The 56842-nt window shown below is 69.1% G+C and carries 48 protein-coding genes and 1 tRNA gene (1 of these 49 cut by a window edge); 19 read left to right on the forward strand and 30 right to left on the reverse strand.

The annotated features are described in order from the left end of the window. Positions 1-515: 515 nt before the first annotated feature. Positions 516-2513 (forward strand): peptidoglycan DD-metalloendopeptidase family protein, encoded by a 1998-nt coding sequence (locus ACT53U_RS13160; protein ID WP_476155749.1) that lies wholly within the window; start codon positions 516-518, stop codon positions 2511-2513. A gap of 7 nt (positions 2514-2520) precedes the next feature. Here ACT53U_RS13160 and ACT53U_RS13165 read toward each other — a convergent pair whose 3' ends face one another. Beyond that, positions 2521-3132, reverse strand: a complete 612-nt coding sequence (locus ACT53U_RS13165; RefSeq protein WP_476155750.1) for a YitT family protein — start codon at positions 3130-3132, stop codon at positions 2521-2523. A 126-nt stretch (positions 3133-3258) separates the two neighbouring features. Continuing rightward, positions 3259-5853 (reverse strand): ATP-dependent chaperone ClpB, encoded by a 2595-nt coding sequence (gene clpB / locus ACT53U_RS13170; RefSeq protein ID WP_476155751.1) that lies wholly within the window; start codon positions 5851-5853, stop codon positions 3259-3261. A gap of 230 nt (positions 5854-6083) precedes the next feature. On the opposite strand from clpB, the gene ACT53U_RS13175 reads away from it, so the two are divergent. Further along, a complete protein-coding gene (locus ACT53U_RS13175) occupies positions 6084-6842 on the forward strand; it encodes an MOSC domain-containing protein (RefSeq protein WP_476155752.1) in 759 nt (252 codons plus the stop codon). A gap of 80 nt (positions 6843-6922) precedes the next feature. Here the strand turns inward: ACT53U_RS13175 and ACT53U_RS13180 are convergent, their stop codons facing one another. The 5 genes from ACT53U_RS13180 to ACT53U_RS13200 all read right to left on the reverse strand — a co-directional run bounded on the left by ACT53U_RS13180 (position 6923) and on the right by ACT53U_RS13200 (position 14085). Further along, complete coding sequence (locus ACT53U_RS13180) at positions 6923-7903, reverse strand: DUF4167 domain-containing protein (protein ID WP_476155753.1); 981 nt, start codon at positions 7901-7903, stop codon at positions 6923-6925. Between the two features lie 437 nt (positions 7904-8340). After that, on the reverse strand, positions 8341-9246 hold the full coding sequence (gene prmC / locus ACT53U_RS13185) for a peptide chain release factor N(5)-glutamine methyltransferase (RefSeq protein ID WP_476155755.1): 906 nt from the start codon (positions 9244-9246) through the stop codon (positions 8341-8343). Further along, positions 9243-10316 carry a peptide chain release factor 1 gene (prfA, locus tag ACT53U_RS13190; RefSeq protein ID WP_476155757.1) on the reverse strand — a complete coding sequence of 358 codons (1074 nt, stop codon included), beginning with the start codon at positions 10314-10316 and terminating at the stop codon, positions 9243-9245. Before prfA ends, prmC begins: the two co-directional genes overlap by 4 nt. Before the next feature lie 56 nt (positions 10317-10372). Continuing rightward, complete coding sequence (ptsP, locus tag ACT53U_RS13195; RefSeq protein ID WP_476155758.1) at positions 10373-12652, reverse strand: phosphoenolpyruvate--protein phosphotransferase; 2280 nt, start codon at positions 12650-12652, stop codon at positions 10373-10375. A gap of 158 nt (positions 12653-12810) precedes the next feature. After that, positions 12811-14085: an aspartate kinase gene (locus ACT53U_RS13200; protein ID WP_476155760.1), complete on the reverse strand. Its 1275-nt coding sequence runs from the start codon at positions 14083-14085 to the stop codon at positions 12811-12813. A 212-nt stretch (positions 14086-14297) separates the two neighbouring features. Here ACT53U_RS13200 and ubiG point away from each other — a divergent pair, with 212 nt between their 5' ends. Together ubiG and ACT53U_RS13210 are read left to right on the forward strand one after the other, a co-directional pair. After that, a complete protein-coding gene (gene ubiG / locus ACT53U_RS13205) occupies positions 14298-15056 on the forward strand; it encodes a bifunctional 2-polyprenyl-6-hydroxyphenol methylase/3-demethylubiquinol 3-O-methyltransferase UbiG (protein ID WP_476155762.1) in 759 nt (252 codons plus the stop codon). 20 nt (positions 15057-15076) lie between these two features. Next, the gene (locus tag ACT53U_RS13210) at positions 15077-15568 is read left to right on the forward strand and encodes a hypothetical protein (RefSeq protein ID WP_476155764.1); all 492 of its coding nucleotides are present in this window, start codon (positions 15077-15079) and stop codon (positions 15566-15568) included. Between the two features lie 106 nt (positions 15569-15674). On the opposite strand, the gene ACT53U_RS13215 is transcribed toward ACT53U_RS13210, so the two are convergent. Together ACT53U_RS13215 and ACT53U_RS13220 are read right to left on the reverse strand one after the other, a co-directional pair. Continuing rightward, complete coding sequence (locus ACT53U_RS13215) at positions 15675-18053, reverse strand: C1 family peptidase (protein ID WP_476155765.1); 2379 nt, start codon at positions 18051-18053, stop codon at positions 15675-15677. Between the two features lie 87 nt (positions 18054-18140). Further along, on the reverse strand, positions 18141-18338 hold the full coding sequence (locus ACT53U_RS13220) for a hypothetical protein (protein WP_476155767.1): 198 nt from the start codon (positions 18336-18338) through the stop codon (positions 18141-18143). A gap of 158 nt (positions 18339-18496) precedes the next feature. Here ACT53U_RS13220 and ACT53U_RS13225 point away from each other — a divergent pair, with 158 nt between their 5' ends. Further along, entirely contained in the window at positions 18497-18805 is a 309-nt protein-coding gene (locus ACT53U_RS13225; RefSeq protein ID WP_476155769.1) for a hypothetical protein, read from the forward strand. Positions 18806-18903: 98 nt separating this feature from the next. Here the strand turns inward: ACT53U_RS13225 and ACT53U_RS13230 are convergent. Together ACT53U_RS13230 and ACT53U_RS13235 are read right to left on the reverse strand one after the other, a co-directional pair. Then, positions 18904-18979 (reverse strand) — tRNA-Ala (locus tag ACT53U_RS13230). 169 nt (positions 18980-19148) lie between these two features. After that, the gene (locus ACT53U_RS13235; RefSeq protein WP_476133304.1) at positions 19149-19517 is read right to left on the reverse strand and encodes a TIGR02300 family protein; all 369 of its coding nucleotides are present in this window, start codon (positions 19515-19517) and stop codon (positions 19149-19151) included. 181 nt (positions 19518-19698) lie between these two features. Between ACT53U_RS13235 and aroA the strand changes: the two genes are divergently transcribed. After that, a complete protein-coding gene (gene aroA / locus ACT53U_RS13240; RefSeq protein WP_476155771.1) occupies positions 19699-21045 on the forward strand; it encodes a 3-phosphoshikimate 1-carboxyvinyltransferase in 1347 nt (448 codons plus the stop codon). 90 nt (positions 21046-21135) lie between these two features. Here the strand turns inward: aroA and dnaN are convergent, their stop codons facing one another. From dnaN to dnaK, 9 genes are all read right to left on the reverse strand, one after another. Continuing rightward, positions 21136-22284 (reverse strand): DNA polymerase III subunit beta, encoded by a 1149-nt coding sequence (gene dnaN / locus ACT53U_RS13245; RefSeq protein WP_476155772.1) that lies wholly within the window; start codon positions 22282-22284, stop codon positions 21136-21138. 145 nt (positions 22285-22429) lie between these two features. Then, entirely contained in the window at positions 22430-23101 is a 672-nt protein-coding gene (locus tag ACT53U_RS13250; RefSeq protein ID WP_476155774.1) for a 3'-5' exonuclease, read from the reverse strand. Between the two features lie 10 nt (positions 23102-23111). Further along, on the reverse strand, positions 23112-24926 hold the full coding sequence (locus tag ACT53U_RS13255; protein WP_476155775.1) for a DUF294 nucleotidyltransferase-like domain-containing protein: 1815 nt from the start codon (positions 24924-24926) through the stop codon (positions 23112-23114). Between the two features lie 230 nt (positions 24927-25156). Continuing rightward, complete coding sequence (locus ACT53U_RS13260) at positions 25157-26866, reverse strand: cation acetate symporter (RefSeq protein ID WP_476155777.1); 1710 nt, start codon at positions 26864-26866, stop codon at positions 25157-25159. Further along, positions 26866-27171: a DUF485 domain-containing protein gene (locus ACT53U_RS13265; protein WP_476155779.1), complete on the reverse strand. Its 306-nt coding sequence runs from the start codon at positions 27169-27171 to the stop codon at positions 26866-26868. The genes ACT53U_RS13260 and ACT53U_RS13265 overlap by 1 nt, the downstream gene beginning before the upstream one ends. Positions 27172-27487: 316 nt before the next feature. Further along, positions 27488-28213: an orotidine-5'-phosphate decarboxylase gene (gene pyrF / locus ACT53U_RS13270; RefSeq protein WP_476155781.1), complete on the reverse strand. Its 726-nt coding sequence runs from the start codon at positions 28211-28213 to the stop codon at positions 27488-27490. Between the two features lie 63 nt (positions 28214-28276). Then, complete coding sequence (locus ACT53U_RS13275) at positions 28277-28894, reverse strand: class I SAM-dependent methyltransferase (RefSeq protein ID WP_476155783.1); 618 nt, start codon at positions 28892-28894, stop codon at positions 28277-28279. Positions 28895-28983: 89 nt separating this feature from the next. After that, on the reverse strand, positions 28984-30126 hold the full coding sequence (dnaJ, locus tag ACT53U_RS13280) for a molecular chaperone DnaJ (RefSeq protein WP_476155785.1): 1143 nt from the start codon (positions 30124-30126) through the stop codon (positions 28984-28986). Between the two features lie 110 nt (positions 30127-30236). Continuing rightward, positions 30237-32144, reverse strand: coding sequence for a molecular chaperone DnaK (gene dnaK, locus ACT53U_RS13285; protein WP_476155787.1), 1908 nt, complete (start codon positions 32142-32144; stop codon positions 30237-30239). Between the two features lie 280 nt (positions 32145-32424). Here dnaK and ACT53U_RS13290 point away from each other — a divergent pair, with 280 nt between their 5' ends. Beyond that, a complete protein-coding gene (locus tag ACT53U_RS13290) occupies positions 32425-33057 on the forward strand; it encodes an alpha-ketoglutarate-dependent dioxygenase AlkB family protein (RefSeq protein ID WP_476155789.1) in 633 nt (210 codons plus the stop codon). Here the strand turns inward: ACT53U_RS13290 and ACT53U_RS13295 are convergent, their stop codons facing one another. Further along, positions 33058-34230 carry an acyltransferase family protein gene (locus ACT53U_RS13295; protein WP_476155791.1) on the reverse strand — a complete coding sequence of 391 codons (1173 nt, stop codon included), beginning with the start codon at positions 34228-34230 and terminating at the stop codon, positions 33058-33060. It abuts the gene before it with no gap. Positions 34231-34520: 290 nt separating this feature from the next. Between ACT53U_RS13295 and recQ the strand changes: the two genes are divergently transcribed. From recQ to ACT53U_RS13310, 3 genes are all read left to right on the forward strand, one after another. Further along, positions 34521-36359, forward strand: a complete 1839-nt coding sequence (gene recQ / locus ACT53U_RS13300; RefSeq protein ID WP_476155793.1) for a DNA helicase RecQ — start codon at positions 34521-34523, stop codon at positions 36357-36359. Positions 36360-36629: 270 nt separating this feature from the next. After that, a complete protein-coding gene (locus tag ACT53U_RS13305; RefSeq protein WP_476155795.1) occupies positions 36630-38111 on the forward strand; it encodes an NAD(P)/FAD-dependent oxidoreductase in 1482 nt (493 codons plus the stop codon). A 62-nt stretch (positions 38112-38173) separates the two neighbouring features. Beyond that, a complete protein-coding gene (locus tag ACT53U_RS13310) occupies positions 38174-38332 on the forward strand; it encodes a hypothetical protein (protein ID WP_476155797.1) in 159 nt (52 codons plus the stop codon). Positions 38333-38366: 34 nt separating this feature from the next. Here the strand turns inward: ACT53U_RS13310 and ACT53U_RS13315 are convergent, their stop codons facing one another. Then, on the reverse strand, positions 38367-38801 hold the full coding sequence (locus ACT53U_RS13315; protein WP_476155799.1) for a GFA family protein: 435 nt from the start codon (positions 38799-38801) through the stop codon (positions 38367-38369). 92 nt (positions 38802-38893) lie between these two features. Next, on the reverse strand, positions 38894-40102 hold the full coding sequence (gene coaBC, locus ACT53U_RS13320) for a bifunctional phosphopantothenoylcysteine decarboxylase/phosphopantothenate--cysteine ligase CoaBC (protein WP_476155801.1): 1209 nt from the start codon (positions 40100-40102) through the stop codon (positions 38894-38896). A 229-nt stretch (positions 40103-40331) separates the two neighbouring features. On the opposite strand from coaBC, the gene ACT53U_RS13325 reads away from it, so the two are divergent. The 5 genes from ACT53U_RS13325 to ACT53U_RS13345 are packed head-to-tail and all read left to right on the forward strand — an operon-like array spanning position 40332 to position 45342. Beyond that, entirely contained in the window at positions 40332-41012 is a 681-nt protein-coding gene (locus ACT53U_RS13325) for a phosphoribosylanthranilate isomerase (protein WP_476155803.1), read from the forward strand. Further along, the gene (gene trpB / locus ACT53U_RS13330) at positions 41009-42247 is read left to right on the forward strand and encodes a tryptophan synthase subunit beta (RefSeq protein WP_476155805.1); all 1239 of its coding nucleotides are present in this window, start codon (positions 41009-41011) and stop codon (positions 42245-42247) included. The genes ACT53U_RS13325 and trpB overlap by 4 nt, the downstream gene beginning before the upstream one ends. A 10-nt stretch (positions 42248-42257) precedes the next feature. Continuing rightward, a complete protein-coding gene (gene trpA, locus ACT53U_RS13335) occupies positions 42258-43085 on the forward strand; it encodes a tryptophan synthase subunit alpha (protein WP_476156359.1) in 828 nt (275 codons plus the stop codon). A 50-nt stretch (positions 43086-43135) separates the two neighbouring features. Then, positions 43136-44011, forward strand: coding sequence for an acetyl-CoA carboxylase, carboxyltransferase subunit beta (gene accD / locus ACT53U_RS13340; RefSeq protein ID WP_476155807.1), 876 nt, complete (start codon positions 43136-43138; stop codon positions 44009-44011). A gap of 20 nt (positions 44012-44031) precedes the next feature. Further along, a complete protein-coding gene (locus ACT53U_RS13345) occupies positions 44032-45342 on the forward strand; it encodes a bifunctional folylpolyglutamate synthase/dihydrofolate synthase (protein WP_476155809.1) in 1311 nt (436 codons plus the stop codon). 13 nt (positions 45343-45355) lie between these two features. Here the strand turns inward: ACT53U_RS13345 and ACT53U_RS13350 are convergent, their stop codons facing one another. Both ACT53U_RS13350 and ACT53U_RS13355 read right to left on the reverse strand, forming a co-directional pair. Then, a complete protein-coding gene (locus tag ACT53U_RS13350) occupies positions 45356-47710 on the reverse strand; it encodes a transglycosylase domain-containing protein (RefSeq protein WP_476155811.1) in 2355 nt (784 codons plus the stop codon). 101 nt (positions 47711-47811) lie between these two features. Further along, entirely contained in the window at positions 47812-50145 is a 2334-nt protein-coding gene (locus ACT53U_RS13355; RefSeq protein WP_476155813.1) for an NADP-dependent malic enzyme, read from the reverse strand. Between the two features lie 323 nt (positions 50146-50468). Between ACT53U_RS13355 and ACT53U_RS13360 the strand changes: the two genes are divergently transcribed. From ACT53U_RS13360 to ACT53U_RS13375, 4 genes are all read left to right on the forward strand, one after another. Further along, positions 50469-50795, forward strand: coding sequence for a hypothetical protein (locus tag ACT53U_RS13360; RefSeq protein ID WP_476155815.1), 327 nt, complete (start codon positions 50469-50471; stop codon positions 50793-50795). Positions 50796-50956: 161 nt separating this feature from the next. After that, positions 50957-51619, forward strand: coding sequence for a peptide-methionine (S)-S-oxide reductase MsrA (gene msrA / locus ACT53U_RS13365; protein ID WP_476155817.1), 663 nt, complete (start codon positions 50957-50959; stop codon positions 51617-51619). After that, positions 51616-52485: a CHAD domain-containing protein gene (locus tag ACT53U_RS13370; protein WP_476155819.1), complete on the forward strand. Its 870-nt coding sequence runs from the start codon at positions 51616-51618 to the stop codon at positions 52483-52485. Before msrA ends, ACT53U_RS13370 begins: the two co-directional genes overlap by 4 nt. A gap of 60 nt (positions 52486-52545) precedes the next feature. Beyond that, a complete protein-coding gene (locus ACT53U_RS13375) occupies positions 52546-53061 on the forward strand; it encodes a TIGR00645 family protein (RefSeq protein ID WP_476155821.1) in 516 nt (171 codons plus the stop codon). Between the two features lie 60 nt (positions 53062-53121). Here the strand turns inward: ACT53U_RS13375 and mepA are convergent, their stop codons facing one another. The 5 genes from mepA to sppA form a co-directional block, all read right to left on the reverse strand. After that, positions 53122-54051: a penicillin-insensitive murein endopeptidase gene (gene mepA / locus ACT53U_RS13380; protein WP_476155823.1), complete on the reverse strand. Its 930-nt coding sequence runs from the start codon at positions 54049-54051 to the stop codon at positions 53122-53124. Between the two features lie 67 nt (positions 54052-54118). Further along, positions 54119-55081, reverse strand: coding sequence for a bifunctional Delta(1)-pyrroline-2-carboxylate/Delta(1)-piperideine-2-carboxylate reductase (gene lhpI / locus ACT53U_RS13385; protein ID WP_476155825.1), 963 nt, complete (start codon positions 55079-55081; stop codon positions 54119-54121). Between the two features lie 47 nt (positions 55082-55128). Beyond that, entirely contained in the window at positions 55129-55518 is a 390-nt protein-coding gene (locus ACT53U_RS13390; RefSeq protein ID WP_476155827.1) for a lipopolysaccharide assembly protein LapA domain-containing protein, read from the reverse strand. A gap of 47 nt (positions 55519-55565) precedes the next feature. Then, on the reverse strand, positions 55566-55862 hold the full coding sequence (locus ACT53U_RS13395; RefSeq protein ID WP_476133354.1) for an integration host factor subunit beta: 297 nt from the start codon (positions 55860-55862) through the stop codon (positions 55566-55568). A gap of 18 nt (positions 55863-55880) precedes the next feature. Further along, positions 55881-56842 carry the 3' portion of a signal peptide peptidase SppA gene (gene sppA, locus ACT53U_RS13400; protein WP_476155829.1) on the reverse strand. Its footprint extends 1 nt past the window's final position, so 962 of the gene's 963 nt are visible here — the last part of the coding sequence; only part of the start codon is in view: it crosses the right edge, with 2 bases visible at positions 56841-56842; the stop codon is at positions 55881-55883.

Genomic DNA, 56842 nt, shown 5'->3' on the forward strand with positions numbered 1-56842 from the left:
CACCAGCCGTTCGCCAGAGCGAAGGATTTCGTCGTCAGCAGCGTTGGCCGCCGTCGTTGGACCGGGTTATAGGCCCCCCACTTTTCCCCGTCAACACCCGTCTCGCACTTTTTTGCGCTGCATCCGTATTTTTTCGCCAAAGCCTGATTTTCAGCCGATTTCAGACACTTCGCGCCCTGTGGACAAATTTCGCGACCGCGAATTGGTCCCGGCGACGCCGAAAACTCGGCTTCGCGAGACGCCTCGGAGTCCCCTTTCCGAGCCCTCGCACGTACGCGCGCGTGCGCGTATCCGCGCTTGCTTCATGCCTCTGCCGACCGGCGCTCGGCGCCGACGTGCGACATCGCGGCTCGTACCCGACGTCTCCGCCGCACCGCCCGCCCGGATTGACCTTTGCGCCCCCGAGGGCCACCCTTGTCAGCTGCTTCGCCACGACTTCGCCGCATCGCGGCGGCATGTGACGGGACCAACGGGCAAGACCACGCCTTCGCGACGGAAGGCCATCACGGACTTCGATGCGACATTCACCTTCCGACCGGCGCGACGCCATCGATCTCGGTCCCGACCTGCCGCTCCTCGTGGACGGTGGCCTCGGACGACTGGATCGGCGCGCCCTGTCGCTCCGGTGGCTCGCCGGCACCCTGCTCACCGCCTGCACCTCGACCTTCCTGATGGGTGGCGCGCTCTATGTCGCGCTCGACGGCCGCCACACCTATGCCGCCGTGCCGCGCGAGATCGCCGTCGGCGCCGATGACGCGCCCGAGCCGCTCGCCCGCACCGTCAACGCCGAGACCGGCGTCCTGTCGAAGGGTGACCGTCTGCGCGTCGGCCCCGATCGCGCCGCCACCCGCCAGGTGCTCAACCTGTCGACCATGACGCGGATCGGCGACCGCGATCTGGTGCGCGTCCGCCCCTTCGTCCGCATCGCCTCGGCGCTCAGCCTGAAGAAGACCGAGGCGACGGCGGACATCCCGCCCTTCAATCCGCTGAAGGTCTTCGCCGACACCGAGATCCTCGCCGGCCGCACCTCGACGGCACGCAACCCCGCCTTCTACGACGCGACGGTCGAAGGCGAGATCACGCTGCGCACCCGTGACATGCCGATGGACGTCGCCGGCTTCGACCCCGACGTGGTGATGACCGCCAACGAAGTGCAGATGATCGTCGGCGATCAGGCGCGCTTCCTCTCCGACGGCTCGATCCAGGTCGCGGCCCTGCCGGTCACCGCCTCCGACGGCGGCTTCTTCGGCGGCGCCGGAGGCAGCGGTGTCGCCTCGGCGCTCGCCATGCGCATCGTGCCGGAGAACGTCACCTTCTTCGCCAAGTCGGACAACGACCGCGCGGGTGCCGCGACCGGCAACGGCCTCGACGAGAAGACCACGACGATCGATCGCGCCGACCAGATCCGCACGCTGCTGCGCGACGCCGGCGGCGACGAGAAGGCGATCGCCGACGCGCTCAAGGCATTGGCCAAGACCTTCGACCTCAAGTCGATCGACAGCGGCTATCGCCTGCGCATCGGCACCGCCAAGGTCGACACCACCGACAAGCTGAAGCCGGTGCGCGTCACCGTCTACGCCAAGGACGGCGCCCACGTCGCCACCATCGCACTCGACGACTACGGCAACTTCGTCACCGCCCAGGAGCCGGGTCTCGGCGACGACGACGTCGGGGCCGAAGAGGACGAGACCGTGGCGGAAGCCAGCGGCGTGCCGTCGCTCTACTACAGCCTCTATCAGACCGCGATCGACAACCAGATCCCCCGCGCGCTGATCAAGAAACTGGTCGAGGTCTATTCCTTCGACGTCGACTTCAACCAGCGCGTCAAGCCGGGCGACCATTTCGAGGTGCTCTACGCCGCCGAGGACGATGCCGACGCCAAGGCGCCGCAGGAGATCCTCTACGCCTCGATCACCACCAACGGCACGCCCAAGCGCTACTACCGCTATCGTTCGCCCGATGACGGCACCGTCGACTACTACGACGAGGCCGGCAAGAGCGCGAAGAAGTTCCTGATGCGCAAACCGATGGACGGCGGCGTCTTCCGCTCCGGCTTCGGCGGCCGCCGCCACCCGGTGCTCGGCTACTACCGCATGCACACCGGCGTCGACTGGGCGGCGCCGACCGGCACGCCGATCTTCGCCTCGGGCAACGGCACGGTGACGGAAGCGGGATGGAAGGGCGGCTACGGCCGCTACGTCCGCATCCAGCACGCCAACGGCTACGAGACCGGCTACGGCCACATGTCCGGCTTCGGCAAGGGCATCGAGAAGGGCACCAAGGTGCGTCAGGGCCAGATCGTCGGTTACGTCGGCTCGACCGGCGTCTCGACCGGTCCGCACTGCCACTACGAGGTGTTGATCAACTCGGCCTTCGTCGACCCGATGCGCGTCAAGCTGCCGCGCGGCAAGGAGCTGAACGGCGGCATGCTGGCCGAATTCGGCCGCGAGCGCTCGCGCATCGACGCGCTGATGGCGAAGACCGGCACGACCAAGACCGCCGCGGCGAACTGAAGCCGGCTCACCAACCGCGATAGCGGCCCTGACGGTGATTGGTGGCGAGCACCAGATTGATCATCGCCGCGCCGAGGATCGACAGCATCACGTGGAAGGGGTCGAGCACCAGCAGCGTGCCGGCGAGGATCGCCGCGTCGAATGCCATCTGCACCTTGCCGGCCGACCAGCCGCGCGTCTCCTGCAGCCAGAAGGCGACGATGCCGACGCCGCCGAGGCTCGCCCGGTGGCGGATCAGGATCAGCAGGCCGACGCCGATCAGCAGGCCGCCGAAGATCGAGCCGAAGAACGGATCGAGCCGCCCGACCTCCATCAGCCGCGGCACCGCCCAGGTCTCGGTGGCGAGCAGCGTCACGGCGGCGACGGTCTTGAGCGTGAAGCGCCAGCCCATCCGCCACAGCGCGAAGAGATAGAACGGCGCGTTGACGATCATCAGTGCCATCGGCAGCGAGATCGCCGTGGTGTAGCCGACGAGGAAGGCGAGGCCCGGCGCGCCGCCGGTGCCCATGCCGGTGCGACGGAACAGCTCGAGCCCGACTGCCACGATCAGCGTGCCGGTCACGAGCGCGAGCAGGTCCTCGAGCGGCGTATGGGGGATCGTCTCGTCCGGCGCGTCCATCGATCGACCTTCGACTTTCGTTACGATCGATCCTCTATGCGAAGGCCGCGCCCGCGTCGAGGGGCCACACGCAAGAGGCCGCCCGAAGGCGGCCTCTCATCGTTTCTCGGCATCGCGCGGGCGCTCTCACGCCGCTTCGAGCGCCGGACCGGCGACGGTGAAGAACAGCCGATCACCACCGCCCGTCACCTCGACGCGGACACCCTCGCCGATCTCGCCCATCAGGATCTTCTCGGCCAGCGGGTCCTGCACCTCGCGCTGGATCACCCGCTTCAGCGGCCGCGCCCCGTAGGCCGGGTCGTAACCGCGATCGGCGAGCCATTCCCGCGCCGAGGGCTCGAGCGTCAGCTCGATCCGCCGGTCGGCGACGAGCTTCGTCAGCCGCGCGAACTGGATGTCGACGATCCGGCCCATGTCGGCCCGCTTGAGCCGGTGGAACAGCAGGATGTCGTCGAGCCGGTTCAGGAACTCGGGCCGGAAGTGGGCCCGGACCATCGCCATGACGTTGTCGCGCGCCTTGTCGACGTCGTCGAGCTCGCCGAGCTCGACCAGGAACTCGGCACCGATGTTCGACGTCAGCACGATGATCGTGTTGCGGAAGTCGACCGTGCGACCCTGGCCGTCGGTCAGCCGTCCGTCGTCGAGCACCTGGAGGAGCACGTTGAAGACGTCGGAATGGGCCTTCTCGACCTCGTCGAACAGGATCACCTGATAGGGCCGGCGACGCACCGCTTCGGTCAGCGCCCCGCCCTCCTCGTAGCCGACGTAGCCGGGAGGCGCGCCGATCAGCCGGGCGACCGAGTGCTTCTCCATGTATTCGGACATGTCGATGCGCACCATCGCGGTGTCGTCGTCGAAGAGGAACGACGCCAGCGCCTTGGTCAGCTCGGTCTTGCCGACGCCCGTCGGGCCCAGGAACATGAACGAGCCGATCGGCCGGTTCGGATCCTGCAGGCCGGCGCGCGCCCGGCGCACCGCGGTCGAGACCGCATGGACGGCCTCCGCCTGACCGACGACGCGGCGGGCGAGTTCATCCTCCATGCGCAACAGCTTCTCCCGCTCGCCCTCGAGCATGCGGTCGACCGGCACGCCGGTCCAGCGCGAGACGACCTGCGCCACCATGTCGGCGGTGACGGATTCCTGCCGCTCGGCGCCCTCGCCCTTGGCCTCGATCTCCTTCAGCCGGCCTTCGAGACCGGGGATGACGCCATAGGCGAGTTCGCCCGCCCGGTCGAAGCGACCGGAACGCTGCGCCTGCTCGAGTTCGAGGCGCGCCTGATCGAGGCTCTCCTTGATCTTGTTGGCCGACGCCAGCTCGTCCTTCTCCAACTGCCACTTGGCGGTGAGGCCGGCGGACTCTTCCTCGAGTTCGGAGAGCTCCTTCTCGAGCCGCACGAGACGGTCGCGCGAGCCCTGGTCGGTCTCCTTCTTGAGCGCCTCGCGCTCGATCTTCAGCTGGATGATGCGGCGATCGAGTTCGTCGAGTTCCTCGGGCTTCGAATCCACCTGCATGCGCAGCCGCGCCGAGGCCTCGTCGACCAGGTCGATCGCCTTGTCGGGCAGGAAGCGGTCGGTGATGTAGCGGTTCGACAGGGTCGCGGCGGCGACGATCGCCGAGTCGGCGATCCGCACGCCGTGATGCAGCTCGTACTTCTCCTTGAGGCCGCGCAGGATCGAGATCGTGTCCTCGACCGTCGGCTCGGAGACGAAGACCGGCTGGAACCGCCGTGCCAGCGCCGGATCCTTCTCGACGTGCTTGCGGAACTCGTCGAGCGTGGTCGCGCCGACGCAGTGCAGCTCGCCGCGGGCGAGCGCCGGCTTCAGCAGGTTCGAGGCATCCATTGCCCCGTCCGACTTGCCGGCGCCGACCAGCGTGTGCATCTCGTCGATGAAGAGGACGATGCCGCCCTCCGCCGCCTGCACTTCCGACAGCACGCCCTTGAGGCGCTCCTCGAACTCGCCGCGATACTTCGCGCCGGCGATGAGCGCGCCCATGTCGAGCGCCATCAGCTTCTTGCCCTTGAGGCTCTCCGGCACGTCGCCGTTGAGGATCCTGAGCGCCAGCCCCTCGACGATCGCCGTCTTGCCGACGCCGGGTTCGCCGATCAGCACGGGGTTGTTCTTGGTGCGGCGCGACAGGACCTGGATGGTGCGGCGGATCTCCTCGTCGCGGCCGATGACCGGATCGAGCTTGCCGTCGCGCGCCGCCTGGGTCAGGTCGCGGGCGTATTTCTTCAAGGCATCGTACTGGTTCTCGGCCGAGGCGCTGTCGGCGGTGCGGCCCTTGCGGATGTCGTTGATCGCGGCATTGAGCGTGTTCGGCGTGACGCCGGCCGCCGCCAGGATCTTGCCGGCGTCCGAATCCTTGTCGAGCGCGATGGCGACGAGCAGCCGTTCGACGGTGACGAAACTGTCGCCCGCCTTCTCGGCGATCTTCTCGGCCTGATCGAAGAGCCGCGCGGTCGGCGCCGCCAGATAGAGCTGGCCGGAGCCGCCGGACACTTTCGGCAGCTTGTCGAGCGCCGCATCGACGGCCTTCAGCGCATCGCGCGAACGGCCGCCGGCGCGATCGATCAACCCGGCGCAGAGCCCCTGGTCGTCGTCGAGCAGCACCTTGAGCAAGTGCTCGGGGAGAAACTGTTGATGGCCCCGCGACAGGGCCATGGTCTGCGCCGACTGCAGGAACCCGCGGGCGCGTTCGGTCATCTTCTCGATGTTCATGACTTCCCTCCTGGCCCGTCGCCCCGCCGCCCCGATCGGGCACGGCCACGCGACGTCTGGATCGATGGGTGGACCCCGGCCATGGACCGAGATCTCGTCTTCGAGGGCAAATGTGGGGAGCGATCACCCCGCTGTGAAGAGGCCGAATGCAGCTTTGCGACGCGCCCGCTTGACGTCCGTGCGCCGATCGGCCGAATGGACGGCCCGGACGACCGAAACGGAGCCTGCCCATGACCGCACGCGTCGCCACCCTCTGGCGTTATCCCCTCAAGGGCTTCTCGCCCGAGACCCTCGAGAGCGTCGATCTCGCCGCCGGCGAGACCATGCCCTTCGATCGCGCCTTCGCCATCGAGAACGGTCCCTCTGGCTTCGATCCCGCGGCACCCGCCCATCTGCCCAAGATCAAGTTCCTCTGCCTGATGCGCAACGCCGCGCTGGTGAAGCTGCAAATCCGTTTCGATCCCGAAACGAATGAGCTGACCATCGCGGAAGCGGGCGAGACCCGTCTCGTCGCCCGGCTCGACACTGCGGACGGCATCGCCGCCGTCGAGGCCTTCGTCACCGAGCGCTTCCCCGCCGAGCTGCGCGGGGCGCCGAAGCTCCTGCGCGCGCCCGGCCATTCCTTCTCCGACGTGGCGAAGAAGGTGCTGCATCTCGTCAATGCCGAGACCATCCGCCGGATGGAGCGCGACCTCGGCATGCCCGTCGACCCGCTGCGCTTCCGCCCCAACATCGTCGTCGACGGCCTCGAGGCGCGTGCCGAACTCGACTGGCCGCGCGAGATGCGTCTGACCATCGGCGGCATCCCCTTCGAGGTGGTCAAGCGCACCGAGCGCTGCGCCGCCACCACGGTCAACCCGGCGACCGCCGAGCGCGACCTCCAGATCCCGCGCCATCTCATGCAGACGCTCGGCCACACCGACTGCGGCATCTACGTCCGCGTGCTCGAACCCGGCCGCCTGTCGCGCGGCGACGCGCTGGTGGTGTGAGACATCCGACCGACGCCGAATACGAAAGAGGCCCGGATCTCGCGATCCGGGCCTCTTTCATGATGGGATGTGCGATCCGATCACTCGGCGACGGGTTCCGCCGCCGGAGCCTCGGTCTCGCCCTCGCCGGCCTCGTAGGCCGGACGGCGGCCACGACCGCGACCGCCACGGGTGCGGCGACGCGGCGCCTCGTCGTCACCGACGGCTTCCGCCGCATCGACGGCCGGGGCCTCGACGGGCGCCTCGACCGGCGCGGCGACACGGGTCGGCGCAGCGGTCAGGAAGGCGGGCAGCGCCGAGAGATCGGCGACGTCGTCGGCTTCCGGCTTGGCGGCCTCGGCGCGACGCGGGCGACGCTCGCCCTCGAAGCGACCTTCGCGACGGCCTTCGGCCCGCTCCGGGCGCTCGGCCCGTTCCGGACGTTCCGCACGCTCGGCTCGCTCGGGACGCTCGGGACGCTCAGGGCGTTCGACGCGCTCCGGCCGGTCGCCCCGTTCGGGACGATCGCCGCGGTCGCGGAAGTTGGTGCGCTCACGGCCACGGCCGCGATCACCCCGAACACGGTCGTCGCGCAGCCGCTCGCCGCGGCCGTCGACCGGCAGATCGTCGAGGAAGGGCTGCGGCGCATCCGGCGACATGAAGCCGTCGTCGCCGACCACCGGAGCCTGACGCGCCTCGGCGCGCGGCTCGACCCTAGCCTCGCCGGTGTTCTCGTCGAAATCCTCTTCGTCCTCGTCGGACTGGATGTCGGAGCGCACGATCGGCTGCGGCTGCGGCATGGTGGCCTGCGCGGCGGCGATGATGCGGTAGTAGTGCTCGGCGTGCTGGAGATAGTTCTCCGCCAACACCGGGTCGCCGCTCGACTGCGCATCGCGCGCCAGGGCGACGTACTTCTCGGCGATGTGGAGGGCCGTGCCGCGAATCTTGACGTCGGGACCGGTCGACTCGTAGCTGCGGCTCAGCGGATTGGGACCCTTGCGACCACCACCTCCGCCATTGTTGTTGCCGCCGCCGCCACCACCGCGACCACGCATGCGCTTGTTGGAATTACCCTGTCTCATACCCGTGCGATCTCTGCCGAGGAACATGTTTCGAGGTCTCGTCCTCTGTCGGGCCTCCTCTGCCGAGGCCCATGTGCGAGGGCGTGCCGGACAATGCGCAACGGGCCCCCGCTCCGCGCGCAGACTCTCGTCCTTCCAGCTTTCGCGCCGCTCGATCCGCTCCGTGTCCCAGGGAAATCCCCTGCGAGACGAAGTCACCGTTGCCGGTGGATCGAAGCGATACGGTCACGAACGGGCATTACGGCCCCTGAAAGTGTTGGACGAACCGTAAGTCCGACGGCCGTCCCCCCTCGAGATGCGGCCACCACGTACGACGGTCTCTCCCGATCGGGAGGCCCCTTCCCAGCGGCGCTACAAGAGCGCATCGCAGGTCCACGTCCGTCGACGATTTGCTTCGGTGCTTGGACCGTAACGATTTCTCGCCCGGTTTCCAAGGCTTATTTTGAGGCAGCCGTGTCGCGGGGGCGCCGGGCGACCACCACGCGGTCGCGCCCGGCGAGGTCGGGGACGACCGCAACGCCCTCGAGACCGACCGCCGCGAACAGCGCCGAGACCGCCTTCCCCTGTCGCCAGCCGATCTCCACGGCGAGGAATCCGCCCGGTTTCAGCGCCGCGAACGCCTGGGCCGCGATCTCGCGATAGGCGTCGAGCCCGTCCGCCCCGCCGTCGAGCGCCAGCCGCGGGTCATGGAGCCGCACCTCGGCGTCGAGGTCGTCGATGTCCGACGTCTCGATGTAGGGCGGATTGGAGAGGATCGCGTCGAAGGCGCCCGGCGCCAGCATCGAGCCCTGCGACCCGGCGACGAAGATCACCCGGTCGCCGACGCCGTTGGCTCCCGCATTCGCTCGCGCCGTGGCGATCGCTTCCTCGGCCAGATCGCTCGCCACCGCCCGCGCGTCGGGAAGCTCGGCAAGGATCGCCACCACGATCGCGCCCGAGCCGACGCCGAGATCGGCAAAGACGGGGGCCGCGACGCCCTCGAGGCGCGAAAGCGCCACCTCGACCAGCGTCTCTGTGTCCGGCCGCGGCACCAGCGTCGCCTCCGACAGCGCGAAGCGCAGACCGTGGAACCACGCCTCGCCGACGACGCGTTGCACCGGTTCGCCGGCGATCCGCCGCTCGGCGAGCGCGGCGATGCGGGCGATCTCGTCGTCCGAGACCGCCCGATCGCCCTTCGCGATCAGTCCGGTGAGATCCAACCCGAGCACATGACCGAGGATCAGCCGCGCCTCCGCGACCGCTCCCTCGCCCGACCCGGCGAGCGCCGCGCGCAGCGCCCGGCCGACCGTGTCGACGGTCTTCACCGCGAGACCCGCCAGCCGCTCGGCGACACCCGCGCTCATGTCTCGGCCTCCGCCAGCAGCGTCGCCTGATGGTCGGCGACCAGCGCGTCGACGATCGTGTCGAGCGCCTCGCCGGCCATCATCCGGTCGAGCTCGTAGAGCGTCAGTTCGATGCGGTGATCGGTGACGCGGCCTTGCGGGAAATTGTAGGTGCGGATGCGCTCGGAACGATCGCCCGAGCCGACCTGTCCGCGACGATCCGCCGCGCGCGCCGCCGCCAGCCGCTCGCGCTCGATGTCGAACAGCCGGGTGCGCAGGAGCGCGATCGCCTTGGCGCGATTCTGGTGCTGCGAACGTTCCTCCTGCACCGCCACGGCGATGCCGGTCGGCAGATGCGTCACGCGCACCGCGCTGTCGGTCTTGTTGACGTGCTGGCCGCCGGCGCCCGAGGCACGGAACGTGTCGAAGGCGAGATCGGACGGCGCGATCGCCACGTCGACCTCCTCGGCCTCGGGCAGCACCGCGACGGTCGCCGCCGAGGTGTGGATGCGCCCGCCCGATTCCGTCACCGGCACGCGCTGCACCCGGTGGACGCCCGATTCGAACTTCAGCCGGCCGTAGGCCCCGGCGCCGGAGATCTCGGCGACGATCTCCTTGTAGCCGCCGAGTTCGCTCTCGCTCGCCGAGAGCACCGTCACCGTCCAGCCGTGCAGCGCCGCGTGGCGGGTGTACATGCGGAAGAGATCGCCGGCGAAGAGCGCCGCCTCGTCGCCGCCGGTGCCGGCGCGCACCTCGAGGATGACGCTGCGATCGTCGGCAGAATCCTTCGGCAGCAGCGCGAGACGGACGGCGCGGTCGAGAGCGGCGACACGCGCCAATGCCTGCGGCCGTTCCTCCGCCGCCATCGCCCGCATCTCGGCGTCGGTTTGCGCGTCGGCGAGGAGTTGGTCGAGCCCGGCGAGTTCGGCTTCGGCTGCCCGCAGCGCCCGGATCGCCTCGACCAGCGGCTCGAGTTCGGCGCGGTCGCGCGACAACGCCGCCCATTCGCTGCCGTCGACGCCGGCGTTCATCCGCGCGTCGAGGACGGCAAAACGGTCGAGAACCGCATCGAGCTTGGCCGAGAGGGACATGGGGGGATCGGGCGCGAGGAAAGACGACGGGCGGCGGAGCGTGACGGGATCCGCCGCTAGGGGACGACCGGCAGGCCCTGCTCTTCCGCGAACGTCTTCAGCACCGCGCGCAGATCCTCGTTCGGCCGGCCGCCGGCCTCGAGCCGCGGCAGGACGCGGGCGCGGAGCTTGGCGACGTCGAGATCGAGCAGCAGCGACTTCACCGGACCGACCGACGACGACGACATCGACAGCGACCGATAGCCGAGCGCCACCAGCGCCATCGCCTCGAGCGGCTTGCCCGCCAACTCGCCGCACAACGTCACCGGCACGTGATGTTCGGCCGCCTTGTCCTGGATCAGCTTCAGCATGCGCAGGAACGGCAGCGACATCGGGTCGTAGCGACCCGACAGCCGGTTGTTGCCGCGATCGGCCGCGAAGGTGAACTGGAACAGGTCGTTGGAGCCGACCGAGGCGAAATGCACCTTGGAGAAGAGCTCGTCGAGCTGGAAGAGGAGCGAGGGCACCTCGATCATCACGCCGAGCTTGATCGTCTCCGGCAGCTCGTAGCCGAGCCGCTTGAGGAAGTTCTTCTCGCGTTCGACCAGCGCCTGGGCGCGCTCGTATTCCGAGACGCTGGCGACCATCGGGAACATCAGACGCAGCTCGCGCCCGGCCGCGGCCTTCAAGAGCGCGCGGACCTGGATGCGCAGCAGACCCGGCCGGTCGAGACCGATGCGGATCGCCCGCCAGCCCATCGCCGGGTTCTCTTCCTCTTCGAAGGACTGGGCATAGGGCAGGATCTTGTCGCCGCCGATGTCGAGCGAGCGGAAGGTGACGGGCTTGCCGCCGGCCGATTCCAGCACCTTGCGATAGAGCGATTCCTGCTCCGCCGCCCGCGGGAAGGACGTCGCCACCATGAACTGCAGTTCGGTGCGGAAGAGACCGATGCCCGATGCACCCGATTCCTCGAGATGCGGCAGATCGAGGAAGAGCCCGGAGTTCAGCAGCAACTGGACGTGCTGGTTGTCGCGGGTGATCGAGGGCTTCGACTTCAGCCGGCGATACTGCGCCTGCTTGCGGGCGCGGAAGCGCACCTTCTCGGCGAAGGCCGCCTCGACGTCGGGCGCCGGGCGCAGATGGACGATGCCCAGTTCGCCGTCGACGATGATCGAATCGCCATCCTCGACCAGCGAGACGACGCCCTCGATCTGGCCGACGACCGGAATGCCGAGCGAGCGCGCGACGATCGAGATGTGGCTGGTCGGCGCGCCCTCCTCGAGCACGAGACCCTTGATGCGGTCGCGGTCGTAGTCGAAGAGATCGGCCGCGCCCATGTTGCGGGCGACGATCACCGCGTCCTTCGGCAGCTCGCCGGCCATCGGCCCGTGCGGCTTGCCGATCAGTTCGCGGATCAGGCGGTTGGCCAGCGCGTCGAAGTCGTGCAGGCGTTCGCGAAGATAGGGGTCGGTCTGGCGCAGCATGCGCGCGCGGGTGTCAGACTGGACCTTCTCGACCGCTGCTTCCGCCGTCAGGCCGTTCTTCACGGCCTCTTCCATCTTGCGCACCCAGCCGCGGTCGTAGGCAAACATGCGATAGGCCTCGAGCACGTCGCGGTGCTCGCCGACCTGATCGAGTTCGCTCGACGACAGCAGGTCGTCGACCGAGATGCGCAGCTTCTCGATCGCCGCCTCGAGCCGCCGCGCCTCGCGGCTGGCGTCGTCGGCGATGAGGGCGGAGATGACGATGCGCGGCTCGTGCAGGACGACGTGGCCGAGGCCGACGCCCTCGCCGAGGCCGACGCCGTCGAGATGCATCGGCCGCTTCACGTCGAGCGCCGAGCCCGGCAGCATCAGGTGGTCGAGCCCGCCGGCCGCGATCATCTCGGCGATGATCATGGCGGTCGTCTGGAGGATCTCGACCTCGTCTTCCTGATAGGTGCGATGCGCCTTGTTCTGGACGACCAGCACGCCGAGCATGCGGCCGGCACGCAGGATCGGCACGCCGAGGAAGGCGTTGAACATCTCCTCGCCGGTTTCCGGCTTGTAGGCGAAGGCCGGATGCGACTGGGCGTTGGGCAGGTTGAGGCAGCGCGCCTCCGACGCGATCAGGCCGACGAGGCCCTCGCCGACCTTCAGCGAGGTCTGGTGCACCGCCTCGCGCTTGAGGCCGACGGTGGCGGCGAGTTCGAGGACGTTGTCGTCGCGCAGCACGTAGACCGAGCACACCTCGGCCACGACGTTGGTGGCGATCTGTTCGACGATGTGGTCGAGCCGCTCCTGCGCGTCGATCGGCTGCGCCATCAACTCGCGGAGTTTGCGGAGCAGGATGCGCGGTGCGCCCAGAGATCCTCGCATCTCCGCTCTCTCCTCTCCGAAGGCTCGGCACGCGGGGGCCGATCCCCCGGAATCCGATTCCACCATGTCACCGATCCGCGTCCGAAATCAATCGGATCGCCGTCACCATGGGGAATCCGTCGGGCGCGACCGGCGGGCGCGCCCGGACAATCCGCCGATCAGGCCTTGTCGAGGCCGTAGGCGGTGTGGAGGGTGCGCACAGCCAGCTCGGTATAGGCCGCGTCGATCAGCACGGAGATCTTGATCTCGGACGTGGTGATGGCGCGGATGTTGATGCCCTTGGAGGCCAGCGCCTGGAACGCCTGGGCGGCGACGCCGGCGTGCGAGCGCATGCCGATGCCGATCACCGACACCTTGACCACGTCGGACGCCGACTCGATGACCGTCGGGCCGATGTCGGCCTGGGCCGCCTCGAGCACCGCGGTGGCGCGGGCGAGTTCGGCTTCCGGCACGGTGAAGGTGATGTCGGTCGTGGAACCGTCCGGCGACGTGTTCTGCACGATCATGTCGACGTTGATGTTGGCCTCCGCCAGCGGGCCGAAGACGCGGGCGGCGACGCCCGGCTTGTCGGCAACGCGGCGCAGCGAGACCTGCGCCTCGTCCTTGGAGTAGGCGATACCGGTGACGACCTGAGTTTCCACGATCTCGTCCTCGTCGCAAATGAGAGTTCCCGGCGGGTTGCCGTTGGCGTCGACCCCGACCGTGTCGGGATCTTCGAAGCTCGAACGCACGAAGGTGCGCACCTTCTTGACCATGGCGAGCTCGACCGACCTGACCTGCAGCACCTTGGCGCCGAGCGAGGCCATCTCGAGCATTTCCTCGAAGGCGACCTTCTCCAGCCGGCGCGCCTTGGAGACGATGCGCGGGTCGGTGGTGTAGACGCCGTCGACGTCGGTGTAGATGTCGCAGCGATCGGCCGAGACCGCCGCCGCGATCGCCACGGCGCTCGTGTCCGAGCCGCCGCGGCCCAGCGTCGCGATCCGCCCCGTCGGGCCGATGCCCTGGAAGCCGGCGATCACCGCCACCTCGCCGCCGCTCATCACGTCGATCAGCCGGGCGCCGTCGATGTCCATGATGCGGGCGGCGCCGTGGGCGTCGTCGGTGACGAGCGGGATCTGCCAGCCCTGGAACGAGCGCGCCGGGATGCCCATCGACTGCAGCACGATGGCGAGCAGACCCGACGTCACCTGTTCGCCCGAGGCGACCACCGCGTCGTATTCCATCTGGTCGAAGAGCCCGGCCTTGGCCTCGCCGCTCTTGGCGGCGTCCTGGACATAGGCGACCAGCTGGTTCGTCACGCCGGACATGGCGGAGACGACGACCGCGACCTGATGGCCGGCCTTCACCTCGCGCGCCACGTGGCGGGCGACGTTGCGGATGCGTTCGACGTTGGCGACGGACGTGCCGCCGAATTTCAGGACCAGACGGGCCATCGTGCCACTCGCGATCGATGCCGAAAGATGCGACGCGACGCGCCTTCGCGCCCCGCGTCACGGGTCGGGCGCTTGATACATCGAAGGCTTTCGCGGCGCAACGCCGCGTTTTCTCCGTGGTTTCGGCTGGCGAGCGCCCGCCGCCCCCTCGCCGCGCTTGACCTCGCCCGCCCGCCGGCTACCTTCCGGAGCGCCAGACGAGGACCAGAGCCATGACCATCCCCCACGCCCGCGCCACCGTCGACGAGACGGAGATCGGCAATTTCGAGGCCATGGCCGCCGAGTGGTGGGATCCGAACGGCCGCCTCCGGCCGCTGCACGAGATGAACCCGGTCCGCCTCTCCTGGCTGAAGCGCGAGATCTGCCGCCGGTTCGGCCGCTCCGAGGACGACACCCGCGCCCTCGAGGGCCTGACGGTCTGCGACGTCGGCTGCGGCGGCGGCCTCCTCACCATTCCGCTCGCCCGCCTCGGCGCGATGGCGACCGGCGTCGACGCCGGCGCCGCCAATGTCGAGGCCGCCCGCGTCCAGGCCGAGAAGGACGGCGTCGACGTCGCCTGGCGCACCGGCACCGCCGAGGAACTGGCCGCCGAGGGCGCCACCTTCGACGTCGTCGTCGCCATGGAGATCGTCGAGCACGTCGCCGACCTGCGGCTCTTCCTCGAGACCGTCGCGAAGCTCGTCCGCCCCGGCGGCCTGCTGTTCCTGGCGACGCTCAACCGCACGCCGAAGAGCTTCGCCCTCGCCGTCGTCGGCGCCGAATACATCATGCGCTGGCTGCCGCCGGGCACCCACACCTGGTCGAAGTTCGTCACCCCGCGCGAGCTCGAGCGCGGCGTCGAGGCGACCGGCCTCGAGGTCCAGGCCGCCTGCGGCATGGTCTTCGACCCGCTGCGCTGGTCGTGGTCGCTGAAGCCGGGCGATCTCGACGTGAACTACCTGATGGTCGCCGAACGCCCCGACCGGACCTGACACGGACAGCGAGGTCGCAGATGAGGCCCGATCCCGCCGCTACCCTGCGCCGATCCGACCGGACCGCGCGACCGCCGGCCACCTCGCCCGTCGCGAGCCGCCTGCGTCTCGCCGCCGCAGCGACCCTCGTCGCCGGCCTCGGCGCCGCCGGCGGACTGCGGCTCTTCGGCGATCTCGGCAACGAAGCGGCGACCACCTTCGAACGCACCCGGCTGCAGGAGCTCCAGCTCGAACGCATGGGCGGCAAGTTCGCCGTCGAGGCGGCGCGCTTCACCCAGTGGTTCGACAGCCTGTGGAGCGGCGAGAAGCTGCCGGTGACGATCCTCGTCTGCACGGTCGCGGGCGCCGCCTTCCTGTGGTGGATCGCCGGCCTCGCCGCGGTCGACGTCGGCGACGAGGAGACTCGCGACCGCCGACGCACCGGCGGCGATGCCGCCTCCTCGGACGGCGACGGCAACCACGGGCATGACGGCGGCTCTCACGGCAGCGACGGCGGAGACGGCGGCGACTGACGCCGCGCGCCCCGACCGCAGGCACCCCATCCCCGACTGATCCGAAAACGACGAAGGGCGACGGTTTCCCGTCGCCCCGCTCTCGTCGATCGACCGCGCGCCGCGATCACTCCTCGTCGTCGTCTCCGCCGTCGTCGCCGCCGTCATCGTCGTCGCCGCCGTCATCGTCGCCCGAGTCGTCGTCGCCTTCGTCCTCGTCGTCACCGCCGTCGTCGTCTTCCGACTCGTCCTCCGAATCGTCGTCGCCGTCCGAGTCGTCCTCGTCCTCTTCGGACTCGTCGCCCTCGTCGTCGGAGTCGTCATCCTCGGATTCGTCGTCGTCCGACTCCTCGTCGTCGCCGTCGTCCTCGGACTCGTCATCCTCGGCGTCGTCGTCCTCGTCGGAGTCCTCCTCGTCGTCCGATTCCTCGTCGTCCTCGGAGTCCTCGTCGTCGCCGTCCTCGGAGTCGTCATCGGACTCGTCGTCGCCGTCCTCGTCCGAGTCTTCGTCGTCGGAGTCCTCGTCCTCCTCGTCGTCGGACTCTTCCTCGTCCTCGTCGGACTCGTCGTCATCCGACTCTTCGTCGTCCGAGTCCTCCTCGTCCTCGCTCTCCTCCTCGGACGTCTCTTCCTCTTCCTCCTCGATCGTCTCTTCGGAGGATTCCTCGATCGTCGTCTCCTCGGTCGTCACTTCGATCGAGGTCTCCTCGAGATAGGTCGTGACGTCGAAGGTCTCGAGCATGCTCCAGCGGCCTTCCGAGGCCCAGGAGACGTAGCTCGACCATTCCTCGGTGACCGTGGTCTGGAACGGCAGGATCGTGTCGGCGAAGAGATCGACGACGATCGACGCATAGTCCTCGATGCGGAAGGGCGAGATCGGGAAGTCGACGCCGCGACCGTCGTTGGTGACCGGATCGAGCGTGTCCGACCACACCTCGCGCGGCGGCGGCAACGGCACGCGCGGCACGAACACCCAGCTGTCGCCGAAGTTGAACTTCGGGTTCATCAGGTAGTCGTAGGGCATGTAGCAATAGCCCTTGTCGCCCCACTCGGCGCCCCACGAGTTGCGCACGATGAAGACCCGTTCGGCCTCGTTGTAGCCGACCGCGCACATGGCGTGACCACCGTGCGAGGCGCGGCCGACGTCCTCGGGCGAGGGCATCGGCACCACGCCGCCACGCTTGGAGGCCTCGTCGAACGACTTGAACAGCGCCACGCCGAAGACGATCGGCCGACCTTCCGCCAGCGCCTGCTTCCAGGCGTCGAGCTCGAGCGGCACCTTGGCCATGTCCTGGACGCGATTGCCGTAGCCCTCGCGATAGGCTTCCTGGCCCGGCTTCTTCAGGATCAGCCGCTTGTCGAAGGGCCACGCCTTCTCCGGGCAGGCGCCGAACTTGGCGAGGCTCTCCATCGCCAGCTGGATGACCGCGCCCTCGTCCTTGTCCTGATCACCACCGCGCCAGCGGGCGTTGTAGTAGACGAAGAGCCGCGACACGTCGGTCTGCTGCCGCGTCGCCCGCTTGACCCAGTACTCCCAGGCGCCCGCGACCGCGTTGGCGACGCAGGAGTTGGTCTGCCCCTGGTCCTCGACCGGCGTCATCAGCGAGCGCAGGTCGACCCGGTTCGGCAGCTTGGCGTATTTGATCGAGATGCCGGGCGCATATTCCGGCGCCTCGGCCCGCGCCGCCATCGCCCGATAGCCCGAAGACCGTCCCTCGACGATGCTCGGCGCTGCGCCGGAGGAGGCGGCCGCGAGCGGAGCAGGCTTCGCGTCGGAGGCATCGGTATCGTCGGCCTCGGCGCTCTCGCCCGCCTCGTCGGAGGGTTCGTCGTCGCCGGCATCGGCGGAAGCCTCTTCGGCCTCGTCGCCCTCGGCTTCGTCGGCATCGGCCGCGGCATCGGGCGCCTCGTCGACACCGTCTTCACCCGCCTCGGCCGTGTCGGCGTCATCGGCCTCCGTCTCGGCATCGGCCTCGTCGTCCGCGCCGTCGCTCTCGTCGGCTTCCGGCGTCTCGTGCGCCGAAGCCGACGACGAGGCCGCGACCCCGACCGCCAGGGCGGCGAGACCGGCCGCGGCGGCGATGCCGGCGGCCTTGGCGAGACCGGAGCCCGAGCCCTCGGCAGGGGCCGGCGCAGGGGCAGGAGCCGGGGGTGACGCGGCGAGGGCCGCCGCCGGTCTGGAAGGCTCCTCGTCGCCTTCGCCGTCCTCGCCGTCCTCGTCCTCCGCTTTTGCCGGCGCCGGCGCGGCCTTGGCGGGCACGGCAACTGCAGGGGCCGCGGCGGCGGCAGGCGGAGCGGCCTTGGCCGGCGCATCGAGCCCGGCGAGCGGCTGCGGCGCGGCTGCGGTCTTCTCGGTAGGCAGGAGACCCGAGGCGGACAGCACCCCCCCGATCTCGGCGATCGACTTGTCGAGGGCCTGCAGCGTCAGATAGCGCGGATCCTTCTTCAAGGCCTCGGCGACGTTGGCACGCAGAACTTTCAGTTGCTCGAGGATTTCCGTCGGCATGACACTTCCCCTCCCCGGGAGACGCCCTCACACGCCGCCGCTCCTGCGGTGGCGTAGAGTCAGCGTCGCACGGAAAATCGAGAAGAATCAAGCAGCGGTCGAGGTCCGGGCCGATTCTGGACGCTCGTCTTTCGTCGGCTGCACGGCAGCGATCGCGGCGAGCTCCGCCCGCAGGGCGACGGCGATCGCGGCCACCCGGTCGGCGGCGTCGGTGCGCCCTTCGGGATCGATGGCCGCGATTTCGGTCTTCAGGACTTCGAGACGTTCGAGAACGCGAGGCAGCATGGCCGGATACTCCCAACAGCGGCTGGCGGCGACATCCGACCATCCTGCCCGCGAATGCTTAACGAAGGCTGGCCGGGCCCTTGCCGACCGATCCGCGCCGTCTAGGATGACCGTGGTGGGCGCCGCATCGGGCGGCACCGACCGACGGAGGGCATCGCGTGATTCTCGGCATCGTCTTCACCGTCGTCTGGTTGGGTCTGGCGGCCGTCTGGTTCGTCATGTCGCTGATGGCCGGCGCCATGGCCAACGACGCCGGTACCGTCGCCGCCGAGGTCCATGCCCGTCTGCTGATCACCATGATGGTCGGCGAGGCGCTGGTGGCGGTCGCAGGCCCGCTCGGCGGCGCCGCCCTCGCCTTCGCGGCCTCGGCGGGCCTCCTGTGGAAGCTCTTCGCCGCAGCCCTCGTCCTCGGCATCGTCCTGCAGGTCTACGCCGTCGTCGCCATGCTGAACGCCGCCTCCGCCTGATCACCGGCGGGGTGGGCAACCGCAAAGCCGTCGAAGATTCTCCGCAGGGTCCGGAAAACGAAAAAGCCCCGGCGAACCGGGGCTTTTCGGAGGAGATTTGGTGGAGCCAAGGGGAGTCGAACCCCTGACCTCTTGAATGCCATTCAAGCGCTCTCCCAACTGAGCTATGGCCCCACTGTCTCCTGCCGGGCTTGGGTAACCCCGGCGACGGCGGCGATCTCTAAAGGCATCGCCGCCCCTGATCAAGCCCCTTTCGCTCGGACCATCGCTTTTTTTTCGAAGTCACGGGCAGAACTGTGGAAAATCCGTCGGAGAGCGACGGATTTCCGGGGGCTGGAGCGCCTCAGCGCTCCTCGTCTTCGGTCTCGACGTCGATGTCGATGCCGTCGATGTCCTCGTCCTCGTCGTCCGCTTCGAGGAACGTGTCGTCGTCGCCGATGTCGGCGATCTCTTCGTCCTCGATCTCCGGCACGTCCTCGCCGCCGCCCTGTTCGGCATCGGCCTCCTCGAGGCTGACGAAATCGACCTGCGCCTCCTCGGTCTCGACCTCTTCTTCTTCCTCGACCGGAGCGGCCTTGGCGCGCAGCGCCACCGCCGAGATCGTGAAGGCCGTTCCGCACTTGGGGCACAGAATCGGATCGCGGTTGAGGTCGTAGTACTTCGTGCCGCAGTTCTGGCAGAGGCGCTTGGTGCCGAGTTCGGGTTTCGCCACGGATCGTCTCGCTCATTGGAGATGGAAAGGTCTTCCCCTCTAGTCCGAGAAACCATGAGTGTCAAAACCCGATTTCGCGTCGGAGCGCCGCATTCCGGCCCTTCCTTCGGATGACGCCCGTCGGCGCGCGTGCTAGGAGGGGCGCCCGAACGAGATCCGGGCGAGAGATACGAGGACGATCATGAGCCACGCCGCCACGCCGATGCCGCTTTCCGCCCGCGCGGGCGCGAGCCTGAAGGGCCGGATTCGTGTGCCGGGCGACAAGTCGATCTCCCATCGTTCGCTGATGTTCGGCGCGGTTTCGCTCGGCGAGACCCGCATCGAGGGCCTGCTCGAGGCCGACGACGTGCTGGCGACCGGCCGCGCCATGGCGGCACTCGGCGCCACGGTCACCCGCGACGGTGAAGGCGCCTGGCGCGTCTCGGGGCTCGGCTGCGGCGGCCTCCTGGAGCCCGAGAGCGTGCTCGACTTCGGCAATGCCGGCACCGGCTCGCGCCTGACCATGGGCCTCGTCGGCGGCCACGCGATCGCCGCGACCTTCGTCGGCGACGCCTCGCTGTCGCGCCGCCCGATGGGCCGCGTGCTCGATCCGCTGCGCGCCATGGGCGTCGAGGTGATCGCGCGGGCCGGCGACCGCCTGCCGCTGACGCTGCGGGGCCCGAAGAGCCTCCTGCCGATCACCTACCGTGTGCCGATGGCCTCGGCGCAGGTGAAGTCGGCGGTGCTGCTGGCCGGCCTCGGCGCGGCCGGCACCACCACGGTGATCGAACCCGTCGCCACCCGCGACCACACCGAACGCATGCTCGAGGGCTTCGGCGCCGAGCTCTCGGTCGAGATCGACGCCGACGGCGCCCGCGTCATCCGTCTGAAGGGCCGGCCGGAGCTGAAGGCGCAACACGTCGTCGTCCCCGGCGACCCGTCGTCGGCCGCCTTCGCGATCGTCGCCGGCCTGATCGTTCCGGGCTCCGACGTCACCGTCGAGAACGTGCTGCTGAACCCGCTGCGCACCGGCCTCTTCCAGACGCTGATCGAAATGGGTGCGGACCTGACGATCGAGAACGAGCGCCTCTCGGGCGGCGAGCGCATCGGCGACGTCCATGTCCGGTCGTCGCAGCTGAAGGGCGTCGTGGTGCCGCCGGAGCGCGCTCCGAGCATGATCGACGAATACCCGATCCTCTCGATCGCCGCCGCCTTCGCCGAAGGCCCCACCGTGATGGAAGGGCTCGAGGAGCTGCGCGTCAAGGAGAGCGACCGCCTCGCCGCCGTCGCCCGCGGCCTCGAAGCCAACGCCATCGCCTGCACCGAGGGCGAGGCGAGCCTCGTCGTCGCCGGCCGCAAGGCGGGCGTGAAGATCGGCGGCGGAAGGGTCGCGACCCATCTCGACCACCGCATCGCCATGAGCTTCCTGGTGCTCGGGCTGGCGGCGGATACGGCCGTGACGGTCGACGACACGGCCATGATCGCGACGTCCTTCCCCAGCTTCCGCGGCCTGATGGAAGGGCTGGGAGCCCGGTTTGCCGAAGGCTGACGCCCGCGCCCGAATCGGCCCGATCCCGAAATGCGAAACGGCCGGCGGAGCGCTCCGCCGGCCGTTTTCATGAAATCCGCGAGACGGGCGTCACACCCGCATCGGCATCAGGACGTAGAGCGCCGTCGAGGGCTCGGCGTCGTCCGAGATCAGGGTCGGCGACCCCGGATCGGAGAAGCGGAAGAGCGCGCTCTCGGTCTCGAGCTGGCCGGCGATGTCGAGCAGGTAGCGGCTGTTGAAGCCGATGTCGAGCGTCTCCTGATCGTACTCGACCGGCAGTTCTTCCGTCGCCGAACCGCTGTCCGGGTTGGTGACGGAGAGCACCAGCTTGCCCTCGCTCATCGTCAGCTTCACGGCACGACCGCGCTCCGACGAGATGGTCGAGACGCGGTCGACGGCGGTGGCGAACTCGCCGCGGTCGACGCGCATCAGCTTGTCGTTGCCCTGCGGGATGACGCGGCCGTAGTCGGGGAACGTGCCGTCGATCAGCTTCGACGTCAGCACGATGCCGACCGACGGGCTGTCGCCCTCCTTGGCCTGGAAGGTCAGGCGGATCTTGCTGTCGGACAGCTCGACCGTGACCTTGGCCTCGGGGTCCTCGACCAGCTTCTGGATCTCGCCGACGGTCTTGCGCGGCACGATGACGCCCGGCATGTCCTCGGCCCCGTGCGGCGCCTCGATCTCCGCGCGCGCCAGCCGGTGGCCGTCGGTGGCGACCGCGCGGAACTTCAGCCCGCCGCCGTTCTCCACCGCGTGGAAATAGATGCCGTTCAGGTAGTAGCGCGTCTCCTCGGTGGAGATCGCGAACCAGGTGCGGTCGACCAGGCGCTTCAGGTCGGCGGCCGCCAGCGTGAACGTGTGGCTGAAGGTGCCGGCCGTCAGGTCGGGGAAGTCGCTCTCCGGCAGCATCTGCAGCGAGAACTTCGACCGGCCCGAGCGGATGTCGAGCGTCGCGCCGTCGGAGCGGGTGGCGAGTTCCACCTGGGCGCCGTCGGGCAGCTTGCGCACGATGTCGTGGATCATGTGCGCCGGCACCGTGGTGGCGCCCGGCTCGGAGACGACCGCGGGAATGGCCTCGGAGATCTCGATGTCGAGATCGGTCGCCTTCAGCTTCAACTCGCCGCCTTCGGCGCGCAGGAGGACGTTCGAGAGGATCGGGATGGTGTTGCGGCGCTCCACGACCCGATGGACGTGGGTCAGGGACTTCACCAGCTGCGCGCGCTCGACGGTCACTTTCATCGATGTGTTCCGAAGGTCCGGCTGTGGCCCGCGCGAAATGCGCGGATGGAGGGATTCCGTCCGGTCATGCGACCGGGGGCGAAGACCTTCGCCCGTCCCGCTTCCGGACGCAAGTCCCGCAATGCGGAAGTCACGCTTTTCGCCGTCATCCGGCGGTGATTCCGGCCGTCGCGTCGTGGGTCCTGGCGCGCGCGATGCGCACCCCACGGCTCTGCATGTCCTTCAACTGGACATACATCTCGGCCGCCGAAAGCGCGTCGTTGAAGGCATCGTGCAGCGTCAGCGTCCTCAACCCCAGATCACGGGTGATGGCCGCGAAGGAGAGGTCTATCTGGGTACCCTGCGGCGCATCGCCGTACTTGCGCTCGTAGTAGAGGCCCGAGACCTCGATCCGCCGGTTGGGCAGGCGAAATCCGTAGTAGTCCTTCACGTAGCGGTCGATCATCGCCGCGTCGTAGTCGATCCAGTAGCCGACCAGCGGCCGTCCACCGAGGAAATCGAGGAACTCCGGCAGCACCTCGCGCATCGGCCGGGCATCCGCCACGTCCTTGGCGCGCAGCTGGTGGACGCGGATGGCGTCGGCCCGCATCTCGGCTTCCGGCCGCACATAGACGTCGAAGGACTGCGACGTCAGGATCTTGTTGCCGGCGATGCGGATCGCCGAGATCGAGATGATGTCGTCGCGCCTGGTGTCGAAACCGGTCGTCTCGCAGTCCACCGACACCACCTCGCCGGAAGGGTCGTCGGCGAAGAGGACCCGCCAGCGTTCGTCCTTGAGCCGCATCAGGTCGAGGCGGCGTCTCGCCCAGTCGAACATCACCGCCCCCTCAGAACATGCCGAGCTTGAAGTGGTTGCGGACGATCTCGCGGAACTGCTTCACCACGCGCAACGCGTCGCGCATCAGGTCGCGCTCGAGGGTCGTCAGATCCGACGGGCGCAGCAGCGATTCGCCCTCGGTGGTGCCCGCCAGATGCGCCCGGAGCTGCGAGCGCAGGCGCAGCTGTACGAACCAGCCGAAGGCCTCGGCGAGATCGCGTGCGAAGGCCTCGTCGAAGAGATGGGTCGCCGCGATCGCCTGGATGCGTTCCACCGTCGAGGTCTGGGTCAGGCCCTTCTCGATGGCGAGGCTGCGGATGCCGTGGACGATCGGGAAGGTGCCCGACTTCTTGAGGTCGATCGCCTCCTCGCGGCCGACGGTGGCGAGGATCGACGAGACGATGCCGCCCGGCCCCGGGAACTGGTCGATCGCCTTGGCGAAATGGGCGATCGCCACGGTCTCGCCCGCCATCATGTCGATGAAGGCACGCTTGGCCTTGGCCAGCAGCTCGGCATCGCCCGCGACCGCCACCGCGTCGAAGAAGATGCCGAGATTCATCGGGCTGTCTTCGTCCGGCGTATGCACCCAGCGCTTCAGCTGGACGATGAAGTCGTCGAGCGTCTGCGACCAGATCGGGTTCGACACCATCACGTTGCCCGGGCACGGCGGGAAGCCGAATCGGGCGAGCGCGCCCTGGAACTCGGTTCTGAACCGCTCCAGATCCTCCGCCGGCACGGGCTTCGCCAGGAGAAGGCCGTTGTCCTGGTCGGTGCGCACCGTCTGTTCGCCGCGACCTTCCGAGCCCATCACCATCAGGCAGCCGCTCTCGCGAATGCTCTCCGGCGCGATCATCTCGAACAGCTTGCGGAAGAGATGGCGGTTGAGATCCGAGGTGATCGCCGCGATGTCGTAGACCTTGATGCCCTGGCGATGCAGCCGCTCCACCTGCGACTGGATGTCGGCCGCCGCCGCCGCCAGATCGTCGATCGACCGTGCCCGGACGATTCGGCCGGGGATCAGCTGCGAATTGCCGGCGAAGAGGCCGAGGATGTCGATGTCCTCGAGCACGCCGACGGTGTCGCCGTCGCGCGTCACCACGAGGCGGCGCTTGTTGTGGCGCGTCATGGTGATCAGAGCGTCGAAGACGAATTCGTCGTCGCCGACGGTGATCAGGTTCCAGCTGGTGCATTCGCCGACCGGCGTCGACAAGGGCAGTTTCGACAGGATCGCCGCCTTGGACAGATTGGTCCGCGTCACGATGCCGACCCGGTCGGCGCCGAGCACCAGCAGACTGTTGGTGTCGGTGTCGGTCATCCGCCGCTCGGTCTCCTCGATCGTCGCGGAAGCGTCGATGAAGACCGGTGGACGCAGCCGCGCCTCGCAGATACGGGTGCGCAGCACGCCTTCGAGGCCCTCGCCCCGATCGCCCTTGGCGGCTTCGGCGAGCTTGCGCGAGATGTCCTGATAGAAGAAGGCGGCGAAACCCGGATTGCGGTGGATGAGGCCGAGCAGCGTCGCGCGCGGCACGAGATAGGTCAGCGTCTCCTCGCAGGCGACGTAGCGCGCGCCGGCACCACCGTGGACCACGGCGCGTGCCCCGAAGGTCTCCTTCGGCCCGAGCACCGCCACCACGTGCTCGTCGTCGTCGTGCTCTTCGACCGCACCCTTGAGGACGACGTGGTAGTGCTCGGACGGCGCACCGCGCGCGAGGATCGTCTCGCCCTCCGGCCAGTAGCCGATGTCGAGAGACGCGACGAGTTCGGCCGCCTCCGCCTCGTTCAGGCGATCGAAGGGCGGGCTCTTGGTATCGAAGGATCTGGGCATGGCTCACCGGGCGATCGCGACGCCGACCGGCATCGCGCGGGATCGTTGCCCGCGGACGGCGGGCCGTGACGGGACCGGCGATCCGGACGGGCCCCTCGCCCCGCCCCGATCGAGGAACGAACGGCCGGAAGCCCTCTCGAGCGCCCGGCCGTTCGGAACTCGGACGATCGAGGATCCCGACCGTCGGAAGGTGGACCGGAGCGGCGAACCGCTCCGGTCTCGGATCGAACTCAGTGCGAGGCGGCGCCCGACGCACCGATGCCGGTCTGGCAGCGGATGTACTGAGCCTCGAAGCCGTCCTTGTCTTCCTGCGCGCGGGCCGAACCGTCGAGCACGGAGAACAGCCAGATGCCGATGAAGGCGATGGGCATCGAGAAGATCGCGACGTTGTCGTAGGGCTGCAGAGCCGCGGCATTGCCGAGGATCTTGACCCACACCGTCGGGCCGGTGACGACCAGGCCCACGGCCGAGAAGAGGCCGAGGAAGCCGCCGATGAAGGCGCCACGGGTGGTCATGCCCTTCCAGAACACCGACATGAGCAGGACCGGGAAGTTGCACGACGCGGCGACCGCGAAGGCGAGACCGACCATGTAGGCGACGTTCTGGTTCTCGAAGGCGACGCCCAGGCCGACGGCGAGGATGCCGAGGGCGACCGACGCCATCTTGGAGACGCGCATCTCGTCGACCTCGTTGACTCGGCCCCGCATGAAGACCGAGGCGTAGAGGTCGTGGGAGATCGCCGAGGCGCCGGCGAGGGCCAGGCCCGAGACGACCGCGAGGATGGTGGCGAAGGCGATCGCGGCGATGAAGCCGAGGAAGTATTCGCCGCCGACCGCGTTGGCCAGATGCATGACGGCCATGTTGGAACCGCCACGGATGGCCGCGATCACGTCCTTGCCCGCCGCGACCAGGGACTGGTCCATGAAGGGGTTGGTGGCCGGGGTCGACGTGTTGCCCGCGATGAGGGCAATGGCGCCGAAGCCCATGATGAAGGTCAGGATGTAGAAGTAGCCGATGAAGCCGGTGGCGTAGAACACGGACTTACGCGCGGCCTTGGCGTCCTTCACGGTGAAGAAGCGCATCAGGATGTGCGGCAGACCGGCGGTACCGAACATCAGGGCGAGGCCCAGTGAGATCGCCGAGACCGGATCGGAGATCAGCGAGCCGGGGCCCATGATCGCCGCATGCTTGGGATGGATGTCGACCGCCGCCTTGAACAGCGCCTCCGGCGAGAAGCCGAACTTGATGGCGACCATGAGCGCCATGAAGGTGGCGCCGCCGAGCAGCAGGCAGGCCTTGATGATCTGCACCCACGTGGTCGCGGTCATGCCGCCGAAGGTGACGTAGACGATCATCAGCACGCCGACGATGATGACGGCGTAGAGATAGGGCAGGCCGAACAGGATCTGGATCAGCTTGCCGGCGCCGACCATCTGGGCGATCAGATAGAAGGCCACGGTGACCAGCGAGCCGCAGGCGGCGAGCGTGCGGATCGGGGTCTGGGCGAAGCGGAACGAGGCGACGTCGGCGAAGGTGAACTTGCCGAGGTTGCGCAGCTGTTCGGCGACCAGGAAGGTCACGATCGGCCAGCCGACCAGCCAGCCCACCGAGAAGATCAGGCCGTCGTAGCCCGAACCGTAGACGAGGCCGGTGATGCCGAGGAACGAAGCCGCCGACATGTAGTCGCCGGCGATCGCCAGACCGTTCTGGAAGCCGGTGATGCCGCCGCCGGCGGTGTAGAAGGACGCGGCCGACTTGGTCTTGCGCGCCGCCCAGTAGGTGATGACGAGCGTGATGCCGACGAAGATGACGAACATGATGATCGCCGGGAAGTTCGTCGCCTGCTGCTTGATGTCGGCGGCGTCGACGCCGGCCGCCAGGGCGAGCGTCGGCAGCGCGGTCAGCGCGGCCGTCGTGAGGAGGGTCAGAATGCGGTTCATCACTTGGTCTCCTCGACGATCTGGGCGGTGAGCGTGTCGAACTCGGCATTCGCCTTGCGGACGTAGATGCCGGTGAGCACGAAGGCCGAGACGATGACGCCGATGCCGATCGGCACGCCGTAGGTCATCAGGTTGGTCCCGATGTGCGTGGCCAGGAACGGCTTGGCGTAGCCGACGAGGAGAATGAAGCCGTAGTAGATGACGAGCATGGTGATCGTCAGGGTCAGCGCCAGGCTGTTCCGCTTGTGCACCAGCTCCGCGAATTTCGGGTTGGCCCGAACCTTCTGGATGACATCGTTGCTCACGATGAATACCTCCCTTGGATTCTGATTTTTTGCGGGGAGATCCGTCGAGGCCGAACCACGAGGCCTGCCGTCCATCCTCAGATGAACGAACACCATCGGCTCGCAGATAGAGCGGACTACGGTCTCCCCCCGGTCCTGAGCAGACTCGCCCCGGAATGCGAGCTGCCATGGCAGAAATTTGCCTTTACGCAATCTTTGGCGATAGCCCGTCCTTCGTATAGCTACTTAAGACGCAGATTGTCGGACTCGCAGTCGAACTTTCGCAACGCAGCAATAATATTGCTGCGGCGCTTTGGTAATACATGGTGATTTCGGGTCAGCGGTTTTCGCATGCCTCGGCGATTTCGGCGACGATGGCCTCCGCCGCCGCACGCCGATCGGGCGCACCGAGGATCGGCCGCGCCACGACGAGGAGATCGGCCCCGGCGCGGATCGCGTCGCCCGGCGTCGTCACCCGCTTCTGGTCGCCGGCCGCCGCCCCCGCCGGACGGACGCCGGGGGTGACGAGCGCCAGATCGGGGCCGACCGCGGCGCGGAGCCGCGCCGCTTCCGCCGCCGAACAGACGATGCCGTCCATGCCGGCGGCGACCGCGTCGCGCGCCCGCGCCTCGACCAGATCGGCGACCGCGGTGCCGTAGCCCGCCGCCTTCAGGTCGGCGTCGTCCATCGAGGTCAGCACCGTCACACCGAGGAGTTTCGTGCGCCCGGACCCATGCGCCTCGCGCGCCGCCACCGCGGCCCGCATCGCCTTCGGGTATGCGTGCAGCGTCACCCAGTCGACCCCGAGCTTCAGGATCGATTCGATGCCTTCCTCGATCGTGTTGTCGATGTCGAGCAGTTTGACGTCGAGAAAGACCTTCTCGCCCTCGCCCACCAGCCGTTCGACCAGACCGAGACCGCCGGCGAAGACCAGCCGGTAGCCGATCTTGTAGACGCCGACCGCGCCGCGGGTCTGGCGCACGGCTTCCTCGGCGTCGGCGACCGACGGCAGGTCGAGGCCGAGGATCAGGCGATCGCGGGGATGGGCGGCGGTGAAGGCCATGGTCGGAGCTCCCTGTCTGGTCGCCCCGTCATAGCCGCCTCGGGCCGTTCGGCCAAGGCCGGCTCAGTCGAAGCGGCGATAGACCCAGACGCGGGCCGGCGGCAGGTTGCGCACCACCCAGCTCGACCGCTCCGTCTCGAAACGCGTCGCCCCGTGCGGCACCGGCGAGACCAGCGCGTAGGAGAACTGGATGAAGGGCGATCCGGGCTCCATCCGCGAGAAGGCATCGTCGAGCAGACGGACGCGTTCGGGCAGCGGCCGGGTGAAGAGCGGCAGGCTCGACACCACCGCCGCCAACGGCCGCGGCTCGGTGCCGACGAGGCCGGCGATCGACTGCGCCATGCGATAGGCGTCGCCGTGGACGAAGTGGACGCCGGGATAGCGCTGGCGCAGCAGCGAGCAGAAGTCGCCGTTGTACTCGATCGAGACGATGCGCTCGGGCGCGACGCCGCGCTCGATCAGCGCCTGGGTGACGACACCGGTGCCGGGTCCGAGCTCGACCACGAAGCCCGGTCGCGCCGGATCGACGTAGGCCGCCATGGCGCGGGCCAGTTGCGGCGAGGACGGCGCCACGGCGCCGGTGATCAGCGGCTTGTCGATCCAGTTCTTGAGGAAGCGGACCTCGTCGAGAACCTTGTGGCGAAGGTCGCCGGTGGCTTCGCGCATTTTGGGGTGTCCCATGGGTTGCTCCGGCTCGATGAGATCGGGTCGCCGCGACCCTGCGGCACGCTCGTGACGTTACAATGGCGCCGGATGAAATGCGACCCGGCTCATCCCCCCAGATTGTCGAAGAAGCCCTTCATCTTGGCGAAGAAGCCGTGGGACTCCGGATGGGTGTCGCCGGAGCAGTCCTTCTCGAACTCCTCGAGCAGCTCGCGCTGGCGCTTGGTCAGGTTGCGCGGCGTCTCGACGCCGACCTGGATGTAGAGATCGCCGTAGCCCCGGGTTCTCAGGATCGGCATGCCCTTGCCCTTGAGCGGGATGCGCTTGCCCGACTGGGTGCCCTCCGGGATCTTCACCTTGGCGGTCTCGCCCGACAGGGTCGGCACGTCGATCATGCCGCCGAGCGCCGCCGTCGTCATCGAGATCGGCACGGCACAGAACACGTCCGCCCCGTCGCGCTGGAAGAACGTGTGCGGCTTGATCGAGACGAAGATGTAGAGATCGCCCGCCGGGCCGCCACGCGTGCCGGCCTCGCCCTCGCCGGCCAGACGAATGCGATTGCCGTCCTCGATGCCGGCCGGAATGTTGACGGCGAGCGTCTTCTCCACCGACGTGTGGCCCGAACCGCCGCAGGCCTTGCAGGGATCGGGGATGACCTGACCGCGACCCTGGCAGGTCGGGCAGGTGCGTTCGATGGTGAAGAAGCCCTGCACCGCGCGGACCCGGCCGTGACCGCCGCAGGTGCGACAGGTCTGGGCCTGGGTGCCGGCCTTGGCGCCGGTGCCGGAACAGACCTCGCAGGTGACCGTGGTCGGCACCTTGATCTCGACCTGCTTGCCGGCGAAGGCCTCCTCGAGGGAGATCTCCATGTTGTAGCGCAGGTCGGCACCACGCTCGCGCCCGCCGCGACCACCGCCGCCGCGCCCGCCGAAGTCGCCTCCGAAGAAGTTCTCGAAGATGTCCGACATGGTCTGGGCGAAATCGCCGTTGAAGCCGGCGCCCCCGCCCCCGCCCATGCCGCCGCCCTCGAAGGCGGCGTGGCCGAAGCGATCGTAGGCGGCGCGCTTCTGTTCGTCCTTGAGGCAGTCGTAGGCCTCGTTGATCTCCTTGAAGGCCGCTTCCGCCGACGCGTCGCCCGGATTCCGATCCGGGTGGTACTGCATGGCGAGTTTGCGGAAGGCGCTCTTCAGCTCCTTCTCGTCGGCCGTCCGGGAGACGCCGAGAACCTCGTAGTAGTCGCGCTTGGCCATGGTCGATCCGTCGTTCCGCGGGTCCGAATGCCGCCCGAGAGATACGGCGCGACCCGGCGTGGAAAATCACACCGGGTCGCGCTTCGTCACCTCACGGGGAAACACCTCGATCAGTGCTTCTTGTGGTCGTCCTTGACTTCCTCGAAGTCGGCGTCGACCACGTCCTCGCGCTTGGGCTCGGCAGGGCCGGCCTCCGCCGCGCCCGCATCCGTCTGACCGGCCGCGTACATGGCCTCGCCGAGCTTCATCTGGGCTTCGGCCAGCTTGTTGGCCGCCGCCTTGATCGCCTCGACGTCGTCGCCCTCGAGCGCCTTGCGGGTGTCGGCGATCGCCGCCTCGATGACCGACTTGTCGGCCGCCGAGACCTTGTCGCCGTAGTCCTTCAGCGCCTTCTCGGCGGAATGGGCGAGGCCTTCGGCGTGGTTCTTGGTCTCGACCAGTTCCTTGCGCTTCTTGTCCTCGGCCGCGTTGGCTTCCGCGTCCTTGACCATCTTCTCGATGTCGGCATCCGACAGACCGCCCGAGGCCTGGATGCGGATCTGCTGCTCCTTGCCGGTGCCCTTGTCCTTGGCCGAAACCTGGACGATGCCGTTGGCGTCGATGTCGAAGGTCACCTCGACCTGCGGCACGCCGCGCGGCGCCGGCGGGATGCCGACGAGATCGAACTGGCCGAGCATCTTGTTGTCGGCCGCCATCTCGCGCTCGCCCTGGAAGACGCGGATCGTCACCGCGGTCTGACCATCCTCGGCGGTCGAGAAGACCTGGGACTTCTTGGTCGGGATGGTGGTGTTGCGATCGATCAGGCGGGTGAAGACACCGCCCAGCGTCTCGATGCCGAGCGACAGCGGCGTCACGTCGAGCAGCAGGACGTCCTTGACGTCGCCCTGCAGCACGCCGCCCTGGATCGCGGCGCCGATGGCGACGACCTCGTCCGGGTTGACGCCCTTGTGCGGCTCACGGCCGAAGAACGACTTCACGATCTCCTGCACCTTCGGCATGCGGGTCATGCCGCCGACCAGCACCACCTCGTCGACCTGACCGGCGGCGAGACCGGCGTCCTTCAGAGCCGCCTTGCAGGGCTCGATGGTGCGCTGGATCAGGTCGTCGACCAGCGCCTCGAACTTGGCGCGGGTGAGCTTGAGGTTGAGATGCTTCGGACCGGTCGCGTCCATGGTGATGAACGGCAGGTTGATCTCGGTCTGCGTCGCGCTCGACAGCTCGATCTTGGCCTTTTCGGCCGCTTCCTTCAGACGCTGCAGGGCGAGCTTGTCGTTGCGGAGATCGATGCCGGTCTCCTTCTTGAACTCGTCGGCGAGATAGCCGACCAGCCGCATGTCGAAGTCCTCACCGCCGAGGAAGGTGTCGCCGTTGGTCGACTTCACCTCGAAGACGCCGTCGCCGATCTCGAGGATCGACACGTCGAAGGTGCCGCCGCCGAGGTCGTAGACCGCGATCGTGCCGGAGGTCTTCTTGTCGAGGCCGTAGGCGAGCGCGGCCGCCGTCGGCTCGTTGATGATGCGCAGGACTTCCAGACCGGCGATGCGGCCGGCGTCCTTGGTGGCCTGACGCTGGGCGTCGTTGAAGTAGGCCGGCACCGTGATGACGGCCTGCGTCACCGGCTGGCCGAGGAAGGCTTCCGCCGTCTCCTTCATCTTGCCGAGCGTGAAGGCGGAGATCTGCGAGGGCGAATAGGGCTTGCCGTCCGCCTCGACCCAGGCGTCGCCGTTGGCGCCCTTGGCGATCGTGTAGGGGACGAGATGCTTGTCCTTCTCGACCATCGGATCTTCGTAGCGGCGGCCGATCAGGCGCTTCACCGCGAAGAAGGTGCGCTCCGGATTGGTCACGGCCTGCCGCTTGGCGGCGACGCCGACGAGACGCTCGCCGTCGTCGGTCAGAGCGACGATCGACGGCGTGGTGCGCGCGCCTTCGGAATTCTCGATGACCTTGGCGGTCTTGCCGTCCATGACGGCGACGCACGAATTGGTCGTGCCGAGGTCGATACCGATCACCTTGCCCATGATGCTTCTCCTCTGGCGGGCCGTCCGAACCCCTGTCGGGCGTTTCGGGAAGGGCGTTCGCCCACGGCCCCCGATTGACGGGCCCCTTCGGGACCCCATGGTTTCAACCTGTGAAGACCTCCGGGACAGACCGGAAGTCATGCTTCGCCGGGGTATATAAGAGGCGCGTTTCGGCGCCGCAAGACGCGGCGGTTCGGCTTTTCCGGCGAATTCGCCTCCGTCGTGGCGGGCGCGGGCCGGCCGGCCTAGAATGACCGCCGTCCCGATCGAGCCGCACACCATGCCGAAACGCTCCGCCTCCCCCCTGCCCGACGGCGTCACGCTTCTCCCCGGCCGGCTCGACCGCGGCGACCAGACGGCCCTCGTCGAGGCGCTGCGCGCGGTGATCCGCGAGGCGCCCTTGTTCACGCCGGTGATGCCGGGAAACGGGCGGCCCTTCTCGGTGCGCATGACCAACTGCGGCCCGCTCGGCTGGGTCTCGGATCGCACGGGCTATCGCTACCAGCCGACCCACCCGACGACCGGACGACCCTGGCCGGCGATGCCGTCGGTGCTCCTCGACCTGTGGAACGCGGTGACCGGCTACGATCTCGCCCCCGAGGCCTGTCTCGTCAACTTCTACGGCGAGGGCGCCAAGATGGGCCTGCATCAGGACCGCGACGAGGCCGATTTCGCCGCCCCCCTGCTGTCGATCTCGCTCGGCGACACCGCACGCTTTCGTCTGGGCGGGCCGGAGCGCAGCGATCCGACCCGGTCGTTTCCGCTGGAGAGCGGCGACGTGCTGATGCTCGCCCCGCCGATGCGCCTCGCTTTCCACGGCATCGATCGCGTGCTGCCGGCGACCTCGACGCTGCTGCCGCGCGGCGGGCGGATCAATCTGACGCTGCGCCGCGTGTCGCCGCGGCCGGCGTGATCACGAGACGAGCCGCCGGAGCCCCGGCACTTTCGCGAGCCCGACCGCCACCGCCGCCGAGGCGACGACGATCGCCGCGGAGACCGCCAGCGACGTCGCGATCGGCACCGACAGGCGGGTCGACGGCGGGACGATCTGGCTCCAGCCGAGGGTGAAGAGCCCGTGGATGCAGTACATGCCGACGGCGAAGCGGCCGAGCCGGGCGACCCGCGCCGCCACCCGGCCCATCGGCACCCGCAGCACCAGGAGGAACAGCGCCGGCGAGAAGATCGCCGAGCCGAGGAGGAAGTTGAAGTTTGAGATCGGCTTCACCCCGTGGGCGGAGATGAACAGCGCCTCCCAGACGAAGAGCGCGAGCCCGATCGCCACGAAGACCGCCAGCGCCGAGACCGGCACCGCCGGCACTTCGTCGCGTCGCATCGCGAACCACGCCCCCATGGCGACGAAGAGCGGCCCGAAGAACGGCCCGTTGCGTCCGGTGAAGGCGACGGCGTCGGGATAGATCCGCGCCACCCAAGGAAAGGCGCCGGTCATCTCGTTGTAGGGCCCGACCGCCAGCCCGACCGCGTAGAGCGCCAGCGACACCGTCCACACCGCCCTCCAGCCGAAGGGCCGGAGCGCCAGGAAGATCGCGATCGACACGCCGAGCCAGGGCAGGAACCACAGATGGAAGGCGACGCCGCCGCCGTTGAGCGTGGCGATCAGATGCCGGTAGGGCTGCGGGATCGACGACGGCGCCGGGTGGTAGCCGAGGTCGAGTACCAGGAAATGCACGCCGTTGTAGACGAGCTCCCAGGCGACGAAGAGCACGAAGAGCCGCTTGAAGACGCGCCAGCCGTAGTCGAAGCCGTTGGTCGCCTTCAGCCCGGCCATGAAGCCCGACGTCATGAAGAAGAAGGCGAGCGAATAGCGCAGCACCATCAGCAGCACGCCGTAGGCGTTCAATTCCCGCGTGTCGACGGCGACGACGTGGATGGTGGTGACGGTGCAGAAGGCGACGAAACGCATCGCGTCGATCTGCTCGACCCGCGCCCGGGTCGCCACCGCGCTCGCCGCCGCCGGCAGGGTCGCGTCGAGCGGCTGCGGCCGGACGGGCGCCAGTCCCGGCGGATCGACGAAGCCGAGACCCTTCAGGATCTCCGTCGCGCTCTTGCTCGCGCCGGTCACCGCCATGCGTCCCCCGCCCCTCGTCACCACACGCGACACCGTTCCCGGTCTCCGATCATCGCCGCAAGTTGCAAAGACTTCGCCAAGACGGCTGGTTAACGAAGGACGAGCGACGGTTTGACGTGGGACCGCCGGCCCGTTAGCCCTGATACGGGATCCGTCGGGTCGCTTCGCGACGCCGGATCCGGCTCGTCGAAAAAGCCTTTGTCCAGACACGGCTTTTCGACGAACGGAATACGAGACTCCGATCTGATCGATCGGATCTCGTATCAGCCCCACGGAGTCGTTCCCCGCCGATGATCGCGTCCTCGCCCCACCTCGACCGTGCCCGCGCCGTGCTGCGCGAGGTCTTCGGCTATCCCGACCTGCGCCCCGGCCAGGACGAGATCGTCGCCGCGGTACTCGACGGCGCCGACGTGCTCGCCGTCATGCCGACGGGTGCCGGCAAGTCGATGTGCTACCAGTTGCCGGCGCTGGTGCGCGAGGAACTGGTCGTCGTCGTCTCGCCGCTGATCGCCCTGATGCGCAACCAGGTCGCCCAGATGCAGGCGAACGGCATCTGCGCCGGGGCGCTGAACTCCACGACCGACGCCGAGGAATGGCGCCGGATCATGGACGATCTCGCCGCCCGCCGCCTGCGCCTCCTCTATCTCGCCCCCGAACGCCTCGCCCGCCCCGAGACGCAGGAGCGTCTCGCCCGCGCCGACGTGGCGATGATCGCCGTCGACGAGGCGCACTGCATCTCGCAGTGGGGCCACGACTTCCGCCCCGAATATCGCGACATCGGCGCCTTCGCCGAGAAGCTCGGCAATCCGCGCATCCTGGCGCTGACCGCCACCGCCGACGCCGCCACCCGCGAGGAGATCCGCGAACGCCTCTTCGTCCGCGAGCCCGTCACCTTCGTCCACGGCTTCGATCGGCCGAACCTCTTCCTCGCCATGCGGCCCAAGGCCGATCCGCGGCGCCAGCTCGTCCGTTTCCTCGACGGCCACCGCGACGAGAGCGGCGTCGTCTATTGCTCCTCACGCCGCCAGACCGAGGAACTCGCCGAGGCCTTCCGCGGCGCCGGCCACCGGGCGCTCGCCTATCACGCCGGCATGGAGGGCGAGGCCCGTTCGACGGCGCAGGACACGTTCCTGCGCGAGGACGGCATCGTCATGGTGGCGACCGTCGCCTTCGGCATGGGCATCGACAAGCCCGACGTCCGCTTCGTCGCCCATGCGGCGCTGCCGAAGTCGATCGAGGCCTGGTACCAGGAGATCGGCCGCGCCGGTCGCGACGGCCTGCCCGCCGACACGCTGACCCTCTACGGCACCGACGACATCATCCTGCGCCGCCGCCAGATCGACGAATCGGACGCGGGCGACGAGCAGAAGCGGGTCGAGCGCCAGCGCCTCAACGCGCTGGTGGCGCTCGCCGAGACGCCGCGCTGCCGCCGTCAGGTGCTGCTCGCCTTCTTCGGCGAGGAGAGCGAGCCCTGCGGCCACTGCGACGTCTGCCGCGACGGGGTGGAGACCTTCGACGGCTCCCTCGCCGCCCAGAAGGCGCTCTCCGCCATGGTGCGCACCGACCAGCGCTTCGGCGAGACCCATCTCGTCGACATCCTGCTCGGCGAGACGACCGAGCGCATCGAGAAGTTCGGCCACGCAAAGCTCAAGACCTTCGGCGTCGGCAAGGAGTTCACCCGGCCGCAGTGGCGGGCGATCTTCCGCCAGATGCTCGCCGCCGGCCTCGCCGACGTCGACATGACCGCCCACGGCGCCTGGTATGTGACGGAAGCCGGCGGCGAGGTGCTGAAGGGCGCCCGCCCGGTCGTCTTCCGCCGCGACGTGGTCGAGGCCGCCCGCGCCGAGGGCCGCAAGAAGTCGGCGAAGATCGAGAAGAAGCTCGCCGTCTCCGGTCTCGACGAGGCGGAGACGCGCCTCCTCGACGCGCTGAAGCGCACCCGCGCCGATCTCGCCCGCGAGCTCAACGCCCCGGCCTATGTCGTCTTCGCCGACCGCACCCTGATCGAGATGGCCCACGCCCGCCCGACGACGCGGACCGAGATGGCCGCCCTCCACGGCGTCGGCGCCGCCAAGCTCGAGCGCTTCGCCGACGTCTTCCTGCGCGCCGTCCGCGACTTCGAGGGCTGATCGCGCCCTCCGCCGCCGGCCGCCGCACCGTCTGCGCAACCATCCGATGCCGTCCGCGGTCGCTTCCGCGCGTCCGTGCGCGCCTCGCGCCGACACGCGGCGGCTGCGGCCTGCCGTCCGACGGACAGCGACCAAAGCGCTAGCCCCGGACCTATTGAGGCGAGGCCGCAATTCATAATATAAGTATGTTCTCATATAAAGCCGCGACGACGCATCGGACATCCGATCCGCAAGGACAAGCGGCGACAACGAGGGGGGAGAGCCGGTCTCATGGCAACTCTGGACAAGAAGCAGATCGTCATTCTCGGCGCCGGCATTTCCGGCCACACCGCGGCGCGCTACCTGCTGCGCGGGCGGCCGAAAACCCGCACGCCCTACGAGGTCGTGGTGATCTCGCCGAACGAGGCGTGGAACTGGATCCCCTCGAACATCTGGGTCGGCGTCGGCCAGATGACCAAGGAGCAGGTCACCTTCGACCTCGCCACGCTCTATGCCCGCGTCGGCATCCCCTTCCACCGGGCCCGCGCCGTGTCGATCCACCCGGAGGGCGACGCCGACGACGCCACGCCCTTCGTCACGGTCGAATACACCGGCGGCGCCAAGGTCGGTCAGACCGCCAAGGTCGCCTACGACTACCTGATCAACGCCACCGGCCCGAAGCTGAACTTCGGCGCGACCGAGGGTCTCGGCCCCGACCACGGCCACACCGTGTCGGTGTGCACCGCCGATCACGCGATCGAGGCGAACCACAAGCTGCAGGCGACGATCGACGCCATGCGCCGCGGCGAGAACAAGACCATCGTGATCGGCACCGGTCACGGCACCTGCACCTGCCAGGGCGCCGCCTTCGAATACATCTACAACGTCGACCACGTGCTGCGCGAAGCCGGCGTCCGTGATCGCGCGCGAATGGTCTGGATCTCCAACGAGTACGAGCTCGGCGACTTCGGCATGGGCGGCGTCCACATCGAACGCGGCGGCTACATCACCAACGGCAAGGTCTTCGCCGAGAGCCTGATGGTCGAGCGCGGCATCGAATGGATCACCCGCGCCGCGGTCAACAAGGTCGAGGCCGGCAAGCTCCACTACGAGCAGCTCGACGGCACCCGCGGCGAACTCGACTTCGACTTCGCCATGCTGATCCCGCCCTTCTCCGGCGTCGGCCTGAAGGCCTTCGACAAGGCCGGCGAGGACATCACCGCGAAGATCTTCGCCCCCTCCGGCTTCATGAAGGTCGACGGCGACTACACGCCCCGCCCCTATGCCGAATGGTCGGCCAAGGACTGGCCCTCGACCTACCAGAACCCGACCTACGGCAATCTCTTCGCCGTCGGCATCGCCTTCGCGCCGCCGCACCTGATCTCCAAGCCGATGACCAGCGTCAACGGCACGCCGATCAACCCGGCCCCGCCGCGCACCGGCATGCCGTCCGCCGCCATGGCGATCGCGGTGGCCGAGAGCATCCGCGACATGCTCGACGGTGCCCCGGCGCCCACCAAGACGGCTTCGATGGCCAAGATGGGCGCGGCCTGCGTCGCCTCGACCGGCCGCAACTTCCTCACCGGTTCGGCCGCGACGATGACGGTCTTTCCGGTGGTGCCCGACTACGAGAAATATCCGGAATACGGACGTGATCTATCGCTGACCTTCGGCGAAATCGGTCTCGCCGGCCACTGGATGAAGGCGATGCTGCACTACACCTTCATCTACCAGGCCAAGATGAAGCTCGGCTGGTCCCTGCTGCCGGATTGATCACACGATCGATCGGCGACGAGCACCATCCTCGCGAATTCAGAGACCGGAGAGAGAACGCCATGACCGTCACCAACAAAGAGCCCTACCAGCAGGCCTACTACCCGCCGAAGCCCACCTGGACGACGATCTTCCTGCGCAAGTTCCTGCCCTGGCAGATCGTGCGCTTCTTCGTCATCAACATGAAGATGATCCGCCTGATGCGGAACTCGCATCACTGAGCCGGCAAAGGAACGGGTGGCGGCTGCCCCGCCGTCATCCGTCCCGGTCGGCCGGCTCGTAGCGCAGCGTCCCCGCCCGTCGGGTCGGCCGGCCGGTGTCGCTGGTGTGTTCGACGCCGTCCATGACCGGCACTTCGGCGAAGTCGAAAGGGCTGACCCCATCGAGACAGGCGACATTCACGGCGAAGAGCGCCGTGTTCGACCGCCGCTGATGGTGGGTGTAGATGCCGCAACGCGAGCAGAAGAAGTGCTCGGCCGTACCGGTGTGGAAGCGGTAGCTGGTCAGCACCGCCTCACCCTCGAGGATCAGGATCCCGCCGGTCTCCGCCATGGCGACGACCGCGCCGCGCATCCGGCAATAGGAACAGGTGCAGCGGCGGATCGATCGGAAATCGTCGACCAGCGTCGCCTCGAACCGCACCGTGCCGCAATGGCATCGCCCGAGCCGGACCGTTCCCTCTGCCTTCATCGTCACTCGCCCCTCGCACCGATCGTCTCTCCGCCCGGTCTAGGCCGGAGAACGAGACGGTCCGATGACGGCGGCGCGACGGACGCCCCCGTTCAGCCGAGCCGCCCCGCGATCAGCGCCACCAGCCGCGCCGCGACCTCGTCCTTGGGCAGATCCGGCCATTCGGTGATGCCGTCTGCCGCGACGATCCGGACCGTGTTGCGATCGCCGCCCATGATGCCGGTCTCCGGCGAGACGTCGTTGGCGACGATGAGATCCGCGCCCTTCTTGTCGAGCTTGGCGCGAGCGTTGGCGAGCAGGTTCTCGGTCTCCGCCGCGAAGCCGACGACGAGCTTCGGCCGGAGCGTCGGGTGACGCCCGACGCCGGCCAGGATGTCCGGGTTCTCGACGAAGGCCAGAGTCGGCACGCCACCCGGCCCCTTCTTGATCTTCTCGGCGGCTTCCGAGGCCACCCGCCAATCGGCGACCGCCGCCGCCATCACCGCGACATCGACCGGCAGCGTCGCCTCGACCGCATCGCGCATCTCGCGCGCCGTCTCGACCCGCACGACCGTCACCCCCGCCGGATCGGCGAGCCCGACGGGTCCCGAGACCAGCGTCACCGTCGCCCCGGCCTCGGCCAAGGCTGCAGCCACCGCATAGCCCTGCTTGCCCGAGGATCGATTGGCGATGTAGCGCACCGGATCGATCGGCTCGTGGGTCGGCCCCGCCGTCACCACGATCTTGCGGCCCGCGAGCGGCTTCGGCGCCGCGGCTTCGGCAAAGAAGGCCTCGATCGCCGCGACGATCTCCAAGGGCTCGGACATCCGCCCCGCCCCTTCCTCGCCGCGCTCGGCCATCTGTCCGACGTTCGGCCCGACGAAACGCCAGCCGTCGGCGGAAAGGCGCGCGGCGTTGCGGCGGGTCGCCGGATGGGCCCACATCCGCGGGTTCATCGCCGGGGCGGCGAGCACCGGCTTGTCGGTGGCGAGCAGCACGTTGGAGGCGAGGTCGTCGCAGAGCCCGTTCGCCGCCTTGGCGAGGAGATTGGCCGTCGCCGGCGCCACGACCACCAGATCGGCCTCGCGCGACAGACGGATGTGGCCGATCTCGTTCTCGCCGGTCAGGTCGAAGAGATCGGTGAAGACGCGGTTCTCCGACAGCGCACCGGCGGAGAGCGGCGTCACGAATTTCGTCGCCGCCTCCGTCATCACCACCCGCACGCGCGCACCGCGTTCGCGCAGGCGGCGGATCAGATCGAGCGACTTGTAGGCGGCGATACCGCCCGCGATGATCAGAAGAATGCGCTTTTCGGCGAGCATGGGCCCGAAATTCCCTCGTTGACGCCGATCCCGGCGCGGCGCCGCACCCTAGCAGGACACCCGCGACGCCGCCACGCAAAGCCGCGCCTGCGGTGAACGGCCGCCGTCCCTTCCGTCTCCCACGCAGGGGAGAAGGAAGAAGAAGCCCCGCCCATGGACTCCCGCGTGGCGTCGTGGCAGAGACGACCCTTCCCGCGCGCCCGCGCAACCCGGACGGAACGACGAGCCGATGGCTTTCGAGATCAAGATCTGCGGCCTGAAGACGGACGAGGCGGTCGCCGCCGCGCTCGACGCCGGCGCCGATCTGATCGGCTTCGTCTTCTTCGCGAAGAGCCCGCGCAACGTGACGCTCGACGAGGCGGTCCGTCTCGCCGCCCCCGCCCGCGGCCGAGCGAAGATCGTCGCCCTGGTGGTCGATGCCGACGACGCGAGCCTATCCGCGATCGCATCTCGCCTGAAGCCCGACCTGATCCAGCTCCACGGCCACGAGAGCCCCGAGCGCGTCGCCGAGATCGCGCGGCTGACGGCAACGCCCCTGATGAAGGCGCTGCCGGTGGCCGAGGCCGCCGATCTCGCCGCCCTGCCCACGTTCCTGCCGCATGTCGCGCGCATTCTCTTCGACGCCAAGCCGCCGAAGACGCCCGATGCGCTGCCCGGCGGCAACGGTCTCTCCTTCGATTGGCGCCTCGTCGCCGATCTCGACCCGGCTCTGCCGATCATGCTATCGGGGGGCCTGACGGCGGAAAACGTCGCCGAGGCGGTCGCCGTCACCGGCGTTGCGGCCGTCGACGTCTCCTCCGGCGTGGAGAGCGCTCCCGGCGTCAAGGATCCCGCGCGGATCCGCGCCTTCGTGAAGAATGCCCGTGAGGCGGCCGTCCGCCGCGCGCGAAACCCGAGGTCCCGCCCTTGAACACGCTCATCAATTCGCTTCGGAACGGTCCCGACGAGCGCGGCTTCTTCGGCCTCTACGGCGGCCGTTTCGTCGCCGAGACGCTGATGCCGCTGATCCTCGAGCTCGAACAGGCCTACGAGGACGCCAAGAAGGACCCGAGCTTCGAGGCCGAGCTCTCGTCGCTCTCGACCCATTACGCCGGTCGCCCCTCGGCGCTCTACTACGCCGAGCGCCTGACCGAGCACCTACGCGCCCAGACGGGCGGCAAGTTCGGCGCCGAGATCTGGTTCAAGCGCGAGGAGCTGAACCACACCGGTTCCCACAAGATCAACAACTGCCTCGGCCAGATCCTGCTCGCCAAGCGCATGGGCAAGACGCGGATCATCGCCGAGACCGGCGCCGGCCAGCACGGCGTGGCGTCGGCCACCGTCTCCGCCCGCTTCGGCTACCCCTGCATGGTCTACATGGGTGCGACCGACGTCGAGCGGCAGAAGCCCAACGTCTTCCGCATGAAGCTGCTCGGCGCCGAGGTCACGCCGGTCACCTCCGGTGCCGGCACCCTCAAGGACGCCATGAACGAGGCGCTGCGCGACTGGGTGACGAACGTCGAGAACACCTATTACCTGATCGGCACGGCGGCGGGTCCGCATCCCTATCCGGCGATGGTGCGCGACTTCCAGTCGGTGATCGGCAAGGAGACGAAGGAGCAGTTCTTCGCCGCCAAGGGCCGTCTGCCCGACGCCATCGTCGCCTGCATCGGCGGCGGCTCGAACGCCATCGGCCTCTTCCATCCTTTCCTCGACGACAGCGGCGTGAAGATCGTCGGCGTCGAGGCCGCCGGCCATGGCATCGACGTGCCGAACGGCCATGCCGCCTCGATGACCGGTGGCCGCCCCGGCGTGCTCCACGGCAACCGCACCTATCTGCTGCAGGACGGCGACGGCCAGATCCTCGAGGGCCACTCGATCTCCGCCGGCCTCGACTATCCCGGCGTCGGACCGGAGCATTCGTGGCTGAAGGACACCGGCCGCGTCTCCTACGTGCCGGCGACCGACAAGGAGGCGCTCGACGCCTTCCAGATCTGCTCGAAGCTCGAAGGCATCATCCCGGCCCTGGAACCGAGCCATGCTCTGGCCCATGTGCTGAAGATGGCGCCGACCATGGACAAGTCGCAGTCGATCGTGATGTGCCTCTCCGGCCGCGGCGACAAGGACGTCTTCTCGGTCGCCGATTATCTCGGCGAGAAGATCTGAGGTGACGACGATGACCGAGACCCGCATTTCCCGCCGCTTCGCGGCCGTCGCAGCCGAAGGCCGTCCGGCGCTCGTCACCTTCGTGATGGGCGGCGATCCCGACCACGAGACCGGCCTCGCCATCCTGAAGGCCCTGCCGGGCGCCGGCGCCGACGTGATCGAGGTGGGCATGCCCTTCTCCGATCCGATGGCCGACGGCCCGGCGATCCAGGCCGCCGGCAAGCGCGCCCTCGACGCCGGCGCGACGCTCGCCAAGACGTTGGCGCTGGTCGCCGACTTCCGCAGGACCGACGCCGACACGCCGATCGTGCTGATGGGCTACTACAACCCCATCTACATCTACGGCCCCGAGCGCTTCCTCGCCGATGCCCAGTCGGCCGGCGTCGACGGCCTGATCGTCGTCGACCTGCCGCCGGAAGCCGACGACGAGCTCTGCATCCCGGCGCTCGCCCGCGGCCTCAACTTCATCCGCCTGGCGACGCCCACCACCGACGATCGTCGCCTGCCGACGGTCCTCGCGAACACCTCCGGTTTCGTCTATTACGTCTCGATCACCGGCATCACCGGCGCGGCGAAGCCCGACGCGACGAAGGTGGCGGAGGCGGTCGGCCGCATCAAGCGCCACACGGCGCTGCCGGTCGCCGTCGGTTTCGGCGTGCGCGACGCGGTGTCCGCCCGCGAGATCGGCCGCAACGCCGACGGCGTGGTGGTCGGCTCGGCGATCGTCCAGGCGATGGCCGCGACCCTCGTCGACGGCCGGCCGACGGCTGCGACCGTTCCGGCCGTGACCGCCCTCGTGGCCGACCTCGCGGCCGGCGTCCGCGCCGCCCGCGGCTGAGATTTTCCGGCCGGCCCGAAAGGGTCGCGCCGCCTGAGTGGAGTATCCCCGTGAACTGGCTGACCAACGTCGTCCGTCCGAAGATCAAGAGCCTTCTCACCAAGAAGGACGTGCCGGAGAACCTCTGGATCAAGTGTCCCGAGACCGGCGAGATGGTCTTCCACCGCGATCTCGAGGCGAACCAGTTCGTGGTGCCCTCGTCCGGCTATCACATGCGCATGCCGGCCAAGGCGCGGCTCGATGCCTTCTTCGATCGCGGCGAATGGGCCGCGGTGGCGACCCCGACGGTCGCGGCCGACCCGCTGAAGTTCCGCGACGAGCGCCGCTATTCCGACCGCATCCGCGACGCCCGTTCCAAGACCGGCAAGGACGACGCCGTCCAGGTCGCCTACGGCCGGCTCGAGGGGCTGCCGGTCACCGCCGCGGTGCAGGACTTCGACTTCATGGGCGGTTCGCTCGGCATGGCCGCCGGCGAGGCGATCGTCACCGGCCTGATGACGGCGCGCGACCGCGGCACGCCCTTCGTGCTCTTCGTCGCCTCAGGCGGCGCCCGCATGCAGGAAGGCATCCTGTCGCTGATGCAGATGCCGCGCACCACCGTCGCCGTCCAGGCGCTGCGCCGCGCCAAGCTGCCCTATTTCGTCGTGCTGACCAATCCCACGACCGGCGGCGTCACCGCCTCCTACGCCATGCTCGGCGACGTGCATCTGGCCGAGCCCGGCGCCCTCATCGGCTTCGCCGGCCCGCGCGTCATCGAACAGACGATCCGCGAAAAGCTCCCCGAGGGCTTCCAGCGCTCGGAATATCTCTTCGACCACGGTATGGTCGACCTCGTCGTCCATCGCCACGAGATCCGCGACACCGTCTCGCGGCTGGCGCATCTCTTCATGAAGAAGGATCGCCCGCGCCACGACGCCGCGGCCTGATCGCGATCCGGGAGGGCATCATGTCGTCGTCGCTCGACGCCCTCCTCGCGCGGCTCGAGAAGACGGTGCCGGCCGGTTGGGACCTCGGTCTCGACCGCATGCACCGTCTGCTCGCCCGGCTCGGCGATCCCCATCGCGCCATCCCGCCGGTGATCCACGTCGCCGGCACCAACGGCAAGGGCTCGACCACCGCCTTCCTGCGGTCGATCCTCGAGGCCTCCGGCCGCCGCGTCCACGTCTATACCTCGCCCCATCTCGTCCGTTTCGCCGAGCGCATCCGCGTCGCGGGGACGCTGGCCGAGGACGATGCGCTCGCCGCGGCGATCCTGCGGGCGGAGGAGGCGAATGCCGGCGCACCGATCACCTTCTTCGAACTGGCGACCGTCGCCGCCTTCCTGCTCTTCGCCGAGACGCCGGCCGACGCGACCCTGCTCGAGGTCGGCCTCGGCGGAAGGCTCGACGCCACCAACGTCGTGGCGAACCGGCTCGCGTCCGTCATCACGCCGATCTCGATGGATCACGAGAAGTTCCTCGGCGACACGATCGAGAAGATCGCCACTGAAAAGGCCGGCATCGTCGAGGCCGGCCGCCCGCTCGTCTCAGCCCCCCAGGTCGATGCCGTCGCCGCCGTGCTGGAGCGCACCGCCGCCCGTGCCCGCGCAGCCCTGTCGCTCGGCGGACAGGACTGGACCGCGACGCTCGAGGACGGGCGGATGATCCATCGCTCGGAACGCGGTCTCCTCGACCTCGCCCCGCCGCGCCTCCTCGGTCCCCACCAGATCGTCAACGCCGGCACGGCGATCGCCGCGCTCGAGGCGGCCGGCTTCGACATCCCCGAGGCGACGATCGATCGCGGCATCGCCGGTGCCGACTGGCCGGCCCGCATGCAGCGGCTGACCGAGGGCGCCCTGGTCGAGGCCGCTCCGACGGGCGCCGAGATCTGGCTCGACGGCGGCCACAACCCCGGCGCCGGCGAGGTCATCGCCGCGACACTCGCCGATCTCGGCCGCCGGTCGCCCCGCCCGCTGGTGCTGATCGCCGGTCTGCTCGAGACCAAGGACCCGGTCGGCTTCTTCCGCCCCTTCCGAGCCCTGACGCCGCGCGTCCTGACCGTGCCGATCGACGGCGGCGAACACCCCGGCCGCGACCCGGCCGCCTTGGCCGAGATCGTCGCGACCCGCGCCGGCCTCGCCGCAAAGCCGACGACGGGCGTCCGCGCCGCGCTCGAAAGCCTGCGCGCCGACGGGGGGCTTCCCCCGCGCATCCTGATCTGTGGATCGCTCTATCTCGCCGGCGCCGTGCTGGCGGAAAACCGCACGCCGCCGGTCTGAGCGGCAGTGCCCCTCACCAGCGGAACAGCCCGCCGATGAACTCACCCAGCGTCTGACCTTCCGGGCCGCCGCGCGACGGGCGACGGACGGGGGCGTCGGCGATCGAGCCGGTGGTCTCCGGATCGGCGGGACGTGCCCGATTGCGGGCGACCGGCAGGATCGGCTGTTGTCCGGCCGGCGTCGAACCGGTGGTCTCGGCGGCCCCCACCGGCGTCGCCGGCAGACCCGCCACGCCGCGCGCGTAGCCGACACCGGGGATCGCCATCGCCTGCTGGCCGCGATGGGCATCGAGCATGAAGCGGTGCCAGACCACGGTGGCGAGCGAGCCGCCGGTACCGCGCTTGGTCGGCTGGCCGTCGTCGTTGCCGAGCCACACGCCGGTCGTGAGTTTCGCGGTGTAGCCGATGAACCAGGCGTCGCGGAAATCCTGGGACGTGCCGGTCTTGCCACCGGTCTGCCAGCCGGGGATCTGCGCCCTGCGCGCCGTGCCCGACGCCAGCGTCTCGGCCAGCATCTCGTTCATCTCGGCGAGCGGCACGGGATCGATCACCCGGCCGATGCCGGTGCCCTTGCGGGCATAGAGCACCTTGCCGTCGGCCGACTTGATCGACTTGATGACGTGCGGCACCACGCCCATGCCGCCGTTGGAGAAGGGCACGAAGGCGGCGGTGATCTCGAGCGGCGTCACTTCCGACGTGCCGAGCGCGATCGAGGGCGTCGCGGTGAGCGGCGAGGTGATGCCGAGCCGCATCGCCGTCTCGGCGACCTTCTTCGGCCCGACCTCGATGGCGAGCTTGGCCGCCACCGTGTTGATCGACTGCGACAGTGCTTCCTTCAGCGTGATCGGGCCCTTGAACTCCTTCTCGAAGTTCTTCGGGCTCCAGCCCTTGTAGGTGAAGGGCGTGTCGTCGCGGACGGTGTCGGGGGTCAGCCCCGCCTCCATCGCGGTCAGATAGGTGAAGGGCTTGAAGGTCGAGCCGGGTTGACGCTTGGCGGAGACGGCGCGGTTGAACTGCGACTTCGAATAGTCGACGCCGCCGACCAACGCCTTGACCGCGCCGGTCGAGTCGATCGACACGACCGCACCCTGAGAGACGTCCTTCTTGTCGCCGAACTGCGCCATGCCGGCCTGCAGCGCCGCCTCGGCGAGGATCTGCAGCGACGAATCGATCGTCGTCTCGACGACGATGTCCTTGTCGATCGAGCCGATGTAGCTCGGGATCTGGTCCATCACCCAGTCGGCGACGTAGTTCTCGGACCCGGCGTTCGGCTGGGTGAAGATCATCTTCGGCTGGGCGATCGCCGCCTCGCGCTGCTTGTCGGTGATCACCCCGGTCTCGACCATCAGGGCGAGGACGGTCTGTGCGCGCGCCTTGGAGCGCTCGGGATCGCGCGACGGCGCATAGCGCGACGGTGCCTTGAGGAGGCCCGCCAGCATCGCCGCCTCGAGCGGCGTCACGTCGCGCGCCGACTTGCCGAAATAGCGCCGCGACGCCGCGTCGACGCCATAGGCGCCGGCGCCCATGTAGACGCGGTTCATGTAGAGCTCGAGGATCTGATCCTTGGTGTAGGTCCGCTCGAGCCACAGGGCGAGCAGCACCTCCTGCACCTTGCGGCCGAAGGTCCGCTCCTGGGTCAGGAACAGGTTCTTGGCGAGCTGCTGGGTCAGCGTCGAGCCGCCCTGCGACACGCCGCGCCGGGTCAGGTTGACGACGACGGCGCGGGCGAGGCCGATCGGATCGATGCCCCAGTGTTCGCGGAAACGGCGGTCTTCGGTGGCGATGATCGCGCCCGGCAGCCACGGCGGCAGTTCCGAGATCCTCACCGCCTCGCCGCCGGTGTCGCCGCGATTGCCGACGAGCTTGCCGTCGGCCGACAGGATCTTGACGTTGGCCGGCCGCTCCGGCACCGCCCATTCCGAGGTCGGCGGCAGACGTGCGCCGTAATAGACGAGAACGCCGCCCGCCGCGATGCCGGCCCAGATCGCCAGCACGAAGCTCCAGTAGAGCGCCCGGCGCACGAATCGCCCGAAGCCGCTGCCCGACGGCGGCGGCGGCTTGCCACCGCCCTTGCGGGTGCGGCGCGGCGGCGGGGGCGGCGTGTCGTCGCCGTCGAAGTCTTCGTCGCGGGCGGCACGGCGGCGGCGCGGCGGCTCGTCGTAATCCTCGTCGCGCGCCTGCGGACGACGGCCCTCGAAACTCGGTTCGGCCCGCGAAGCGCGTGCGCCACGCGTCTCCGGCGGACGGCGCGGTCCACGGACACCGGTCGGGCGGTCTTCCGGCGACAGACGAATGTCGAGGCGATCGCCCGCCTCGTGCTCGTCCTCGTCGAAGACGGGATCCCGTCGCCGATCTGCCCCTCGCGCCACGCCGCTTTCTCCTCGACCCGTTTCGGCACCGAAGCAGTGCCGATGTCTCCCCTTGGGAGCCTATTGGGGGCGTTTTAAGGCGGAGTTAACCCAACGCGAGTTCAGCGCCCACCCGACCGGCGCGACTGTGCCTCGACCGCCACGAGCGTCGACATGTTGACGACGCCGCGCGAGGTGACCGACTGGGTCAGCACGTGCGCCGGCTTCGCCGCCCCGAGCAGGATCGGGCCGACGTGGAGACCGTCGGTCATGCCCTTGATCAGGTTCAGCGCGATGTTGGCCGAATCGAGCGAGGGGAAGACCAGCAGGTTGGCGTCGCCCTTGAGCGTCGAATCCGGCATCACCCGGTTGCGCATCGCCGTGTTGAGCGCCGCGTCGCCGTGCATCTCGCCGTCGATCTCGAGGCCCGGCTCCATGGCACGCACGATCGACAGCGCCGCCCGCATCTTCTCGGCCGAGGCGAGCCCGCGCGAGCCGAAGTTCGAGGCCGACAAGAGCGCCGCCTTGGGCGGCAGGCCGAAGCGACGAATGTGACGGGCGGCGAGCACCGCGGTGCGCGCCACCTCCTCCGGCGTCGGATCCGGCGTCGCGTAGGTGTCGGTGAGGAACCACGAACCGGTCTGGGTGATGAGCAGCGACAGCGTGGCGAAATGAGTGTCGGCCGCATCACGGCCGATCACGTCGTCGACAACGTTGAGATGGCGGATGAAGCCGCCACCGAGACCGCAGATCAGCGCGTCGGCATCGCCGCGCTCGACCGCCACCGCGCCGATCACCGTGGTGTTCGACCGCACGATCGTCTTGGCGCCGTCCGGCGTCACGCCCTTGCGGCCGACCTTGGAGAAATAGGTCGCGACATAGTCGTTGTAGCGCGGGTCGTTGGAGGGATCGACGACCTCGAAGTCGACGTTCGGCCTGACCCGCAGACCGAAGCGCTCGCAGCGCGCCTCGATCACCTTCGGCCGGCCGATCAGGATCGGCGTGGCGACGCCTTCCTCGAGCAGCACCTGGGCGGCGCGCAGCACGCGCTCGTCCTCACCGTCGGAATAGACGACGCGGCTCTTGACCTTCGCCGCCTTCGCCGCCGCCGTGATCGGCTTCATGATCAGGCCCGAACGGAAGACGAAGCGCGAGAGACGCTCGAGATAGGCGTCGAAGTCCTTGATCGGCCGCCGCGCCACGCCCGCATCCATCGCCGCCTTCGCCACCGCCGGCGCGATGCGCAGGATCAGGCGGTTGTCGAAGGGCGAGGGGATCAGATGGTCCGGGCCGAAGACGACCGGGCTGCCGTCGGCGTTCTTGAGGTCACCCGCCTCCTCGTGGGCGAGCTTGGCGATGGCCCGCACCGCCGCCATCTTCATGGTCTCGTCGATCGTCGTCGCGCCGACGTCGAGCGCCCCGCGGAAGATGTAGGGGAAGCAGAGGACGTTGTTGACCTGATTGGGGAAATCCGACCGACCGGTGCAGATCATGGCGTCCGGGCGCACCTCGCGGGCGAGATCCGGCATGATCTCCGGCGTCGGATTGGCGAGCGCCATGATCATCGGCCGCTCGGCCATCGACTTCAGGAGCTCCGGCTTCAGCACGCCGCCGGCCGACAGGCCGAGGAAGACGTCCGCCCCCTCGATCACTTCCGCCAGCGTGCGCTTGTCCGTCTCCTTGGCGTAGACAGACTTGTAGCGGTCCATCAGCTTCTCGCGACCGACATGGACGAGGCCCTCGAGGTCGCAGACCCAGATGTTGTCGACCCTGGCGCCGAGCGAGACGAGCAGATTGAGGCAGGCGAGCGCCGCAGCGCCCGCACCCGAGGCGACGATCTTGACCGCGGCGATGTCCTTGCCGGCGAGCTCGAGCCCGTTGAGGATCGCCGCCGCGACGATGATCGCCGTGCCGTGCTGGTCGTCGTGGAAGACCGGGATCTTCATCTTCTCGCGCAGCTGACGCTCGACCTCGAAACACTCGGGCGCCTTGACGTCCTCGAGGTTGATGCCGCCGAAGGTCGGCTCCAGCGCCGACACGACGTCGACCATGCGCTCGACCGTCGGCGCGTCGACCTCGATGTCGAAGACGTCGATGCCGGCGAATTTCTTGAAGAGGACGGCCTTGCCCTCCATCACCGGCTTGGAGGCGAGCGGCCCGATGTTGCCGAGGCCGAGCACCGCCGTGCCGTTGGAGACGACGGCGACGAGATTGCCGCGCGCGGTGTAGTCCTCCGCCTTGTCCGGATCGTCCCTGATCGCCAGACACGGCGCCGCGACGCCGGGCGAATAGGCGAGCGCCAGGTCACGCTGGTTGCCGAGCGGCTTGGTCGCCTGGATCTCGAGCTTTCCCGGCCGCGGCATCTTGTGGAAATACAGCGCGGCTTCGGAGAGCTCGTCGTTGTGGCTGCGTTCGGCGAAGGACGTCGCGACATCGTTGGACGGCTCGGTCGGCATCGGTCACTCCCGTTTCGGGTCGGCACATCCGTCGGCCCCCTCCGGCCGGCGGTCTCGACGGGGTGGCGACCGGTCGGTCACATTCCACCCTGCCTGCGACGACGGGCCGCAAGCGTTAACCGCGGGGCCGGCGCCGGGCAACCCTCACGATGACACGAAATGTCTCGTAATCGATTGAAAAATCAATTCTTTTCATGCTGCAACGCAGCACTCGCCTTTGCACCGCCGTCGCGTTAGGGTGCCTCCGCTCGAATCGTCTCCGAAAGACGTGCGCGACGGACGAGCCGACCCGGATGGAACGCGACGACACGGAGGGAAGAACGATGATCCGTTTTCTCGTGCGCACGCTCGGTCTGTGGCTGCTGGCGGGCGGCTTCGCCGCCGCCGTGATCGACGGCATGACCTCGATCGCCGCCTCCGCACCCCGCCTGAACACCGCCGCCCAGTCGTGGAAATCCGTCTTTCCGGCAACCTTCGAGAGTGCCTCGACCTCGCTCGCCGCCGCCGCCGGACCGGCGGTGCGCGACGCCGTCTTCGGCCTCCTCGGCGTCGTGCCGACCTGCCTGCTGCTCGGCGTCGTCGGCTTCGTCCTGGTCGCGATCGCCCGCGACCGTTCGGGCGAACGCCCGGTGATCGCCCCGCGCGGATGACGGCCGTCATCGATTCGTGACGAAACGCCCCTAATCGCCAGCTCGACGCCGCGACGGCTGGCGAACGCGCGAGGCATCCCCATATCTCTCCCGCGACCGCGCCGAGACGCGCCGACCGCCTTCCGGCGGTCGCGACGCGCGGCCACAGGAGGAGACCCGCCATGAGCCTGTTCGGCCTTTCCCACGCCAAGCTCCGGATGCCGCCCGCCGGCGAAGCCCTGCCCGGCCGCGACGCGCCGATCCCGACCGCCACGCGCCATCGCATCTACGATCTCGACCTGAAGGCCGAGGCGCCCGAAGGTTGCGAGACCGCCTTCTTCGGCATGGGCTGCTTCTGGGGTGCCGAGCGCCTCTTCTGGCGTACCCCAGGCGTCGTCCTGACCGCGGTCGGCTATGCCGGCGGCGAGACGCCGAACCCGACCTATCGCGAGGTCTGCTCCGGTCAGACCGGTCACGCCGAAGTGGTCAAGGTGATCTACGACCCCGCCCGCGTCTCGTGGGACGCGTTGCTGCGCCTCTTCTTCGAGAGCCACGACCCGACCCAGGGCATGCGCCAGGGCAACGACGTCGGCACGCAGTATCGCTCGGCGATCTACACCACGACGCCGGCGCAGGCCGCCGCCGCCCATGCCGCCTGTGACGCCTACGACGCCCGCCTCGGTACCGCCGGCCTCGACCCGGTGACGACCGAGATCCGTGCCGCACCGCCCTTCTACTACGCCGAGGCCGAGCACCAGCAGTATCTCGACGTCCACCCCGACGGCTATTGCGGCCTCGCCGGCACCGGCATCGCCTGTCCGATCCCGCGCGGAGCACAGGCATGACGACGACGCTCGAAGCCCCCGCCTCGGCGACGCTGGCGATCACGCTGAAGCGCCGCCTCGCCGACGAGATCGCCGCGGCGCGGGCCACCCTCGCCGACCCCGCCCTGCCGCGCGAGGCGGTCGTCCATCGCGTCCGCCGTTGCCTCAAGCGGGCACGGAACCTGTGGTTCGTGTTGGAGCCGGTCGCCGGCGACCGCGAGGGCCGCGCCCGCCGGGTGCGCGAATGCGCCCGCCTCCTCGCCGATGCCCGCGATGCCGACGTCATGGCCGCCGAGGCCCGCCGCCTCGCCGACGACGGCCACGACGACGGGACCGCCCGTTTCGCCCGCGTCTGCGCCGACCGCGCCGCCGAGGCCCATCTGAGGACGCCGGACTTCGCCGCCGTCGACGCGCGCCTTCGCGCCTGCGAGGCCGACGCCCAGTCGCTGCCGCGGCTATTCCCGGCCGGCCGTCTGCTGCACGAGGGTCTCGTCGTCACCTATCGCCGCGGTCGCCGCATCTGGCGCGACCTCGACGACGGCGCCGGCGACGAGACGCTGCACGAATGGCGTCGCCACGTCGCCCGCCGCCGCCATCTGTCGGAGCTGGTGCCCTTCGCCACCGCCTCCACCGCGCCGTCGCTGCGCGACGATCTCGGCCGGCTCGGCGACGTGCTGGGCGAGGAGCACGATCTGGCGGTGATGAGCGAACGCGTCGTCGACGATGCCGGGCTGACGGCCGGCGAGGACGACCGCACCGCCCTCCTCGCCCGCTTCGCCCGCCGCCGCAAGGCGCTGCGCAAGGAGGCGCTGGAGCTCGGCGAAGACCTCTACGGTGCCCGCACCCGCGCCTTCGAACGCGAGCTGGAGAGGCTGGCCGATCTCTGATAGGGCTGGCGCGACACGGGAAACGGGGGCCGGCGCGGCCGGACGAGACGGGAGACGGACATGGCCGAAAAAACGATCGAACGCGGCCTCTTCGCCAGCCGCTGGCTGATGGCGCCGATGTATGTCGGCCTCGTCGGCGCGCTGCTCGTGCTGATGCTCAAGTTCGGCCAGGGTCTCTTCGAATTCGCCCTCCATTTCTGGGGAGCGTCGGAAGCGCAGACCGTCCTCGCCATCCTGTCGCTGATCGACATGACGCTCGCCGGCAACCTGCTGCTGATCGTCATCTTCTCGGGCTACGAGAACTTCGTCTCGAAGATCGACGTCGGCGACCACGAAGACCAGCCCGACTGGAAGGGCAAGGTCGACTTCGCCGCGCTGAAGATCAAGCTGATCGCCTCGATCGTCGCAATCTCGGGCATCCACCTGCTGAAGATCTTCATGGACATCGCCAAATACACCGACCGCGACATCATGTGGATGACGATCATCCACGTCGTCTTCGTCGGCTCGGGCGTCCTCCTCGCTCTGATGGACAAGATCCACGGCTCGCACACCAAGCAGGAAGCGCTGCACTGAGCGAGCGGGTGCGCGGTCACGCGCGCGCCACTCGGCCGGAGAGCGCGGCCACCGCGTGCCTCACTTCGCCAGCAGCACCTGTCGGCAGGCTTCCGGCAGGTCGGCGAGCATCATCGGCGGGCGCGGCTTTTCCGGCTCGCTCGGCTTCCACGGCTCCGGCCCCAGCCACCACGCGAGGTCGGCACCGCAGCCGTCGCCCGCGGGCGGCGGGTTCTGGTCGGCGCAAGACGCGTCACCGGCCGGGCAGGCGATGCGGACGTGGAAGTGATAGTTGTGGCCGTACCACGGGCGGACCTTGGCCAACCACGCCCGATCGGTCCCCGCCCAGTCGCACAACGCCTTCTTGATCGGCGGATTGACGAAGATGCGCGCCACCGCCGGATCGCGCGCCGCCTCGCGCACCAGCTTCGCGCGCGTCTCGGTCCACTTGCTGCGATCGAGCTCGCGTTTGGCCATGTCCACCATCGACACCGCCGAGATCGTCTCGCGCTCGTCGGCCGAGAGCCGGTGATCGGGCATCGGCGAGAACCAGATGTCGGCGTCGAGGCCGATCTGGTGACTGGCATGGCCCGTCAACATCGGCCCGCCGCGCGGCTGCGACATGTCGCCGACCAGCAACCCCGGCCAGCCGATCGCGCGCCCCCGGACGGCGAAGCGCTCGAGGAAGGCGATCAGCGCCGGATGACCCCAGTTGCGATTGCGCGAGAGCCGCATCACCTGCCACGCAGCCCCGTCGACCGGCAGCGCCGTGGCGCCTGCCAGACAGCCGCGGGCATAGGAGCCGATCGACCGCGCCTCGAGCGGCGCAGGCGTGGCCTTCTCGCCGAACAGGACCTTGGCGGCGTCCGACGGCAGCGCCGCCCGCGCTTTCTCCATCTCGGAGAGCCCGTCCGACCCGGTCGTCTGGGCAGAGGCCCCACCCGCCGCGAAGAGCGCGACGACGGCGAGCGCGAGGCTCGGCAGGGAGAAGAGACGATGCGCTCTCGACATGGCTCGTGCTCCGGCGTGACGGCGAGCGCCGATCATCGCCCCTGCGGCGTTTACGAATCGTTGACCATCACACCTCGATCGCGCGATGGACCAGCCGCGCGGCGACGAGATCCTCGAGCGCCGTGCCGACCGACTTGAAGAGCGTGATCTCGTCGTTGCTCGCCCGCCCGCCGACCGTGCCGCGGCAGAGCTCGGCCAGTTCGCCGACGATGCCTTGGGGCGCAAGCACGCCCGCCGCGATCGGCTGGGTGATGTCGCCGGCTTCCTTCATCGCCCCGGCGCGGGTGTCGACGAAGACCCGGGCACGCGCCACCGCCGCATCGTCGGCCTCGCGCATGGCGGGCGTGTAGCCGCCGACGAGATCGACATGAGTGCCGGGCTTCAGCCACGCCCCGCGGATCAGCGGTTCGGTCGACATGGTGGCGGCCGAGACGACGTCGGCTTCGCGCACCGCCGCCTCGAGATCGTCGGTCGCCGTCACCTTGAACGAGCGCCCGGCGAATGTCGCGGCGAAGGCCTCGGCCTTGGCACGCGAGCGGTTCCACACCGTCACCTCCTCGATCGGCCGCACGCTCGCATGCGCTTCGACCAGATGTTCGGCGAGCGACCCCGCTCCGACCATGACGAGGCGGCGCGCATCCGGTCGTGCGAGGTAGTCGGCGGCGAGCGCCGAAGCGCCGGCGGTGCGCCACAGCGTCAGCCGCGCCCCGTCGAGCACGGCGAGCGGCACGCCGGTGACGCCGGAGAGGAGCACGTAGGCGCCGACCACCGAGGCGAGCCCGCGCGCCGCGTTGCCCGGGATCACCGAGACGATCTTGACGCCCATCACCGCGTCGTCGCCGATCGCGTTCGTCGTATCGCTCCAGGCCGGCATCAGCAGCAGCATGGCGTCGTCCTCGCCCGCCCGCTTCATCGGATGGTGATGGCGCACCGGCGTCACCACCGCCTCGCGGAAGCCGGCGCGCAGCGCCTCGACCATGCCCGGGCGTGTCAGGACGCGATCGATCGCGTCCGCGTCGATGCCGATCATCGCGGGAACCCTCGTCTGGAAAGATGGACTGGCGAAACCCGCCGAAATCAGGCGGCGCGCGCGGGGCCGGGGGCCGGCAGTGCCGGACCCGGCGCGGGCGCCGGTGCGGTCAGCGCGGCGACGACGGCGTCCTTCTCGGCGACCTGGGCGGCGAGACCCGCCCTCTCGGCCTCGAGCCGCACCGCCTCACGCCGGATGGCCCGGGCCGCCTTGCGATGGATGCCCTGACGCCACCAGGTGACGATGCCGCCGAGCATCACGCCGAGGATCAGCGCGGCGAGCGGCAGCAGGAACAGCGGCAGCGTGACCGAGAGTGCCGGATCGTCCGGGCGGAACGGATCGAGCGAGACGGTGACGAGGCGGCGATTGGCCACGGCGAGCGCCACCACGACCACGCCGATCGGCAGCGCCAGGAGCCAGGTGAAGAATCGCTTCATCGCGACGTCCCCGTTCGATGTTCGATGGTCTGAGAGCGGATCCCGGCTCAGTCGCCGAGATCGACGCCGTCGTTCAGCCGCTCGCGCATTTCCTTGCCGGTCTTGAAGAACGGCACGTATTTCTCGGTCACCGAGACCTTCTCGCCGGTGCGCGGATTGCGGCCGGTGCGGGCGGGGCGGTTCTTGACCGAGAAGGCGCCGAAGCCGCGCAGCTCGACGCGGTCGCCGCGGGTCAGCGCACCGGTGATCTCGTCGAGCACGGCGTTGACGATGTGCTCCACGTCACGCTGATAGAGATGCGGGTTGCGCTCTGCCAGCCGCGTCACCAGCTCGGACTTGATCATCGACCGATCCCCTCGAAATCACTCGGATTTTTGGTTGCGTCCAAGGTGCCAGTCCGACCGCAGTCCGTCAAGCGAACGCATTGCCGCGATCTCGCCGTCGAGACCCAGCGCGGCGGTGATCCCGGCGGTCGCCGCCGCGGCCGCCGACTGCACCCAAGGGAAGGGCGTGTCGGGCCGCTTCGGCTTCCAGTCGACGATCGGCAGGCCGGCCGCGACGCCCTTCGACTGCAGCCACTCGACCGCCACGCTCTCCTCGCCGATCGCGTCGATCAGCTTGAGATCCAGCGCCTGATGGCCGGTGACGACACGCCCGTCGGCGAGTTCCAGCGCCTTGTCGCGCGGCAGGCCGCGGCGATCGGCGACGAGGCCGACGAACCAGTCGTAGGTGTCGCGGATCGCCCGGTCGAGCATGGCGCGGGCTTCCGGCGAGGTCGGCTTGAAGGGCGTCGGCTCCGCCTTCATCGGCGAGGACTTCACCTCCTCGAGCTTGACGCCCACCATCTTCATCAGTTCGGAGACGTCGCCCCACTGCGCGAGAACGCCGATCGAACCGGTCAGCGCCGTGCGCCGCGCCACGATCCGGTCGGTGCCGAGTGCCGTCATGTAGCCGGCCGAGGCCGCGAGCGTGCCGACCCAGCTCGCCGTCGGCTTCTTCGCCGACAGCCGCCGCAGGCTCTCGTAGAGCGCCTCGCCGGCCGAGGTCGCGCCGCCGGGACTGTCGATGTCGACGATCACGCCCTTGACCGCGTCGGACTTGGCGATCTCGTCGATCATCGCGATCAGCGGCCGGTCCGGCAGCATCATGCCCTTGACCGAGATCCGCGCCACGTGCGGCTGGGCCGTCGACGGGCCGAGCCCGCCGAAACGCGCGCCGAGCGCCGCCACCGCGACGACCGCCAGCACGATCGCGGCGATCCGCCAGAAACCGAGACGACGCTTCAGCCGACGTCGGTCGGCGATCGCGTCCGGATCGAGGAGCA

The organism is Pinisolibacter sp. DMC19 (assembly GCF_056313985.1).

Bases quoted from the DNA above. Each gene is read 5' to 3' on its own strand.
- trpA (WP_476156359.1), top strand. From the start codon at position 42,258: ATGACCGAGACCCGCATTTCCCGCCGCTTCGCGGCCGTCGCAGCCGAA.
- pyrF (WP_476155781.1), bottom strand. From the start codon at position 28,213: ATGGCCTTCACCGCCGCCCATCCCCGCGATCGCCTGATCCTCGGCCTC.
- ACT53U_RS13295 (WP_476155791.1), bottom strand. From the start codon at position 34,230: ATGGCGGTGACCGGCGCGAGCAAGAGCGCGACGGAGATCCTGAAGGGT.
- ACT53U_RS13360 (WP_476155815.1), top strand. From the start codon at position 50,469: ATGATCCGTTTTCTCGTGCGCACGCTCGGTCTGTGGCTGCTGGCGGGC.
- ACT53U_RS13345 (WP_476155809.1), top strand. From the start codon at position 44,032: ATGTCGTCGTCGCTCGACGCCCTCCTCGCGCGGCTCGAGAAGACGGTG.
- ACT53U_RS13160 (WP_476155749.1), top strand. From the start codon at position 516: ATGCGACATTCACCTTCCGACCGGCGCGACGCCATCGATCTCGGTCCC.
- ACT53U_RS13200 (WP_476155760.1), bottom strand. From the start codon at position 14,085: ATGGCCCGTCTGGTCCTGAAATTCGGCGGCACGTCCGTCGCCAACGTC.
- ACT53U_RS13390 (WP_476155827.1), bottom strand. From the start codon at position 55,518: ATGAAGCGATTCTTCACCTGGCTCCTGGCGCTGCCGATCGGCGTGGTC.
- ACT53U_RS13175 (WP_476155752.1), top strand. From the start codon at position 6,084: ATGACCGCACGCGTCGCCACCCTCTGGCGTTATCCCCTCAAGGGCTTC.
- dnaN (WP_476155772.1), bottom strand. From the start codon at position 22,284: ATGAAAGTGACCGTCGAGCGCGCGCAGCTGGTGAAGTCCCTGACCCAC.
- ACT53U_RS13310 (WP_476155797.1), top strand. From the start codon at position 38,174: ATGACCGTCACCAACAAAGAGCCCTACCAGCAGGCCTACTACCCGCCG.
- ACT53U_RS13305 (WP_476155795.1), top strand. From the start codon at position 36,630: ATGGCAACTCTGGACAAGAAGCAGATCGTCATTCTCGGCGCCGGCATT.
- dnaJ (WP_476155785.1), bottom strand. From the start codon at position 30,126: ATGGCCAAGCGCGACTACTACGAGGTTCTCGGCGTCTCCCGGACGGCC.
- ACT53U_RS13210 (WP_476155764.1), top strand. From the start codon at position 15,077: ATGAGGCCCGATCCCGCCGCTACCCTGCGCCGATCCGACCGGACCGCG.
- prfA (WP_476155757.1), bottom strand. From the start codon at position 10,316: ATGTCCCTCTCGGCCAAGCTCGATGCGGTTCTCGACCGTTTTGCCGTC.
- ACT53U_RS13180 (WP_476155753.1), bottom strand. From the start codon at position 7,903: ATGAGACAGGGTAATTCCAACAAGCGCATGCGTGGTCGCGGTGGTGGC.
- ACT53U_RS13220 (WP_476155767.1), bottom strand. From the start codon at position 18,338: ATGCTGCCTCGCGTTCTCGAACGTCTCGAAGTCCTGAAGACCGAAATC.
- ACT53U_RS13395 (WP_476133354.1), bottom strand. From the start codon at position 55,862: ATGATCAAGTCCGAGCTGGTGACGCGGCTGGCAGAGCGCAACCCGCAT.
- ACT53U_RS13255 (WP_476155775.1), bottom strand. From the start codon at position 24,926: ATGCCCAGATCCTTCGATACCAAGAGCCCGCCCTTCGATCGCCTGAAC.
- ACT53U_RS13260 (WP_476155777.1), bottom strand. From the start codon at position 26,866: ATGAACCGCATTCTGACCCTCCTCACGACGGCCGCGCTGACCGCGCTG.
- aroA (WP_476155771.1), top strand. From the start codon at position 19,699: ATGAGCCACGCCGCCACGCCGATGCCGCTTTCCGCCCGCGCGGGCGCG.
- msrA (WP_476155817.1), top strand. From the start codon at position 50,957: ATGAGCCTGTTCGGCCTTTCCCACGCCAAGCTCCGGATGCCGCCCGCC.
- coaBC (WP_476155801.1), bottom strand. From the start codon at position 40,102: ATGCTCGCCGAAAAGCGCATTCTTCTGATCATCGCGGGCGGTATCGCC.
- ACT53U_RS13275 (WP_476155783.1), bottom strand. From the start codon at position 28,894: ATGGGACACCCCAAAATGCGCGAAGCCACCGGCGACCTTCGCCACAAG.
- ubiG (WP_476155762.1), top strand. From the start codon at position 14,298: ATGACCATCCCCCACGCCCGCGCCACCGTCGACGAGACGGAGATCGGC.
- ACT53U_RS13165 (WP_476155750.1), bottom strand. From the start codon at position 3,132: ATGGACGCGCCGGACGAGACGATCCCCCATACGCCGCTCGAGGACCTG.
- ACT53U_RS13370 (WP_476155819.1), top strand. From the start codon at position 51,616: ATGACGACGACGCTCGAAGCCCCCGCCTCGGCGACGCTGGCGATCACG.
- dnaK (WP_476155787.1), bottom strand. From the start codon at position 32,144: ATGGGCAAGGTGATCGGTATCGACCTCGGCACGACCAATTCGTGCGTC.
- ACT53U_RS13375 (WP_476155821.1), top strand. From the start codon at position 52,546: ATGGCCGAAAAAACGATCGAACGCGGCCTCTTCGCCAGCCGCTGGCTG.
- ACT53U_RS13250 (WP_476155774.1), bottom strand. From the start codon at position 23,101: ATGTTCGACTGGGCGAGACGCCGCCTCGACCTGATGCGGCTCAAGGAC.
- ACT53U_RS13290 (WP_476155789.1), top strand. From the start codon at position 32,425: ATGCCGAAACGCTCCGCCTCCCCCCTGCCCGACGGCGTCACGCTTCTC.
- ptsP (WP_476155758.1), bottom strand. From the start codon at position 12,652: ATGCGAGGATCTCTGGGCGCACCGCGCATCCTGCTCCGCAAACTCCGC.
- ACT53U_RS13315 (WP_476155799.1), bottom strand. From the start codon at position 38,801: ATGAAGGCAGAGGGAACGGTCCGGCTCGGGCGATGCCATTGCGGCACG.
- ACT53U_RS13325 (WP_476155803.1), top strand. From the start codon at position 40,332: ATGGCTTTCGAGATCAAGATCTGCGGCCTGAAGACGGACGAGGCGGTC.
- clpB (WP_476155751.1), bottom strand. From the start codon at position 5,853: ATGAACATCGAGAAGATGACCGAACGCGCCCGCGGGTTCCTGCAGTCG.
- ACT53U_RS13215 (WP_476155765.1), bottom strand. From the start codon at position 18,053: ATGCCGACGGAAATCCTCGAGCAACTGAAAGTTCTGCGTGCCAACGTC.
- recQ (WP_476155793.1), top strand. From the start codon at position 34,521: ATGATCGCGTCCTCGCCCCACCTCGACCGTGCCCGCGCCGTGCTGCGC.
- lhpI (WP_476155825.1), bottom strand. From the start codon at position 55,081: ATGATCGGCATCGACGCGGACGCGATCGATCGCGTCCTGACACGCCCG.
- prmC (WP_476155755.1), bottom strand. From the start codon at position 9,246: ATGAGCGCGGGTGTCGCCGAGCGGCTGGCGGGTCTCGCGGTGAAGACC.
- mepA (WP_476155823.1), bottom strand. From the start codon at position 54,051: ATGTCGAGAGCGCATCGTCTCTTCTCCCTGCCGAGCCTCGCGCTCGCC.
- ACT53U_RS13355 (WP_476155813.1), bottom strand. From the start codon at position 50,145: ATGCCGACCGAGCCGTCCAACGATGTCGCGACGTCCTTCGCCGAACGC.